47 protein-coding genes and 2 pseudogenes (2 of these 49 cut by a window edge) are annotated in these 57,671 nt (G+C 60.2%); 19 read left to right on the top strand and 30 right to left on the bottom strand.

Annotated elements, in window-relative coordinates; all coding sequences use genetic code 11:
- From phaC (ACA070_RS01855) to ACA070_RS01840, 4 genes are all read left to right on the top strand, one after another.
- Positions 1-1,512: the 3' portion of a class II poly(R)-hydroxyalkanoic acid synthase gene (phaC, locus tag ACA070_RS01855; RefSeq protein WP_497449809.1), read on the top strand. The gene continues 168 nt to the left of window position 1, outside the view; only the last 1,512 of its 1,680 coding nucleotides appear in the window; the start codon falls outside the window, past its left edge; its stop codon occupies positions 1,510-1,512.
- 146 nt (positions 1,513-1,658) lie between these two features.
- On the top strand, positions 1,659-2,513 hold the full coding sequence (gene phaZ, locus ACA070_RS01850; RefSeq protein WP_497449808.1) for a poly(3-hydroxyalkanoate) depolymerase: 855 nt from the start codon (positions 1,659-1,661) through the stop codon (positions 2,511-2,513).
- A gap of 115 nt (positions 2,514-2,628) precedes the next feature.
- The gene (phaC, locus tag ACA070_RS01845) at positions 2,629-4,311 is read left to right on the top strand and encodes a class II poly(R)-hydroxyalkanoic acid synthase (protein WP_497449807.1); all 1,683 of its coding nucleotides are present in this window, start codon (positions 2,629-2,631) and stop codon (positions 4,309-4,311) included.
- A 59-nt stretch (positions 4,312-4,370) separates the two neighbouring features.
- Entirely contained in the window at positions 4,371-4,991 is a 621-nt protein-coding gene (locus ACA070_RS01840; protein WP_033055348.1) for a TetR/AcrR family transcriptional regulator, read from the top strand.
- Positions 4,992-5,183: 192 nt separating this feature from the next.
- On the opposite strand, the gene ACA070_RS01835 is transcribed toward ACA070_RS01840, so the two are convergent.
- From ACA070_RS01835 to ACA070_RS01825, 3 genes are all read right to left on the bottom strand, one after another.
- Positions 5,184-6,065, bottom strand: coding sequence for a phasin family protein (locus ACA070_RS01835; protein ID WP_497449806.1), 882 nt, complete (start codon positions 6,063-6,065; stop codon positions 5,184-5,186).
- Positions 6,066-6,075: 10 nt separating this feature from the next.
- Positions 6,076-6,498 carry a phasin family protein gene (locus ACA070_RS01830; RefSeq protein ID WP_219093384.1) on the bottom strand — a complete coding sequence of 141 codons (423 nt, stop codon included), beginning with the start codon at positions 6,496-6,498 and terminating at the stop codon, positions 6,076-6,078.
- A 243-nt stretch (positions 6,499-6,741) separates the two neighbouring features.
- Positions 6,742-7,017 carry a polyhydroxyalkanoic acid system family protein gene (locus tag ACA070_RS01825; protein ID WP_015093124.1) on the bottom strand — a complete coding sequence of 92 codons (276 nt, stop codon included), beginning with the start codon at positions 7,015-7,017 and terminating at the stop codon, positions 6,742-6,744.
- A gap of 155 nt (positions 7,018-7,172) precedes the next feature.
- Between ACA070_RS01825 and ubiE the strand changes: the two genes are divergently transcribed.
- From ubiE to ACA070_RS01775, 10 genes are all read left to right on the top strand, one after another.
- Positions 7,173-7,943, top strand: coding sequence for a bifunctional demethylmenaquinone methyltransferase/2-methoxy-6-polyprenyl-1,4-benzoquinol methylase UbiE (ubiE, locus tag ACA070_RS01820; protein WP_007948968.1), 771 nt, complete (start codon positions 7,173-7,175; stop codon positions 7,941-7,943).
- Positions 7,943-8,566, top strand: coding sequence for a ubiquinone biosynthesis accessory factor UbiJ (locus ACA070_RS01815; RefSeq protein WP_497449805.1), 624 nt, complete (start codon positions 7,943-7,945; stop codon positions 8,564-8,566). The genes ubiE and ACA070_RS01815 overlap by 1 nt, the downstream gene beginning before the upstream one ends.
- The gene (gene ubiB / locus ACA070_RS01810; RefSeq protein ID WP_497449804.1) at positions 8,563-10,167 is read left to right on the top strand and encodes a ubiquinone biosynthesis regulatory protein kinase UbiB; all 1,605 of its coding nucleotides are present in this window, start codon (positions 8,563-8,565) and stop codon (positions 10,165-10,167) included. Before ACA070_RS01815 ends, ubiB begins: the two co-directional genes overlap by 4 nt.
- 81 nt (positions 10,168-10,248) lie before the next feature.
- Positions 10,249-10,650 (top strand): phosphoribosyl-AMP cyclohydrolase, encoded by a 402-nt coding sequence (hisI, locus tag ACA070_RS01805; RefSeq protein WP_054054645.1) that lies wholly within the window; start codon positions 10,249-10,251, stop codon positions 10,648-10,650.
- Positions 10,643-10,975 (top strand): phosphoribosyl-ATP diphosphatase, encoded by a 333-nt coding sequence (locus ACA070_RS01800; protein ID WP_008047820.1) that lies wholly within the window; start codon positions 10,643-10,645, stop codon positions 10,973-10,975. Before hisI ends, ACA070_RS01800 begins: the two co-directional genes overlap by 8 nt.
- Positions 10,976-11,000: 25 nt before the next feature.
- Positions 11,001-11,279, top strand: a complete 279-nt coding sequence (locus ACA070_RS01795; protein WP_010464483.1) for a twin-arginine translocase TatA/TatE family subunit — start codon at positions 11,001-11,003, stop codon at positions 11,277-11,279.
- A gap of 10 nt (positions 11,280-11,289) precedes the next feature.
- Positions 11,290-11,742: a Sec-independent protein translocase protein TatB gene (gene tatB / locus ACA070_RS01790; protein WP_497449803.1), complete on the top strand. Its 453-nt coding sequence runs from the start codon at positions 11,290-11,292 to the stop codon at positions 11,740-11,742.
- Entirely contained in the window at positions 11,739-12,533 is a 795-nt protein-coding gene (tatC, locus tag ACA070_RS01785) for a twin-arginine translocase subunit TatC (protein ID WP_497449802.1), read from the top strand. Before tatB ends, tatC begins: the two co-directional genes overlap by 4 nt.
- Positions 12,530-13,237: a 16S rRNA (uracil(1498)-N(3))-methyltransferase gene (locus ACA070_RS01780; protein ID WP_497449801.1), complete on the top strand. Its 708-nt coding sequence runs from the start codon at positions 12,530-12,532 to the stop codon at positions 13,235-13,237. The genes tatC and ACA070_RS01780 overlap by 4 nt, the downstream gene beginning before the upstream one ends.
- 238 nt (positions 13,238-13,475) lie before the next feature.
- Positions 13,476-15,392, top strand: a complete 1,917-nt coding sequence (locus tag ACA070_RS01775) for a methyl-accepting chemotaxis protein (protein ID WP_497449800.1) — start codon at positions 13,476-13,478, stop codon at positions 15,390-15,392.
- A gap of 111 nt (positions 15,393-15,503) precedes the next feature.
- On the opposite strand, the pseudogene ACA070_RS01770 reads toward ACA070_RS01775, so the two are convergent.
- The 18 genes and pseudogenes from ACA070_RS01770 to hutC form a co-directional block, all read right to left on the bottom strand.
- A pseudogene (locus ACA070_RS01770) lies at positions 15,504-15,736 on the bottom strand (hypothetical protein); the annotation flags it as partial.
- A gap of 149 nt (positions 15,737-15,885) precedes the next feature.
- Entirely contained in the window at positions 15,886-18,456 is a 2,571-nt protein-coding gene (mdoH, locus tag ACA070_RS01765; protein WP_497449799.1) for a glucans biosynthesis glucosyltransferase MdoH, read from the bottom strand.
- Positions 18,449-20,263 carry a glucan biosynthesis protein G gene (locus ACA070_RS01760; protein ID WP_497449798.1) on the bottom strand — a complete coding sequence of 605 codons (1,815 nt, stop codon included), beginning with the start codon at positions 20,261-20,263 and terminating at the stop codon, positions 18,449-18,451. Before ACA070_RS01760 ends, mdoH begins: the two co-directional genes overlap by 8 nt.
- A gap of 277 nt (positions 20,264-20,540) precedes the next feature.
- Positions 20,541-20,978 carry a D-aminoacyl-tRNA deacylase gene (gene dtd / locus ACA070_RS01755; protein ID WP_497449797.1) on the bottom strand — a complete coding sequence of 146 codons (438 nt, stop codon included), beginning with the start codon at positions 20,976-20,978 and terminating at the stop codon, positions 20,541-20,543.
- Entirely contained in the window at positions 20,975-21,946 is a 972-nt protein-coding gene (gene pip / locus ACA070_RS01750) for a prolyl aminopeptidase (RefSeq protein ID WP_461956764.1), read from the bottom strand. The genes dtd and pip overlap by 4 nt, the downstream gene beginning before the upstream one ends.
- A gap of 105 nt (positions 21,947-22,051) precedes the next feature.
- A complete protein-coding gene (locus tag ACA070_RS01745; RefSeq protein WP_497449796.1) occupies positions 22,052-22,969 on the bottom strand; it encodes an alpha/beta hydrolase in 918 nt (305 codons plus the stop codon).
- 210 nt (positions 22,970-23,179) lie between these two features.
- A complete protein-coding gene (locus ACA070_RS01740; RefSeq protein WP_497449795.1) occupies positions 23,180-24,136 on the bottom strand; it encodes a choline ABC transporter substrate-binding protein in 957 nt (318 codons plus the stop codon).
- Between the two features lie 255 nt (positions 24,137-24,391).
- Complete coding sequence (hutG, locus tag ACA070_RS01735) at positions 24,392-25,195, bottom strand: N-formylglutamate deformylase (RefSeq protein WP_497449794.1); 804 nt, start codon at positions 25,193-25,195, stop codon at positions 24,392-24,394.
- 10 nt (positions 25,196-25,205) lie between these two features.
- The gene (gene hutI, locus ACA070_RS01730) at positions 25,206-26,411 is read right to left on the bottom strand and encodes an imidazolonepropionase (RefSeq protein WP_497449793.1); all 1,206 of its coding nucleotides are present in this window, start codon (positions 26,409-26,411) and stop codon (positions 25,206-25,208) included.
- An 87-nt stretch (positions 26,412-26,498) separates the two neighbouring features.
- Positions 26,499-28,031 carry a histidine ammonia-lyase gene (gene hutH, locus ACA070_RS01725; RefSeq protein ID WP_497449792.1) on the bottom strand — a complete coding sequence of 511 codons (1,533 nt, stop codon included), beginning with the start codon at positions 28,029-28,031 and terminating at the stop codon, positions 26,499-26,501.
- A 134-nt stretch (positions 28,032-28,165) separates the two neighbouring features.
- Positions 28,166-29,689: a histidine ammonia-lyase gene (gene hutH, locus ACA070_RS01720; RefSeq protein WP_497449791.1), complete on the bottom strand. Its 1,524-nt coding sequence runs from the start codon at positions 29,687-29,689 to the stop codon at positions 28,166-28,168.
- Positions 29,690-29,833: 144 nt separating this feature from the next.
- Complete coding sequence (locus tag ACA070_RS01715) at positions 29,834-30,664, bottom strand: quaternary amine ABC transporter ATP-binding protein (RefSeq protein ID WP_497449790.1); 831 nt, start codon at positions 30,662-30,664, stop codon at positions 29,834-29,836.
- On the bottom strand, positions 30,661-31,512 hold the full coding sequence (locus ACA070_RS01710) for an ABC transporter permease (RefSeq protein ID WP_053153259.1): 852 nt from the start codon (positions 31,510-31,512) through the stop codon (positions 30,661-30,663). The genes ACA070_RS01715 and ACA070_RS01710 overlap by 4 nt, the downstream gene beginning before the upstream one ends.
- A 70-nt stretch (positions 31,513-31,582) precedes the next feature.
- Entirely contained in the window at positions 31,583-32,551 is a 969-nt protein-coding gene (locus ACA070_RS01705) for an ABC transporter substrate-binding protein (RefSeq protein WP_497449789.1), read from the bottom strand.
- A 69-nt stretch (positions 32,552-32,620) separates the two neighbouring features.
- Positions 32,621-34,096: a purine-cytosine permease family protein gene (locus tag ACA070_RS01700; RefSeq protein WP_497449788.1), complete on the bottom strand. Its 1,476-nt coding sequence runs from the start codon at positions 34,094-34,096 to the stop codon at positions 32,621-32,623.
- A gap of 143 nt (positions 34,097-34,239) precedes the next feature.
- Positions 34,240-35,928 (bottom strand): urocanate hydratase, encoded by a 1,689-nt coding sequence (gene hutU / locus ACA070_RS01695; protein WP_497449787.1) that lies wholly within the window; start codon positions 35,926-35,928, stop codon positions 34,240-34,242.
- 498 nt (positions 35,929-36,426) lie between these two features.
- Positions 36,427-36,999 (bottom strand): HutD/Ves family protein, encoded by a 573-nt coding sequence (locus ACA070_RS01690; RefSeq protein WP_497449786.1) that lies wholly within the window; start codon positions 36,997-36,999, stop codon positions 36,427-36,429.
- A complete protein-coding gene (gene hutC / locus ACA070_RS01685) occupies positions 36,996-37,706 on the bottom strand; it encodes a histidine utilization transcriptional repressor HutC (protein ID WP_172435301.1) in 711 nt (236 codons plus the stop codon). The genes ACA070_RS01690 and hutC overlap by 4 nt, the downstream gene beginning before the upstream one ends.
- A gap of 146 nt (positions 37,707-37,852) precedes the next feature.
- On the opposite strand from hutC, the gene ACA070_RS01680 reads away from it, so the two are divergent.
- Positions 37,853-39,217, top strand: a complete 1,365-nt coding sequence (locus ACA070_RS01680; RefSeq protein ID WP_497449785.1) for a formimidoylglutamate deiminase — start codon at positions 37,853-37,855, stop codon at positions 39,215-39,217.
- Positions 39,218-39,338: 121 nt separating this feature from the next.
- On the opposite strand, the gene ACA070_RS01675 is transcribed toward ACA070_RS01680, so the two are convergent.
- Together ACA070_RS01675 and ACA070_RS01670 are read right to left on the bottom strand one after the other, a co-directional pair.
- A complete protein-coding gene (locus ACA070_RS01675) occupies positions 39,339-39,908 on the bottom strand; it encodes a lipocalin family protein (RefSeq protein ID WP_497449784.1) in 570 nt (189 codons plus the stop codon).
- A 31-nt stretch (positions 39,909-39,939) separates the two neighbouring features.
- The gene (locus ACA070_RS01670) at positions 39,940-40,194 is read right to left on the bottom strand and encodes a hypothetical protein (protein ID WP_497449783.1); all 255 of its coding nucleotides are present in this window, start codon (positions 40,192-40,194) and stop codon (positions 39,940-39,942) included.
- A 281-nt stretch (positions 40,195-40,475) separates the two neighbouring features.
- Between ACA070_RS01670 and ACA070_RS01665 the strand changes: the two are divergent.
- Positions 40,476-41,462 (top strand): annotated as a pseudogene (locus ACA070_RS01665) (cache domain-containing protein); the annotation flags it as partial.
- Positions 41,463-41,603: 141 nt separating this feature from the next.
- Positions 41,604-42,368, top strand: a complete 765-nt coding sequence (locus tag ACA070_RS01660; RefSeq protein WP_370694468.1) for a methyl-accepting chemotaxis protein — start codon at positions 41,604-41,606, stop codon at positions 42,366-42,368.
- Between the two features lie 117 nt (positions 42,369-42,485).
- On the opposite strand, the gene ACA070_RS01655 is transcribed toward ACA070_RS01660, so the two are convergent.
- From ACA070_RS01655 to ACA070_RS01635, 5 genes are all read right to left on the bottom strand, one after another.
- On the bottom strand, positions 42,486-43,088 hold the full coding sequence (locus ACA070_RS01655) for a DUF924 family protein (RefSeq protein WP_497449782.1): 603 nt from the start codon (positions 43,086-43,088) through the stop codon (positions 42,486-42,488).
- Positions 43,089-43,090: 2 nt separating this feature from the next.
- Positions 43,091-44,101 (bottom strand): class 1 fructose-bisphosphatase, encoded by a 1,011-nt coding sequence (locus ACA070_RS01650; protein WP_497449781.1) that lies wholly within the window; start codon positions 44,099-44,101, stop codon positions 43,091-43,093.
- A gap of 238 nt (positions 44,102-44,339) precedes the next feature.
- Positions 44,340-45,713 (bottom strand): DUF3999 domain-containing protein, encoded by a 1,374-nt coding sequence (locus ACA070_RS01645; protein ID WP_497449780.1) that lies wholly within the window; start codon positions 45,711-45,713, stop codon positions 44,340-44,342.
- Positions 45,710-49,297, bottom strand: coding sequence for a DUF2339 domain-containing protein (locus tag ACA070_RS01640; RefSeq protein WP_497449779.1), 3,588 nt, complete (start codon positions 49,295-49,297; stop codon positions 45,710-45,712). The genes ACA070_RS01645 and ACA070_RS01640 overlap by 4 nt, the downstream gene beginning before the upstream one ends.
- Positions 49,298-49,521: 224 nt before the next feature.
- Positions 49,522-51,972: a glycogen/starch/alpha-glucan phosphorylase gene (locus ACA070_RS01635; RefSeq protein ID WP_497449778.1), complete on the bottom strand. Its 2,451-nt coding sequence runs from the start codon at positions 51,970-51,972 to the stop codon at positions 49,522-49,524.
- Positions 51,973-52,232: 260 nt separating this feature from the next.
- Between ACA070_RS01635 and ACA070_RS01630 the strand changes: the two genes are divergently transcribed.
- Entirely contained in the window at positions 52,233-52,673 is a 441-nt protein-coding gene (locus ACA070_RS01630) for a YkgJ family cysteine cluster protein (RefSeq protein ID WP_131061316.1), read from the top strand.
- Positions 52,674-52,889: 216 nt separating this feature from the next.
- Here ACA070_RS01630 and typA read toward each other — a convergent pair whose 3' ends face one another.
- Positions 52,890-54,710: a translational GTPase TypA gene (gene typA, locus ACA070_RS01625; protein ID WP_123402594.1), complete on the bottom strand. Its 1,821-nt coding sequence runs from the start codon at positions 54,708-54,710 to the stop codon at positions 52,890-52,892.
- A gap of 139 nt (positions 54,711-54,849) precedes the next feature.
- The gene (gene thiI, locus ACA070_RS01620) at positions 54,850-56,304 is read right to left on the bottom strand and encodes a tRNA uracil 4-sulfurtransferase ThiI (protein WP_497449777.1); all 1,455 of its coding nucleotides are present in this window, start codon (positions 56,302-56,304) and stop codon (positions 54,850-54,852) included.
- A 330-nt stretch (positions 56,305-56,634) separates the two neighbouring features.
- Here thiI and glnA point away from each other — a divergent pair, with 330 nt between their 5' ends.
- A protein-coding gene (gene glnA, locus ACA070_RS01615; RefSeq protein ID WP_438658868.1) for a glutamate--ammonia ligase crosses the window boundary here: on the top strand, positions 56,635-57,671 show its 5' portion. The gene runs 370 nt beyond the window's last position; the window shows 1,037 of its 1,407 coding nt (coding positions 1-1,037); it begins with the start codon at positions 56,635-56,637; its stop codon lies off the right edge, out of view.

Raw genomic sequence — 57,671 nt, 5'->3', positions numbered from 1 at the left:
GGCCTTGAACTCAAGAACGTGCTGTTCGGCAAATCCGAGCTGCAACCGACCAGCGATGACCGTCGCTTCCACGATCCGGCCTGGAGCCAGAACCCGCTCTACAAACGTTATCTGCAAACTTACCTGGCGTGGCGCAAGGAACTCCACGACTGGATCGACGACAGCAACCTCGGGCCCAAGGATGTGGCACGCGGGCATTTCGTGATCAACCTCATGACCGAAGCCATGGCGCCGACCAACAGTGCGGCCAACCCTGCAGCGGTCAAACGCTTCTTCGAAACAGGTGGTAAAAGCCTGCTCGACGGCCTCTCGCATCTGGCCAAGGATCTGGTGCACAACGGCGGTATGCCGAGCCAGGTCAACATGGGTGCGTTCGAAGTCGGCAAGAGCCTGGGCGTGACCGAAGGCGCGGTGGTGTTCCGCAACGACGTGCTGGAACTGATCCAGTACCGCCCGATCACCGAGCAGGTGCACGAGCGCCCGCTGCTGGTGGTGCCGCCGCAGATCAACAAGTTCTATGTATTCGACCTGAGCCCGGACAAGAGCCTGGCGCGTTTCTGCCTGCGCAACAACGTGCAGACGTTCATCGTCAGCTGGCGCAACCCGACCAAGGAGCAGCGCGAGTGGGGTCTGTCGACCTACATCGAGGCACTCAAGGAAGCGGTCGACGTGGTCACCGCGATCACCGGCAGCAAAGACGTGAACATGCTCGGTGCCTGCTCCGGGGGTATCACCTGCACCGCGCTGCTGGGCCACTACGCCGCGATCGGCGAGAAGAAGGTCAACGCCCTCACATTGCTGGTCAGCGTGCTGGACACCACCCTGGACAGCGACGTGGCCCTGTTCGTTGACGAACAGACCCTCGAAGCCGCCAAGCGTCATTCCTATCAGGCCGGCGTGCTGGAAGGCCGCGACATGGCGAAGGTCTTCGCCTGGATGCGCCCCAACGATTTGATCTGGAACTACTGGGTCAACAACTACCTGCTGGGCAACGAGCCGCCGGTGTTCGACATTCTGTTCTGGAACAACGACACCACCCGGTTACCCGCCGCGTTCCACGGCGACCTGATCGAAATGTTCAAAAGCAACCCACTGATTCGTCCCGATGCACTGGAAGTGTGCGGTACGCCGATCGATCTGAAGCAAGTCACGGCCGACATCTTTTCCCTGGCCGGCACCAACGACCACATCACCCCGTGGAAGTCCTGCTACAAGTCGGCGCAGTTGTTCGGCGGCAAGGTTGAATTCGTGCTGTCCAGCAGCGGGCATATCCAGAGCATTCTGAACCCGCCGGGCAACCCGAAATCGCGCTACATGACCAGCACGGAGATGCCGGTCAAAGCCGAAGAATGGCAGGAGAATTCCACCAAGCACACTGACTCCTGGTGGCTGCACTGGCAGGCCTGGCAGGCCGAGCGTTCGGGCAAGCTGAAGAAATCCCCGGCGAGCCTGGGCAACAAGGCTTACCCGGCAGGCGAGTCGGCGCCAGGCACTTACGTACACGAGCGGTAACCGACACACCCCGCGCCCTCTGTAGGACGAAGCTTGCTCGCGAAAGCGGTCATTCATTCAACATGGAAGTTGACTGACTTGACGCCTTCGCGAGCAAGCTTCGCTCCTACAAGGAACCGGGATAATTCACCCACAGGGCCTGATGCATGCCGCAACCGTTCATATTCCGTACTGTCGACCTGGATGGCCAGACCCTCCGCACGGCGGTACGCCCCGGCAAGCCTCACTTGACGCCCTTGCTGATTTTCAACGGCATCGGCGCCAACCTGGAGCTGGTGTTTCCGTTTGTCGCGGCGCTGGACCCGGACCTGGAAGTCATCGCTTTCGACGTACCCGGTGTCGGCGGTTCGTCGACGCCCAACCGGCCCTACCGTTTTCCGGGGCTGGCGAAACTCACGGCACGGATGCTCGACTACCTCGACTACGGACAGGTCAACGTCATCGGCGTTTCCTGGGGTGGTGCCCTCGCCCAACAGTTCGCGTACGACTACCCCGAGCGCTGCAAGAAACTCGTGCTGGCGGCCACGGCGGCCGGTGCGGTGATGGTGCCGGGCAAACCGAAAGTGCTTTGGATGATGGCCAGCCCTCGGCGCTACATCCAGCCGTCTCACGTGATCCGCATTGCGCCGATGATCTATGGCGGTTCGTTCCGTCGCGATCCTACGCTCGCCGCTAGCCACGCAGCGAAAGTGCGTTCTGCGGGCAAGCTCGGTTACTACTGGCAGCTGTTCGCCGGGCTTGGCTGGACCAGCATTCACTGGCTGCACAAGATCCATCAGCCGACTCTGGTGCTGGCGGGCGACGACGATCCACTGATCCCGCTGATCAACATGCGCCTGCTGGCCTGGCGAATCCCCAATGCTCAGTTACACATCATCGATGACGGGCATCTGTTCCTGATTACCCGCGCCGAAGCCGTGGCACCGATCATCATGAAATTCCTCGAGGAGGAACGTCAGCGCGCCGTGATGCATCCGCATCCGACGCCATTGGGCGGTTAACCGGCCCATTGTCGGTCGGCAGGACGCCGTACCGCGCAACAACCCGTAACAGCGTCTATGGTGTTCTGGTTCGATGTGTTTGTATTTGGCCTGAATGACGAAGGAGTGTTGACACATGCGCGACAAACCACCGAGGGACTTTTTGCCCACTCCCGCCGCGTTCATCAACGCACAAAGTGCGATCACCGGCCTGCGCGGCCGGGATCTGCTGTCGACCTTGCGCAGCGTTGCCGCCCATGGCCTGCGCAACCCGGTGCACAGCGCCCGACATGCCTTGAAACTGGGCGGCCAACTGGGCCGCGTGCTGCTGGGTGAAACCCTGCACCCGACCAACCCGCAGGACAATCGCTTTGCCGACCCGGCGTGGAGTCTCAACCCGTTTTATCGCCGCAGCTTGCAGGCCTACCTGAGCTGGCAGAAGCAGGTCAAAAGCTGGATCGACGAGAGCAACATGAACCCGGACGATCGCGCTCGCGCCCACTTCGCGTTCGCCTTGCTCAATGACGCCGTGGCGCCGTCCAACACCCTGCTCAATCCGTTGGCGATCAAGGAGATCTTCAACTCCGGCGGCAACAGCCTGGTGCGCGGCATCAGCCACCTGTTCGACGACTTCCTGCACAACGACGGCCTGCCACGGCAAGTCACCAAGCACTCTTTCGAGGTCGGCAAAACGGTCGCCACCACCACCGGTTCCGTGGTGTTTCGCAATGAGCTGCTGGAGCTGATCCAGTACAAGCCGATGAGCGAAAAGCAGTATTCCAAACCGCTGCTGGTGGTGCCGCCACAGATCAACAAGTACTACATTTTCGACCTGAGCCCGCACAACAGCTTCGTCCAGTTCGCCCTGAAAAACGGCCTGCAGACGTTCATGATCAGCTGGCGCAATCCGGATGTGCGTCATCGTGAATGGGGTCTGTCGACCTATGTCGAAGCGGTGGAAGAAGCGATGAACGTCTGCCGGTCGATCACCGGTGCTCGCGAAGTCAACCTGATGGGCGCTTGCGCCGGCGGGCTGACCATCGCCGCGCTGCAAGGCCACTTGCAGGCCAAGCGGCAACTGCGTCGGGTGTCCAGCGCGACGTATCTGGTGAGCTTGCTCGACAGTCAGATGGACAGCCCGGCCACGCTTTTCGCCGACGAACAGACCCTGGAAGCGGCCAAGCGCCGCTCCTATCAGAAAGGTGTGCTGGACGGCCGCGACATGGCCAAGGTGTTCGCCTGGATGCGCCCCAACGACTTGATCTGGAGCTATTTCGTCAACAATTACCTGCTGGGCAAGGAGCCGCCAGCGTTCGACATCCTCTACTGGAACAACGACAACACGCGCCTGCCGGCGGCCTTGCATGGCGACCTGCTGGACTTCTTCAAGCACAACCCGCTGGGTCATTCGGGCGGTCTGGAAGTGTGCGGCACACCGATCGACTTGCAGAAAGTCACCGTCGACAGCTTCAGTGTGGCCGGCATGAACGACCACATCACGCCGTGGGATGCGGTGTATCGCTCGACGCTGCTGCTGGGTGGCGAGCGCCGCTTCGTGCTGTCCAATAGCGGTCATGTGCAGAGCATCCTCAACCCGCCATCGAACCCGAAAGCCAACTTCGTCGAGGGCGCGAAACTGAGCAGCGACCCACGGGCCTGGTATTACGACGCCAAGCAAGTCGACGGTAGCTGGTGGACGCAGTGGCTGGGCTGGATTCAGGAACGCTCGGGCGCGCAAAAAGAAACCCACATGACCCTCGGCAACCAGAACTATCCACCGCTGGAGGCGGCACCCGGCACTTACGTACGTGTGCGCTGACTGACAACGAACCACGGCACACGTCTGCCGTGGCATGACTCGACCATTAAGAAGACTGGATGAAAACCCGCGACCGGATCCTCGAATGTGCCCTGCAATTGTTCAATCAGAAGGGTGAACCGAACGTTTCGACCATGGAAGTTGCCAACGAAATGGGCATCAGCCCAGGCAACCTCTACTACCACTTCCACGGCAAGGAACCGTTGATTCTCGGATTGTTCGAGCGTTTCCAGGCCGAGCTTGCGCCACTGCTTGATCCTCCGGCTGATGTGGAATTGGCACCGGAGGATTACTGGCTGTTCCTGCACCTGATCGTCGAACGGCTGGCCCATTACCGGTTTCTGTTTCAGGACCTGTCGAACCTGGCGGGACGCTTGCCGAAACTGGCCAAGGGGATCCGCAACCTGCTCAATGCGCTGAAGCGCACGCTGGCTTCATTGCTGGCGCGCTTGAAGGCTCAGGGGCAGTTGGTCAGCGATACGCAAGCGCTGGGGCAGTTGGTGGAGCAGATCACCATGACGCTGCTGTTCTCACTGGACTATCAGCGGATTCTCGATCGCGAGGGTGAAGTCAGGTTGGTGGTGTATCAGATCATGATGCTGGTGGCGCCGCATTTGCTGCCGCCGATCAAGGTGGCGACGGAGCAACTGGCCCTCCAATACCTGGAAGAACACGAGTAACCCCTGAACACCGCCGCCCCTGTGGGAGCTAGCCTGCTAGCGATAGCGGTTCATCAGTCAACAACAATGTCGACGGATAAATCGCTATCGCTAGCAGGCTAGCTCCCACAGGGGGCCGCAGTGTGTGCAGAACCGTGCACAAACAAAAACGCCCGACCTTTGCAGGCCGGGCGTTTTCTTGAGCCCCGAAAATCAGGACTGACTGGTTGGCGTCGATGGAGCTGGCGCGGCAGTCGGGGTTACAGCAGGAGTCGGCGCGGTAGCAGAGTTGGATGTGCTGACCGGAGTCGACGAGGTTGCCGGTTTGGCGGCAGCCACTGCTGGTTTTGGTGCGGCAGCTTTAGGAGCGGCCGGTTTTTTCACTGCTGGCTTCTTCGCTGCGGCAGGTTTTGCCGCTGGCTTGGCTGCGGGTTTTGCCGCTGCAGTTTTGGCAGCTGGTTTGGCTGCGGCTTTGGCAGCGACCGATTTGACCGCTGCCTTGGCTGCTGCAGGTTTAGCGGCGGCAGTTTTAGTAGCTGACTTGGCTGCGGACGCGACTTTCGACGCGGCTTTAGCGACCGGTTTAGCGGCAGCCTTGGCCAGTGGCTTGGCTGCGCTTTTGGTTGCTGGTTTAGCTGCCGCAGGTTTGGCCGCTGCGGTTTTCGCCGCAACAGGCGCCACCTTGGCACCGGTGAGTCTTTCGATTTGCTTGGTCAGGGTATCGACCTTGCTGTGCAGCGCTTTCACTTCATTGCGGCTCGGTACACCCAGGCGCGAAATGGCGCTGTTCAGACGCTTGTCGAAAGCCCCTTCCAGCTCATCCCACTTGCCCAGCGCACGATCTTTCACGCCGCTGATGCGCGACTTGGCCGACGAAGCGGAATCCTTGACGTCATCGACTTTTTTGCCGACAGCGTTCTTGGTGAGCTTCTCGGCTTTCTCGCCGTCTTTAACCAATGTATCGAAGAGCTTGCTGCCGTCAGTGTCGATCTTCGAGTACACGCCTAAACCAGCCAGCCAGATTTTGCGGGAGTAGTCTTCGACTTTCCCGATCCACGAGCTGCCTTCTTTTTCGGTGTTCTTTTTACCAGCCATCCCGTTCTCCTTAAGATTTACGCGCGACGCGTTCGAGCAATGCCGTCAGCTCATCGAGCTTAGCAGAGAGTGTCTCAACGTCATGTTTAGACGGAATGCCGATACGATTCAAGGCACTTGCGACACGCGAGTCAAAAGCCTTCTCGACCTTGTCGAGTTGAACTTCGACCTTGGCTTTGAAAGTGCTCACTTCACTCTTGGCTTCGTCGATCTCTGAGTTAGCCGCTTCAAGTTTCTCGGCAACTACTTTTTTGCCTTTGGTTTCAACAGTTTGACCAGCCTTGATCAACTCTTGAAAGTACTCGCTGCCCTCTTGGCCGACCTTGGTGTAGGCCCCCAGGCCTGCCAGCCAGATCTTGCGGGCATAGGATTTGACGTCGCCCAGAGCAGTGGTCGATGCGTCGATTTTTTTCTTCAAAATAACTTTGGCCATGGTGCACCTCACGCGCAGAAGGTTTGAGGAACTGCCCGCGAAAGTGTCGGGCTCAGGCACAAAGTAGGGAGAAAAATTAGAAACGGCACCCTAACAACTGACATAAAACTTCGGGCACACCACAAACAAATGTGGGAGCCAGCCTGCTGGCGATAGCGATTTATCCATCAACATCAATGTTGACTGATGCACCGCCATCGCCAGCAGGCTGGCTCCCACAGGGGATGTAGTTCGACTCGAAAATCAGACCAGCGCTTTATCGAGGGCCTTTTCGATTTCCGCTTTGATCATGCCGCTCATGGCCGACATCATCAGGCCCAGTTCGACATCAACCTTGATCGAATCCTCGCTCACATGCACTGCGCCTTTAACGCCTGAGCGTTTGAGGTTCAGGGTGTCGCCGGACCACTGCGGCTCCAGGCCATATTGATCAGACAGTTTCTGCGCCAACTTGTCGGCCTTCTCGCGGGCCGCTTCCTTGCCCAGGCCGTGGGCACGCTCAACACTAATACGGGCCATCGAATGACTCCTGCTTTATGAATACTTTCCTGAAGCATCTTGACCGCTGCTGCGGCAAAACGTCCCGGCGGTTCTACATCTTACCTTCAGCCTTGCCAAGACAAAGCAGGCCACCGGGATTAGAATGTCCCGCATTCTCTTTTGGTGACAGCGATATGACTGATCAGCGCAAAGGCAGCGATGCCGAACCCACCACTCACTTCGGCTTCAAAAACGTTCCGGAAAGCCAGAAAGCGGAAAAAGTCGCTGAGGTTTTCCACTCGGTAGCCGCCAAGTACGACTTGATGAACGACCTCCTGTCGGGCGGCATGCACCGTCTGTGGAAGCGTTTTGCGATCGAACTGTCGGGTGTTCGCACCGGTAACCGCGTGCTGGACATCGCCGGCGGCACAGGCGACCTGACCAAGAAATTCTCGCACCTCGTCGGCCCGACCGGCCAGGTGGTGTTGGCCGACATCAACGAATCCATGCTCAAGGTCGGTCGCGACCGCCTGTTGGATCTGGGTGTGGCCGGCAACGTCGAGTTCGTTCAGGCCGACGCTGAAAAGCTGCCGTTCCCGGACAACCATTTCGACTGCGTGACCATCGCCTTTGGCCTGCGCAACGTGACGCATAAAGAAGACGCCCTGCGTTCGATGCTGCGTGTACTCAAGCCGGGCGGCCGTTTGCTGGTGCTGGAATTCTCCAAGCCGACCAATGCGCTGATGTCCAAAGCCTACGACGCCTACTCGTTCGCCTTCATGCCGTTGATGGGCAAGCTGATCACCAACGACTCGGAAAGCTATCGCTACCTGGCCGAATCGATCCGCATGCACCCGAATCAGGAAACCCTGAAGTCGATGATGGTCGAGGCCGGTTTCGACCGCGTGACCTACCACAACATGACCGCAGGCATCGTCGCCCTGCACCGCGGCATCAAACCCTGATGTTGCTGGCCGGCCTGCTCGCCAGCGTTGAACTCGGTCTGAACCGGGTGCTGCGCCTCGACAGCACGGCGTTGCCGCGGCTGGCGCATTTGAGCGGCAAAGTGATTGCCGTCGACTGCCGCAGCCCGTCGTTGCAAGTGTTCATCCTGCCCAGCGACGAAGGCTTGATGCTGGCTTCCCACTGGGAAACCGGCGCCGATTGCACCTTGCGCGCACCGGCCTCCAGCCTGCTGAAACTGACAATGAGCAAGGACAAGGCCTCAGTCCTGCATGGACCTGAAGTCGAACTCGACGGCGACAGCGGCGTGCTGCTGGAACTGGCGGCGATCCTTCAGGACCTTGAGCTGGACTGGGAGTACGAACTCTCGCGCTGGCTGGGTCCGGTGGCCACGCAACTGGTCGGCGGTCACCTGCGCAGTCGCGCGCGCTGGTATCAGCAAGGGTTCGCCAGCCTGAATCAGAATCTTGGCGAATACCTGGCCGAAGAATCGCGCACCCTCGTCGGTCAGCGCGAAGCCGAAGCCCGTTTCAGTGAACTGGACCAGATCAAGCTCGATCTGGAACGTCTCGAGGCGCGTTTCGAGCGCCTTTCCCGATCCCTCGACCCAAGCGATAACGCATGAAGCTGCTTGCCGTCCGCCGTTTGTTGCGCATCCAGCGCGTTGTGATTCGCTACCGCCTCGATGACCTGCTGTTCGCCCTGCCACTGCCCTGGTTCCTCCTGGCGCTACGCTACGCCTTGCCGTGGCGCTGGTTTCCGCGCAAGACGCTGGACCTGAGCCGTGGAGCACGATTGCGCCTGGCGCTACAAGACCTTGGACCGATTTTCATCAAGTTCGGGCAGATCCTGTCCACTCGCCGCGACCTGTTGCCCGAAGACATCGCCGACGAGTTGATGAAGCTGCAGGACCGCGTGCCGCCGTTCGATTCGCAGGTGTCGGTCAATCTGATCGAAGAGCAACTCGGCAAAAAGATCAGTGAAGTGTTCAGCCGTTTCGATGTGGAACCGCTGGCCTCGGCCTCGGTGGCGCAGGTGCATGCCGCGCAGCTGAAAACCGGCGAAGAAGTGGTGGTCAAGGTGATCCGCCCGGGTCTGAAACCGATCATCGCCCAGGACCTGGCGTGGTTGTTCATTCTTGCCCGCGCAGCCGAAAAGCTCTCGGCCGACGCACGTCTGCTGCACCCGGTGGACGTGGTCCTGGACTACGAAAAAACCATCTACGACGAACTCGACCTGCTGCGCGAAGCGGCCAACGCGAGTCAGTTGAAGCGCAACTTTGACGGCTCGCCGCTTCTGTACGTGCCGCAAGTCTATTGGGACTGGTGCCGGCCGAAAGTGCTGGTGATGGAGCGTATCTACGGGATTCAGGTCACCGACCTCGCGACCCTGGCCGACCAGCGCACCGACATGAAAATGCTCGCCGAACGCGGGGTGGAAATCTTCTTCACCCAGGTGTTCCGCGACAGTTTCTTCCACGCCGACATGCACCCCGGCAACATCTTCGTCAGCACCGTGAACCCATGGAGCCCGCAATACATTGCGATCGACTGCGGCATCGTCGGCAGCCTGACCCCGGAAGATCAGGATTACCTGGCGCGCAACCTGTTCGCGTTCTTCAAGCGTGATTACCGGCGCGTCGCGCAGCTGCACATCGATTCGGGCTGGGTACCGGCGGAAACCAAACTCAACGAATTCGAAGCGGCGATCCGCACCGTGTGCGAGCCGATCTTCGAAAAACCGTTAAAAGATATTTCATTCGGGCAGGTGCTGATGCGCCTGTTCCAGACCGCTCGACGCTTCAACATGGAAGTACAGCCGCAGCTCGTGCTGCTGCAAAAAACCTTGCTGAACATCGAAGGCCTGGGCCGCCAGTTGTACCCGGACCTCGATTTGTGGAACACCGCGCAGCCGTTCCTCGAACGCTGGATGCGCGAGCGCGTCAGCCCCAAAGCCTTGATCGGCAACGTGCAGAGCCAGTTCGAACAACTGCCGCACCTGGCCAACATGGCCCGCGACCTGCTCGAACGCATGTCCCAGCCCCACGCCAACGATCCGCCACCGCCGTGGCACAAACGCAAGGATGACTGGTTCCTGCGACTGCTCGGCTGTGCGCACCTGGCCGGTGGCACGATACTCGCTGCCGGTGGGCCGTTGAACGAACTGGGTCACTGGCCGGCCGGCATCATGGTGGCCGTCGGTTTGTATCTGGTCGTTCGCCGATAGCCAGAGCCCCCGCACGCTGGCACACTGTTTGAACGCTTGGGTTCTGCTCATGAAGTGTGGAACCCGCTGTCGGAGTCGAAGATGAAAAACTGGCTGGACGAGATCAAGTGGGACGCAGACGGCCTGGTGCCGGCGATTGCCCAGGATCACAAGACCGGGCGCGTCCTGATGATGGCCTGGATGAACCGCGAAGCGCTGGAACTGAGCGCTGCCGAGAACCGTGCCATTTACTGGTCACGTTCCCGTGGCAAGCTGTGGCGCAAGGGCGAAGAGTCCGGCCACGTGCAAACGTTGCATGAGATGCGCCTGGACTGTGACGCCGACGTGATCATCCTGATGGTCGAGCAGATCGGCGACATCGCCTGCCATACCGGTCGCCAGAGCTGCTTCTACCGCGTCTTCGAGAACGGCGACTGGAAAACCGTCGATCCGGTTCTGAAAGACCCGCACGCTATCTATTCCGCAGGACACACCCATGAGTGACACTCTGACCCGTCTGGCCGAGGTGCTGGAAGAGCGCAAAGGCGCCGCCGCCGACAGCTCGTATGTCGCCAGCCTGTACCACAAGGGCTTGAACAAGATTCTGGAAAAAGTCGGCGAAGAGTCGGTCGAAACCATCATTGCCGCCAAGGACGCCGCCATCAGCGGTGACTGCAGCGATGTGATCTACGAGACCGCCGATTTGTGGTTCCACAGCATGGTCATGCTCGCCCAACTGGGGCAGCATCCACAGGCTGTACTCGATGAACTGGACCGTCGTTTCGGTCTGTCCGGACACGCCGAGAAAGCCTCGCGCCCGTCCGCCTGAACAACTATTAGAGAGGAGCAGCAACATGGGCATTTTTGACTGGAAACACTGGATCGTCATCCTGGTTGTTGTCGTTCTGGTGTTCGGCACCAAGAAACTGAAAAACCTCGGCACTGACGTGGGCGAGTCGATCAAGGGTTTCAAGAAAGCCATGAACGACGACGAAAAACCGGCCGATCCGACTGTTACGCCGGCACAACCGGTGCCACCGGTTCAGCCACAGACCACCCAGTCCGTGAACCAGCCGCACACCATCGACGTGCAGGCGCAAAAAGTCGAAGAGCCGATCCGCAAAGACGTGTGAGCACTGACTAATGTTTGGTATCAGCTTCTCTGAATTGCTGCTCGTCGGCCTCGTCGCCCTGCTGGTGCTGGGTCCCGAGCGTCTGCCGGGTGCTGCGCGCACCGCCGGCCTGTGGGTCGGTCGTCTGAAGCGCAGCTTCAACGCGATCAAACAGGAAGTTGAACGTGAAATCGGTGCCGACGAGATTCGTCGGCAACTGCACAACGAGCACATCCTGTCACTGGAACAGGAGGCGCGGAAGATCTTCACGCCGACCCAACAGGAGGCCACACCGGTTCAGCCGGTTGAACCGGTGGCGGAGCAGACGATTCATGCTCCCGCCGCCGTGCCTGCACCTGTTGTAGCGGCCACGGAGCCTGCGCCCGTTGCTGCAACGCCACCGGTTGCACCTGCCACGACGCCTGCGGCTGCGCCTGTTGCGCTGGCCCCTCATGACCCAACACTGCCGCCGCGAGCCCCATGAGCGATCTTCCTGAAAACGACCAGCACATGCCGCTGGTTTCGCACCTCACCGAGTTGCGTACCCGCTTGCTGCGTTGCGTAGCGGCGATCTTCATCATCTTCGCCGGGTTGTTCGCCTTCACCCAGCAGATCTACACCTTCGTTTCGACGCCGCTGCGCCAGTACCTGCCAGTGGGCGCGACGATGATTGCTACCGACGTTTCGTCGCCGTTCCTGACGCCGCTGAAGCTGACCATGATGGTCTCGTTGTTCCTGGCGATCCCGGTGATCCTGCATCAGATCTGGGGCTTCATCGCGCCGGGCCTGTACAAGCATGAGAAGCGCGTCGCCGTGCCGTTGCTGGTATCGAGCATCATGCTGTTCTACGCCGGCATGGCGTTCGCCTATTACCTGGTGTTCCCGCTGATCTTCAAATTCTTCGCCGCCGCCACCCCGGCCGGTGTGGAAATGATGACCGACATCAGCAGCTACCTCGACTTCGTCATGACGCTGTTCTTCGCGTTCGGCGTGGCGTTCGAGATCCCGGTGGCCGTGGTGCTGCTGGTGTGGATCGGCGTGGTCGACGTCAAATACCTGAGAAAAATCCGCCCGTACGTGATCATCGGCTGCTTCGTGGTCGGCATGATCCTGACGCCGCCGGACATTTTCTCGCAGACGCTGTTGGCCGTACCGATGTGGTTGCTGTTTGAAATCGGCATCCTGTTCGGCGGACTGATCAGCAAGCGCGGCGAACACCCGGACGACCAGCCAGCTGACGATCACAACGACCAACCGCCAGCGACCCAGCCGTGAACCTGCTGCTCCTCATCGAGGCCGACTTCATTGCGGCCGACCGGGTGATCCTGCGTGATCGCCGGTTGACGCACATGCAGGAAGTTCATCGTTGCGAGGTGGGTGACAGCATGCGCGTCGGGCGTATCGGCGGGCTGATGGGCTCGGCCGAAGTGCTGCGTCTGGACGCCGATGAAGCCGAACTGCGCGTCACCCTCGACCAGCCGCCACCGGCCAAGCTGCCACTGACGCTTGTATTGGCTCTGCCACGGCCGAAAATGCTGCGCAGGGTGTTTCAGACCGTGGCGGCCATGGGTGTGCCACGAATCATTCTGGTGAACAGCTATCGCGTCGAGAAGAGCTTCTGGCAAACCCCGTTTCTGGAACCAGAGGCGATTCGCGAGCAACTGATCCTTGGCCTGGAACAGGCCCGGGACAGCGTACTGCCGGAAATCGTCATCGAGAAACGCTTCAAGCCGTTCGTCGAAGATCGTCTGCCGGCCATTTCCGAAGGCACCCTCGGCCTGGTCGGCCACCCCGGCAACTACCCGCCCTGCCCCCGAGGCCTGAATGAAGCGGTGACCCTGGCCATCGGCCCCGAAGGGGGCTGGATTCCTTACGAAATCGACCTGTTAGCGAAGTCCGGCCTGCAACCGGTACAACTTGGCGAGCGCATCCTGCGCGTCGAAACCGCCGTCACCGCGCTGCTCGCCCGACTTTTCTAAGGTCAATCACGGTCCACTGTGGCGAGGGAGCTTGCTCCCGCTTGGGCGCGCAGCGGCCACTGCTTTTTATCCAGCCAGACCGTATCCATCGGTTTACGACTGCTCCGCAGCCGAGCGGGAGCAAGCTCCCTCGCCACAGGTATTCACACACCTGAACATCGCGTTGCGCCTACAGATTCCCGCCCGCCTGCCGATACAGTTCCCATAAAACCAACTAGTGGTCCGAGGGAGTAGCAGCATGTACCGTTGGCTAGCCGAGAATCTGGGAAATGTAAGCGTCAATCGCAAACTGGGGATCGGCTTCGGTCTGGTGCTGCTTCTAACCTTGCTGATCACCTTTACAGGCTGGACCGGCCTGACAGGCGTGATGAGCCGTGGCGACAAGCTCGGGTTCATCGCCAGCCTCAACGACCTGACCAAAGACCTGCGCCTGGCCCGTCAGGACTACGAAATACGCCGGGGCGAACAAGGCCCGGCCGCGGTCAACGACCTGCTGAGCCAACTCGACGCCGGTCTGCAAACCGCCCGTAAATTGATCGAACAGCCGTCTGACGTGGCGATGATCGACCAGCAACTCGCCGCCGTCAGCCAATACAAACAAGCCTTCATCGCGATGACCCAGGCCGGCGCCAATCGCGAAGACGCCCGCAGCAAACTGGGTGCTACCGCCGACAACGCGGTGGCCCGCGTCGCTGAAGTCGAAAAATCCATGCTGCAAGGCGACAGCGTCGCCGACTTCAACAGTGTGATCGACCTGAGCAAGCTGATTCAGCAGGCACGCTTCCAGGTTCGCGGCTACACCTACAGCGGTAAGTCCGAGGCCGAGCAACCTGCGCTGGACGCCATCGACAACGCACTGAAGAACCTCGAAGGCCTGCCGTCCAAACTGCCGGAGCAGCACATCGCCAACCTGCAACAGGCCACCGATTCGCTCAAAGCCTACCGCGCCGCCGTCAGCCAGTACCGCGATTCGCAGGTTGCCAGCGCCGCCGCCCTCAAGCGCATGGCCGAGCAAGGCCAGATCCTGCTCGACGTCAGCAAAAAACTCACCGTTTCACAAACCATCGTCCGGGACACCGACGCTGCGCACGCCAAGAACCTGCTGCTGATGGCCACTGTTCTGGCCTTGGCGTTTGGCTTGCTGGCGGCATGGGCGATCACTCGCCAGATCGTGATTCCGTTGAACCAGACCCTAAAAGTCGCCGAGCGCGTGGCGGCTGGCGACCTGACGCAAAACCTTGTTTCCGAGCGTCGCGACGAATTGGGCCAGCTCCAGCGCTCCATGCAGAACATGACCGTGGGCCTGCGCGAACTGATCGGCGGCATCAGCGACGGCGTCACGCAAATTGCCAGCGCCGCCGAAGAGTTGTCGGCCGTCACCGAGCAGACCAGCGCCGGGGTCAACAGCCAGAAGATCGAGACCGACCAAGTGGCCACCGCGATGAACGAAATGACCGCCACCGTGCAGGAAGTCGCGCGTAACGCCGAAGAAGCCTCTGAAGCCGCCGTCGCCGCCGATCAACAGGCCCGCGAAGGCGACAAAGTGGTCGGTGAAGCCATCGCCCAGATCGAGCGCCTGGCCCTCGAAGTCGGCAATTCCACCGCAGCCATGGGCGATCTCAAACGCGAGAGCGACAAGATCGGCAGTGTGCTCGACGTGATCAAATCCGTGGCACAGCAAACCAACCTGCTGGCGCTCAACGCTGCGATTGAAGCCGCCCGTGCCGGTGAGGCCGGACGCGGTTTTGCGGTGGTCGCCGACGAAGTCCGCAGCCTGGCCCAGCGCACCCAGAAGTCCACCGAGGAAATCGAAGAGCTGATCGTCGGCCTGCAAACCGGCACCCAGCAAGTGGCAACCATCATGGACAACAGCCGCAGCCTGACCGACAGCAGCGTCGAACTGACCCGCCGCGCCGGCAGCTCGCTGGAAAGCATCACCCGCACCGTGTCGGCGATTCAGTCGATGAACCAGCAGATTGCCGCCGCTGCCGAGCAGCAAACCGCGGTGGCCGAGGAGATCAACCGTAGCGTGCTGAACGTGCGCGACGTGTCTGAGCAGACCTCGGCAGCCAGCGAAGAGACCGCGGCCTCCAGCGTTGAGCTGGCGCGGTTGGGGACGCATCTGCAGATGCTGGTTGGCAGGTTCAAGGTTTGAGGTGATGCGAATGCCTCGGTCCGCTTGGAACCGAGTTGATGCCATCGCCAGCAGGCTGGCTCCCACAGGGTTTGGTGTGAACACCACAAATCCACTGTGGGAGCTAGCCTGCTAGCGATTAGCGGCCCCCAAGGCGCTACTGTTGAGGACCTGACGCAAAAACGCCTGAGCCCGCGGATCCTTCGGCGCATCAAAGAACTCGGACGGCGAGGCATCTCCAGCAATTTGCCGTGATCGAAGAACAGCACTGATCCGCCACTTCCCATGCAAAGCCCATTTCGTGGGTGACGCAGACCATGCGTCATGCCTTCCACGGCCAGGGTTTTCATCACGCCCAGCACTTTTTGATCGTTCCCACGCTCCTGCGCGGGAATGCCTCAATGGACGCTCTGCGTCCGCTCTTGGGACGAGGAGCGTCCCGGGCTGCATTCCCACGCGGAGCGTGGGAATGATCATCAGCACAAAAAAAACCCCGCTTTCGCGGGGTTTTTTGTTATGCCAACTGAGGCTGCGCACTCAGCGGTTTGAGCGGCAGCAACGGCGCATGGGGATCGGCCTTCACCGATTTACGCCATGCCTGCAGCCACTCGGGGTGGCTTTCATTCCAGATCTGCTCATGCAAGCGAGCCAATGCCACCGGGTCGCTCAGCAGTTGCACACGCTCGTTGTTGTTCAGGCCTTCAGGCCCGACTTTCAATGCGTGACGCACCCGCTCGATCCGCAACCATTCGATCGGCTCGGCCACACCGTGACGCGAAGTCGCCAGCGAGCACGCCAAAGCGTTCTGCTGGGGATCGACCACTGCGCGGATGAAGCCGTCGTTCAGCGCATGCCAACGGTTTTCGTGGGTGTACTGGTCGGTTGCCAGTAACGCCTGCGGCGGATTGTATTCCTCAGGGATCAGGAACAGGCTTTCGTCACGGGACTTGAGGCCCAGGCCGACACGGCTGGAAATCACCGACACCGGAATCGACAGCATCAACGAACCGACGATCGGCACCAGCCACCACAGGAAGCTCGGGTTCAGCCAGATCACCAGCAGCGCCCAGAAGAAGCCCAGCAAGGTTTGCGGACCGTGGCGCTTGACCGCTTCGCTCCATGGCGTGGAATCGTCGTCACGTTGCGGCGAGTTCCAGGTCGCGGCCCAGCCGAGGAACGCGGCGAGTACGAAACGGGTGTGGAAAATCATCCGCACCGGCGCCAGCAGCATGGAGAACAGCATCTCCAGCAGCATCGACAGGGTCACCTTGAACTTGCCGCCGAACTCTTTCGCGCCCTTGGCCCAGATCAGGATGATGCTTAACAGCTTCGGCAGGAACAGCAGCACGATCGTCGTCGAGAACAGCGCAATCGCCTTGTCCGGGTGCCATTGCGGCCACAACGGATAGAGCTGACGCGGCTCAAGGAAATACTGCGGCTCCATCAAGGTGTTGACCGCTAGCAGCGCCGTCGACAGCACGAGGAAGAAGAACCACAAAGGCGCAGACAGATAGGACATCACGCCGGTCAGGAATACCGCACGGTGAACCGGGTGCATGCCTTTGACCAGGAACAGGCGGAAGTTCATCAGGTTGCCGTGGCACCAGCGACGGTCACGCTTGAGTTCATCCAGCAGGTTCGGCGGCAGTTCTTCATAGCTGCCCGGCAAGTCGTAGGCAATCCACACGCCCCAGCCGGCACGGCGCATCAGCGCTGCTTCGACGAAGTCGTGGGACAGAATCGCACCGGCAAAAGCACCTTTACCCGGCAACGGCGCCAGGGCGCAGTGCTCGATGAACGGCTTCATGCGGATGATTGCGTTGTGACCCCAGTAGTGGGATTCGCCCAACTGCCAGAAGTGCAGGCCGGCGGTGAACAGCGGGCCGTACACACGGGTCGCGAACTGCTGCATGCGCGCATACAGCGTGTCCATGCCCGACGCACGCGGCGCCGTCTGGATAATCCCGGCGTCCGGCGTGGCTTCCATCAAGCGCACCAGACTGGTCAGGCAGTCGCCACTCATCACGGAGTCCGCGTCGAGAACGACCATGTACTTGTAGTCACCGCCCCAGCGACGGCAGAAGTCGTCGAGGTTGCCGCTTTTGCGTTTGACGCGGCGGCGACGGCGACGATAGAAGATCTTGCCGAAGCCCTTGGCTTCGCGGCAAACGTCCAGCCAGGCTTGCTGCTCGGCAACGCAGATGTCCGCGTCGTTACTGTCGCTGAGGACAAAGAAGTCGAAGCGATCCAGGTCGCCCGTGGCCGCAACCGACTCGAAAGTCGCCCGCAAACCGGCAAACACGCGCGGCACGTCTTCGTTGCAAATCGGCATCACCAGTGCGGTGCGAGCGTCCTTGGCGATCGGCTCGTTGCCGGCACTTTTGCCGGAGATGCGGTATTTGTCGTGGCCAGTGAGCAACTCGAGGAAGCCCATCAGCGCCGTCCAGAAACCGGCCGAGACCCAACAGAACAGAATCCCGAACAGAATCAGGATGCTGGTTTGCAGCGCATACGGCAGCACTTGCGTGACGGTTTGCAGGATCGGTTGGTGCAAGACTTCGTTCAGGTCGACGAACGACCAGCCCTGGTAAGGCATGATGCCTTTCATGTACCAGCCGGCGACGATGGTCTGACCGAGCATCAGGACCAGCAGAATGTAACGCCGGATCGAACCGACGGTGCGCCAGCGAGCCGCCGGCAGCACGTTCTCGTCCTTCGGCGGGGCCGGTGGATTGGTGCGACCGGTCAGACGACGCCAGCCACGCACCAGAATGTTGGTGCGCCATGGCTCCGGCACGACTTTGGTCCGACGGATCGGCGGGGTAGCCTTGAGGCAAACCCGACCACTGGCGTCGAGCACCAGCATTTCCGCTTCTTCCAGCTCTTCAGCGGTGTTCAGGGTCAAGCGACGGCCCACCGAGGCTTGCGCAGCCTCGGCCGGTGCGTCAAACGTCGAAGACGACAGACGCTGGTGCAACTCGCTGAAGGACTGGCAGCCCGCGAGTTCCGCGCGCTGCTCGTCGGTCATCGGTAGATGCGCCAGATACTCGGCAAGAGTCTCTGGCATTACTTGAGAATTACTCATCGGCAGGCAACTGGTAGCTCCAGGTCTCGGTCAGGACTTCTTCAGTCGAGGACGATTCCGGTGTGGCTGGGGCCGCGTCCGCAGCAACAGGCTGCTTGGCGTCTTTGTTGTCCTTGTCCTTGGTATCGGCAACAGGCTTGGCGTCAGCCTGCTTGGCCTCGGCCGCTTTCGCTTCCTTGTCCGCTTTTTCCGCTTGCTTGGCAGCCACCTTGTCAGCCTTGGCAACAGAAGAATTGGACGCTGGAACCGAAGACTTCGCGAGATCGGCAGGCACGATGCTCTGAACCAGTGCCGCACGCATCTCGGTAGGCTTGCCCGGATCCTTGATTTTCATCCGCAGGGTCAGGCGCCAGCCCTTGGTTTCAGGGTTGTAACGCACGCTGTTCTCGACCAGCTCGGCATTGTCGCCAACGCTGACCTGGCTGCGAACGTCCGCGGTTTCCGGCAGTGCTGCCAGGGACGGACCTTCGAAGTCCACCAGATAGGCAACGCTGCCATCCGGCTGACGGATCAGGTTGGACTGTTTCACGTCACCCGTGGAGCGCAGGGTCTGTTGGACCCAGGCGCTGTCCGGTGCGTGAAGAGCGGCTTCGTCGATGGTCCAGTGCATGCGATAAGCGACGTCCAGCGGCTGGCCAGGCTCAGGCAGTTTTTCCGGGCTCCAGAAAGCAACGATATTGTCGTTGGTTTCGTCGGCAGTCGGAATCTCGACCAGATCGACGGAGCCCTTACCCCAATCGCCTTTTGGCTCGATCCAGGCACTTGGGCGCTTGTCGTAGCGGTCGTCGAGGTCTTCGTAGTGGCTGAAGTCGCGGCCACGTTGCAGCAAGCCGAAACCACGCGGGTTCTCGATCGAGAAGTTGCTCACGGCCAGGTGTTTTGGATTATTCAGTGGGCGCCAGATCCACTCGCCGTTGCCGGCATGGATCGACAGACCGCTGGAATCGTGCAGTTCACGACGGTAGTTCAGCACTTTCGACGGCTGGTTGGCGCCGAACAGGAACATGCTGGTCAGCGGCGCAACGCCAAGCTTGGTGACCTTGTCACGCAGGAACATGCGGGCCTTGACGTCGACGACGGTGTCGCTGCCCGGACGCAGGGTCAGACGATAAGCACCGGTGGCGCGTGGCGAATCCAGCAGCGCGAAGATCACCAGGTGCTTGTCACCCGGTTTTGGCTGTTGAATCCAGAATTCGGTGAAACGCGGGAATTCTTCGCCGGACGGCAATGCGGTATCAATGGCCATGCCGCGAGCGGACAAGCCATAAGTGTGACCCTTGCCGACCACGCGGAAGTAGCTCGCGCCCAGCATGGTCATGATTTCGTCTTGCTTGTCGGCCTTGTTGATCGGGTAAAGCACACGGAAACCGGCATAACCCAGTTGTTCGGTGGCCTTAGGATCGAACTGAACATCGCCGAAATCGAAACGACTTGGGTCGTATTTGATCTCTTCGACGGTGTTCGCCGTGATTTCGTTGATTTTTACCGGCGTATCGAAGTGCATGCCCTGGTGATAGAAGGACAGCTTGAACGGGGTTTTCTGATCCGCCCATTCGGCTTTTTCAGTGCGGAAACGAATTTTTTGATAGTCCGCGAATTTCATTTCGCGGAATTCGTTCGGCAGGTTACTGCGCGGGGCTTCGTATTTTTGACCGGCCATCTCTTTTGCCTTGGCCGATACATCATCCAGATTGAATGCCCAAAGCTGGCCGGCGCTGAGCAGGCAGAGCAGTGCTGAGCCCGCTACCAGAGCGCTTCGGAACCGTTTGGCAGTCAATTTTGGTGCATTACAGGGACTAACAATCACGAGCAACCCTCGCCGAAAACAGATCAAAAAACCAACGGCCAGCTATCTATATGCCAGGTTGGCGAGCATTGTTCCGACTCCTATGGGGCTAAATGATTCCCCAACAGGTCCCGGACAAGTCTCTACCTAAGTCAAAATTGGACCAACGAACGCTGATTCCCGTAGCGCGCGATTATCTAGTAGGCCGCGTTACAACGCATCAGGGGTAACAAAGTATTTATCGCGAAAAACCCCTGTTTTCAGTCGAAAAGCCCTGAAAAACATGTTTCAAGTGCTTTCAAGTCTGTAACAGGAAGGTGACCGGGCCATCGTTGACCAGGTGCACCTGCATATCCGCGCCGAATCTACCTGATGCCACAGTGCCATGCACCTGTTTCGCTTTGCTTAATAGATAGTCGAATAGCTCCTCGCCCAAGCCCGGAGGGGCAGCGGTCGAGAAACTCGGGCGCAACCCGCTCTTGGTGTCAGCGGCCAGGGTGAACTGCGAGACCAGCAGCAACCCACCGTCCACATCCGCCAAAGACAGATTCATCTTGCCCTCGGCGTCACTGAATACTCGATAGTTAAGCAGTTTATGCAGAAGTTTGTCGGCGCTGGCACGAGTATCCTCCGGTTCGACCGCCACCAGCACCAGCAAACCCTGATCCACCGCACCCACCACCTCTCCCGCTACCTCGACTCGCGCGCCACGCACGCGTTGCAGCAGGCCCTTCATGCTTCTTCTGGCGGCAGGTCGAGCAAGCGGCGAGCCATTTGACTGGCGGCCCGTACCAGCGCATCGGTAATACCCGGCTCGGACGCGGCGTGGCCAGCGTCGCGGATCACCTGGAGTTCGCTGTTCGGCCAGGCTTGATGCAGTTCCCAAGCGTTGTCCAGTGGGCAGATCACGTCATAACGACCGTGGACGATCACGCCTGGCAAATGGGCGATCTTGCCCATGTCGCGAATCAGCTGGTTCGGTTCAAGGAACGCATTGTTGGTGAAGTAATGACATTCGATGCGCGCGATGGACAACGCACGTTGGGGTTCGGAGAAGCGATCGACCACCAGCGGGTTCGGGCGCAAGGTCGCGGTCCGGCCTTCCCAGGTAGACCACGCTTTGGCCGCGTGCATCTGGGCGATCTGATCGTTGCCGGTCAGGCGCTTGTGGAAAGCGCTGAGCAGGTCGTCGCGTTCGTCCAGTGGAATCGGCGCGACGTAGTCCTGCCAGTAATCGGGGAACAGACGGCTGGCACCACACTGGTAGAACCACTCGATTTCCTGCGGGCGGCAGAGAAAAATCCCGCGCAGAATCAGACCGTGTACGCGTTCCGGATGGGTTTGCGCGTAGGCCAGCGCCAGGGTCGAACCCCAGGAACCGCCAAACAGCACCCATTTTTCGATGCCCAGGTGTTTGCGAATCCGCTCAAGGTCGGCGACCAGATCCCAGGTAGTGTTGTTTTCGAGGCTGGCATGGGGCGTGGAGCGACCGCAACCACGCTGGTCGAACGTCACGATGCGGTACAGGTTCGGATCGAAGTACCGCCGACTCTGGGCATCACATCCGGCGCCGGGGCCACCGTGGATGAACACCACCGGCAAACCTTCCGGTGAACCGCTTTCGTCGACATACAGCGTGTGAGTTTCATCGACGGCCAGATCGTGCCGGGCGTGAGGTTTGATCTGCGGGTACAAAGTCTGCATTGCGCGCTCCGTAAGGGGTCGAGGTCATCCCTGGGGGGACTTCTATTATTCTGCCGTCCGGCATCATAAACCCGAATTACGCCAATGAGCATGCCCCTTGCAGCGTCATGTTTTGTCAGCCAAAAACCCGAGCAGCGTTTCATAGAGCAAGTCGACCTCGGCGACCTGGCCCCGCCCCCGCAAACAACCGTGAACCAGCCCTTCCCCGTAATAAAGAGCGGCGGGCACCCCAGCGGCCTGCAACTGCTCGGCGTAGAGCACACCGTCATCGCGCAGCGGGTCAAATTGCGCCACGGCGATCAATGCCGGCGGCAGTCCACCGAAGTGTCCGGCGAGCAACGGCATGGCATAGGCGCCCGGCTGTCGGGTGCCGCGCAAGTACAGGGCGTGATAACAATCGACGTCGCTGCTGGCGAGCAACGGCGCGTCGATACATTCGCTGCGCGACGGCAGCTGATGATGACCGCCCAACCCCGGATAGATCAGGACCTGCGCAGCCGGCAACGGCTCGCCCGAATCCCGCAGCGCCAGACAAAGCGCGGCCGCGAGATTGCCACCGGCGCTGTCCCCCGCCACCAGCGTACGCTCGGGATCGAGCTTGAATGGCCCGGTTCGCAGCGCGCGCCAGACGCGCAGGCAGTCATCGAACGCCGCCGGAAACGGATGTTCCGGCGCCAATCGGTAATCGACAGCGATCACCAGCACGCCAAGTGTCGACGCCAGTTCGGCGCAGATGAAGTCGTGGGAATCCAGCCCCCCCACCACCCAACCGCCGCCATGCAGGTACACGATGCACGGGGCACCGTCACTCGGTGGTGTAGCCGGCGGTTGATAGGAGCGCACCGGCACGCCGGCCAACTCGAAATCGACCACGTAAAGCCCGGCGGGACGTGGCGGGGTGAACGCCCGGCACATCTCACTATAGGCCTGACGCAAACCGTTGAGGCTGCTGTCGGTGCTGTTGAAACTGACGGTTTTCTCGACGAATGCCGTCATCTGTTCAGAAATCGGGTAAGGGGCCATGAGTCTGGTGCCAGTCAGTTCAGCAGTTTGGAATTGGAACTCAGTTCTGTGGCGAGGGAGCTTGCTCCCGCTGGGCTGCGAAGCAGCCCCACAAACCGTTCACCCGAGTAGTGCCAGGTACACCCTGCCAGAGGGATTTACGACGGCTTCGCCGCCGAGCGGGAGCAAGCTCCCTCGCCACAGAAATCGCGCATGCCAAGGGACTTGTGATCAGTTTCTCAGGCTGGCTTGTACGGTGGCGACGCCATCCTTGCCATCAAAACTGGTGACACCCGCCAGCCAACGCTGAAGATCCTCCGGATGATCACGCAGCCATTGCCTGGCAACGTCCTGAGGCGTCTTGCGCTCCATGATCGGCACCATCAACTGGCTTTCCTGGGCGGCGGTGAAGGTCAGGTTTTCCAGCAGGCGATTCACGTTCGGGCAACGTTCGGCGTAGTCGGGGGATGTCACGGTCGAGACGGTCGCCGCGCCTTCGTTCGGGCCATAAACGTCTTCGCTGCCGGTCAGGTAGGCGATCTTCATGTTGATGTTCATCGGGTGCGGGGTCCAGCCGACGAACACCACGAACTCCTTGCGATTCACCGCCCGCTGAACGGCGGCGAGCATGCCGGCCTCACCGGACTCGATCAGTTTGAAGTCCTTCAGGCCAAAGTGATTGGTCTCGATCATGGTTTTGATGGTGGTGTTGGCACCGCTGCCCGGTTCGATGCCGTAGATCTTGCCACCGAGCTTGTCCTTGAATTTAGCGATGTCGGCGAAGGTTTTCAGGCCCGCTTCGGCGACATAATCCGGTACCGCGAGGGTTGCCTGAGCGTCGGCCAGGCTCGGTTTCTCCATGACCTTCACTTGGTTGGCGGCCACAAACGGCGCGATGTTTTTGTCCATCGCCGGTTTCCAGTAACCGAGGAAGATATCGAGGCGTTTGTCGCGGATGCCGGCAAAGATGATTTGCTGCACGGCGCTGGTTTGCTTGCTTTCGTAGCCGAGGCCGTTGAGCAATACGTCAGCCATGCCGCTGGTGGCGATCACGTCGGTCCAGTTGACCACGCCCATGCGCACGGCCTTGCAGGAGGCGTCGTCACTGGCCAGGACGCTGGTGCTCAGAAGAGCGGTGCCGCAGAGGATTGAGAGACAGCGGGTGAACAAACCTTTGGTGCTTGTCATAGAGGGCGTTCTCGTGCGGCAGTTGATTGTTATGGGCTCGGTGTCTTTGTGCACCGTGCGCAGAACATTACGCAGCGTCGAGAGGGTAAAAGCGAACTGTAGCGACCGAGATTTGCACAGTGGCGACAGAATCGAAGAGCTATGATCGTTCCCACGCTCTGCGTGGGAATGCAGCCCGTGACGCTCCGCGTCACTGGACGCGGAGCGTCCCTTGAGGCGTTCCCACGCGGAGCGTGGGAACGATCCGCACAGGGGTTATGCGTTGTAGTGCTTTTGGCCCCAGGCCAGCAGGCCTTGCAGCAATTCCTTGAGCACCACTTGCGTCGGCTCGGCCAGGTCCGGGCGATAGCGGAATGGCTCGAATTCTTCCATGTACGTGCACTGCCCCAGCTCCAGCTGCACCGCGTGGATGTTTTCCGCCGGGTTGCCGTAATGCCGGGTGATGTGGCCGCCCTTGAAGCGTCCGTTCAGCACATGGCTGTAATCGCCGTGACGCGCGCAGATTGCTTCCAGCTCAGTGGCCAATTGTGGATCGCAACTGGCGCCGTTGAAGGTGCCGAGGTTGAAGTCCGGCAGTTTGCCGTCAAACAAGTGCGGGATGATCGAACGGATCGAATGCGCATCGAACAGCAGCGCGTAGCCGAACTCGGCTTTGAGGCGCGCCAGCTCGTTCTGCAACGTGGTGTGATACGGCGTCCACACCTGCTCCAGATAGGTTGCCCGTTCCGCCGCCGACGGTTCCATCCCTTCGCGAAACAAGGGGATGCCGTCGAACAGCGTCGCCGGATACAGACCGGTGGTCGCGCCGACATACAAAGGCTTGTCGTCAGACGGGCGGTTCAGGTCGATGACAAATCGCGAATATTCGGCAGCCAGCGTACTGGCGCCCAGTTCGGCGGCGAATTCATAAAGCGTGGGGATGTGCCAGTCCGTGTCCGGCAGGCTGCGTGCATCGGGGATCAACCCGGCTTCGACCGCAGGGGTCAGGCGCAGACCCGCGTGGGGCATGCTGATCAGCAGCGGCACGCGGCCTTGTTTGAAGTTCAGAACCTTATCCACAACTGCTCTCCTAAACGCTCGTTTCGACGCCGTGACGCACGACGCGTTTTTCCAGGTCACCGCCCAGCCAGTACGACAGGTCGGCGGGACGATCGATTTGCCAGGCAACGAAGTCCGCGACCTTGCCGGCTTCCAGCGAACCATGCGTGTCGGCCATACCCAGCGCGGTGGCGGCATGAATGGTTGCGCCGGCCAGGGCTTCTTCCGGCGTCATGCGGAAACAGGTGCAGGCCATGTTCAGCATCAAGCGTAACGACAGCCCTGGCGACGTGCCGGGGTTGAGATCGCTGGCGATGGCGATTTTCACACCGTGTTTGCGCAGGGCATCCATCGGCGGCAACTGGGTTTCACGCAGGAAGTAGAAAGCACCGGGCAGTAACACGGCGACGGTGCCGGACTTGGCCATGGCGATGGCGTCGTCTTCGGTCATGAATTCCAGGTGATCGGCCGACAGTGCGTGGTAGCGCGCCGCCAGACTCGAACCGTGCAACGATGACAATTGCTCGGCGTGCAGCTTCACCGGCAGACCCAGTTCTTTCGCGGTGACAAATACGCGCTCGACCTGTGCCGGCGAAAACGCCAGGTATTCGCAGAACGCGTCCACTGCATCCACCAGCCCTTCGGCGGCCAGGGCCGGGAGCATTTCAGCGCAGATGTGATCGATGTAGTCATCGGCGCGATCCGCGTATTCCGGTGGCAACGCGTGAGCGGCCAGGCAGGTGCTGCGCACGCTGACCGGGAGTTCGGCGCCGAGGCGACGGATCACGCGAAGGATTTTGCGTTCACTGGCCAGGTCCAGGCCGTAGCCGGACTTCATTTCGACCGTGGTCACGCCGTCGCGGATCAGGCTCTTCAGACGTTTGGCGGCGCTGGCGAACAGCGCGTCTTCGGTCGCTGCGCGGGTGGCGCGAACGGTGCTGGCAATGCCGCCGCCGGCCGCCGCGATTTCCGCGTAGCTGACACCTTGCAGGCGCTGTTCGAATTCACCGCTGCGGTTACCGCCGAACACCGTATGGGTGTGGCAGTCGATCAGGCCCGGGGTGACCCAGGCCCCTTTCAAGTCGTTGACGGCAGGGTACTCGCCCGCCGGCAGTTCACTGCGCGGGCCGACCCACTCAATGTGCGCACCGGACGTCACGATGGCCGCATCCTCGATGATCGAGTAGACGCCTTGCGCCATGGTTGCGACGTGGCAGTGTTGCCAGAGAGTTTTCATCCCTTAGTCTCCACATTATTCAAAATCGAATCGCCAGCAGGGATGCGCAATACAACTGTGGGAGCCAGCCTGCTGGCGATGAGTACATCACAGGCTCGGCAAAAGCTTGGCCGAAACCAGCTCATTCAGGCAACGCGTCGCCAACAGCTCGGTCGCCGCATTGATGTCCGGCGCAAAGAAGCGGTCCTTCTCATAAAACGGCACTTCATTACGCAAAATCCCGCGAGCCTTTTCCAGCTTCGCCGAGGTCTTCAGACCTTCACGCAAATCCAGCCCCTGAACGGCCGCCAACCATTCCACCGCCAGAACGCCGCGCGTGTTGTCGGCCATTTCCCACAAGCGCTTGCCGGCAGCCGGCGCCATGGACACGTGGTCTTCCTGGTTCGCCGACGTCGGCAGGCTGTCCACCGAATGCGGATGGGACAACGCCTTGTTCTCGCTGGCCAGTGCCGCGGCGGTCACCTGGGCGATCATGAAACCGGAGTTCACGCCGCCATTGGCCACCAGGAACGGCGGCAGTTGCGACATGTGCTTGTCCATCATCAGCGAGATACGGCGCTCGCTCAGGGAACCGATTTCAGCGATGGCCAGCGCCATGTTGTCAGCGGCCATGGCCACCGGTTCGGCGTGGAAGTTACCGCCGGAGATCACGTCGCCTTCGGCAGCGAATACCAGCGGGTTGTCGGAAACCGCGTTGGCTTCGACGGCCAGCACTTCGGCGGCTTGACGGAACTGGGTCAGGCAGGCGCCCATGACTTGTGGTTGGCAGCGCAGGGAGTACGGGTCCTGGACCTTTTCGCAGTTCTGGTGCGAGTCGGACACTTCACTGCGCTCACCCAGCAGATCGCGGTAAGCGGCAGCGGCGTCGATCTGGCCTTTTTGGCCACGGGCGGCGTGGATGCGCGCATCGAACGGCGAGCGCGAGCCCAGCACCGCTTCGACCGTCAGGGCACCAATCGCCACGGCTCCGGCGAACAAATCTTCGCCTTCGAACAGGCCACGCAGCGCATAAGCAGTCGACACCTGAGTGCCGTTAAGCAGCGCCAGCCCTTCTTTCGCCGCCAGGGTCAGCGGGGTCAGACCGGCGATTTTCAGCGCTTCGGTCGCCTCCATCCACTCGCCTTTGTAGCGAGCTTTGCCTTCGCCCAGCAACACCAGCGACATATGGGCCAAAGGCGCCAAATCGCCGGAAGCACCGACCGACCCTTTCAATGGGATGTGCGGGTAAACCTCGGCGTTGATCAGTGCGATCAACGCGTCGATCACTACGCGGCGAATGCCGGAGAAACCACGGCTCAGGCTGTTGACCTTGAGCACCATGACCAACCGCACCAACGCGTCGCTGATCGGCTCGCCGACACCGGCGGCGTGGGACAACACCAGCGAGCGCTGCAGGTTTTCCAGGTCTTCGCTGGCGATGCGGGTCGAGGCCAGCAGGCCGAAACCGGTGTTGATGCCGTAGGCGGTGCGGTTCTCGGCGAGGATTTGTTCCACGCAGGCAACGCTGGCTTCGATCTGGGCCGAGGCGCTGTTGTCGAGGGTGATTTTGACCGGCTGCTGATAGATATCACGCAGTTGGGCAAGGCTCAGTTGGCCGGGAATAAGATTTAGCGCAGTCACTTTTGTTCTCCTTTTGTGAGTTTGTCTTCTTTTATAAAGAAGAGTACTAACCAGACGCTCCGGAGATGTCCGTTGTCCGTCGCGTCTCGCCTTATGGGGAGCCGCGCCTTGGCACGCTGGTTTTTTTGTAGAAATCAGTTCAGGTTCGGTAAAGCGTTGTGCAGCAAAATCGGGTCTTTCAACACGCTGGCAGCGGCGGCAATGTCCGGCGCCAGCCAGCGGTCCTGGTCGTAAGCCGGGACGCGTTCGCGCAGCAGACGCCACGCGGCATCTGTGCCTGCGCCAAAACGTTGCTCTTTCAAAAATTCAAATGCCTGAGCTGCCAGCAAATATTCGATAGCAAGAATCTGCGTGCAGTTTTCCAGGGCGCGGTGCAGCTTCAACGCCGCGTTGGTGCCCATGCTCAAGTGGTCTTCCTGCAAGCCCGAGGTGACGTAATTGTCGAGTACCGCCGGTTGCGCCAACTGGCGATTTTCTGCGCACAGCGAAGCGGCGACGTACTGGACGATCATCATCCCGGAATTCACTCCCGGGTTGGCCACCAAAAAGGCCGGCAAACCGCTGACGTGCGGGTTGATCAAGCGGTCCAGACGACGCTCGGCGATGGAGCCGATTTCGGCCATGGCGATGGCCAGCATATCTGCCGCCAAGGCCACTGACTGGCCGTGCGGGTTGGCCTGGGACATGATGCGGAAATTATCCGGCGTGCCCAGCAGCATCGGGTTATCGGTGACCGAGTTGAGTTCGGTTTCGATCTGCGTTCTTGCGTGCTCAAGCTGATCGCGAGCGGCGCCGTGGACCTGCGGGATCGAACGGATGCTCAGCGCATCCTGCGTGCGGATGCCAAAGCTTGCGGCAATCACTTCACTGCCATCCAGCAGCGCCCGCAGGTTGATGCCGACCTGCTGCATGCCCGGATGCGGCTTGAGCGCGATGATCTCGGCATCGAACGCCGCAATCTGGCCGCGCTGGGCTTCGAAACTCATTGCACCGATCACGTCGGCCCATTGCACCAGACGCGTGGCATCGGCAATCGCCAGGCAGCTGAGGCCGGTCATGCACGGCGTGCCATTGACCAGGCACAAACCATCTTTGGCGCCAAGCTGGACCGGTTGCAGACCTTCTTCGGCCAAGGCTTGCTGCGCGGACACGATCTGCCCGCGATAGCTCACATTGCCGACGCCCAGCAGCGCGATGCCGATGTGCGCCATGTGGGTCAGGTACCCGACCGAACCCTGGGAAGGCACTTGCGGGGTAATGCCGCGATTGAGCAGCGCCAGCAGCGCTTCGACCACTCGACGATGAATGCCGGATTTGCCGTGGCTGTAATTGCGGATCGCCGCACACATGATCGCGCGAGTCTGCTCGTCAGCCAATGGAGCGCCAACGCCACAGGCATGGCTGAGCAAGGTGTTGCGCGACAGTTGGCTGAGTTGTTCGTCCTTAAGCGAGACGTTGCACAACGCGCCCAGACCGGTGTTGACGCCATAGGCGCGCTCGCCACTGGCGACGATGCGCTGGACGATGGCCTGGGCATTCTCGATCCGCGCCCAGGCTTGGGCAGACAGCTCAAGCTGCGCGTCATGCCGGGCTACGGCGACCACATCCTGCCAACGCAACGGGGCGTCGGCGATAACGATTTTTTCAGCCTGGGACATCTGGAGCCTCATACAAAATTCATGGACGTATGACACCTGTGGCGAGGGAGCTTGCTCCCGTTCGACCGCGCAGCGGTCGCCGATTTTTGGGGCTGCTTCGCAACCCAACGGGAGCAAGCTCCCTCGCCACAAAAGCGGTCAGTCTTAAACCACCGCAGCCCGGCGCTGTACGAACCGGTCGACATACTCATCCGCCGGCGAATGCAGGATCTCTCTCGGCGTGCCGACCTGAATCAGGCGCCCGTCCTTGAGAATCGCAATGCGGTTACCAATCCGCACCGCCTCATCAAGGTCGTGGGTGATGAATACGATGGTCTTGTGCAGGGTCTTTTGCAGTTCCAGCAACTGGTCCTGCATCTCGGCGCGGATCAGCGGGTCGAGGGCACTGAAGGCTTCGTCCATCAGGATGATGTCGGTGTCCGCCGCCAACGCACGGGCCAGGCCCACACGCTGACGCATGCCGCCCGAAAGCTGATGCGGGTATTTGTTTTCGTAGCCCTTCAGGCCCACGGTGTTGATCCAGTGCAGCGCGCGCTCGGAACACATTTGCTTGGTCTCGCCACGCACTTTCAGGCCGTAGGCAACGTTATCCACCACGGTCTTGTGCGGCAGCAGGCCGAAGCTCTGGAACACCATGCTGATCTTGTGCCGGCGAAATTCGCGCAGGGCTTCCATGTCGTATTGCAGGATGTCCACGCCGTCCACCAGGATCGCGCCGCTGGTCGGGTCGATCAGGCGATTGAAGTGGCGCACCAATGTGGATTTGCCCGAGCCCGACAGGCCCATGATCACGAAGATCTCACCGGTGCCGATGCTCAGGGACAAGTCGTTCACGCCGACCACGCAACCGGTCTCGGCCAGCACCTGATCCTTGGTTTTGCCCTGGCCAATCATGCCCAGCGCTTCCTTGGAACGGTTGCCGAAAATCTTGAAGACGTTTTTGACTTCGATTTTGCTGATGGCTTCGTTGTTCATTTGCTCACCTCATGCCGTGGCCGACCATACGCCTGAGTAATGCGGTCGATGACCACTGCCAGAATCACGATCGCCAGGCCGGCTTCAAGGCCACGTCCGACGTTGAGGGTCTGAATCCCCACCAACACATCTTCACCCAGGCCACGGGCACCGATCATCGAGGCAATTACCACCATCGACAGGGCCATCATGGTGGTCTGGTTGATCCCGGCCATGATGCTCGGCAGGGCCAGCGGCAGTTGCACGCCAAACAGTTGCTGCCAACGGTTGGCACCGAAGGCGTTGATCGCTTCCATCACCTCACCGTCGACCTGGCGAATACCCAGATCAGTCAGGCGAATCAGCGGCGGCGCAGCGTAGATGACGGTGGCGAAAATCGCCGGCACCTTGCCCAGGCCAAACAGCATCAGCACCGGGATCAGGTACACGAAACTCGGCATGGTCTGCATGATGTCCAGCAGCGGCATCAGCACCGAACGCAGGCGATTGCTGCGTGCAGAGAGAATGCCCAGCGGGATGCCGATCAGCACCGAAATGACCGTCGCGACCATCATCAGCGCCAGGGTCTGCATCAGCTTGTCCCAGAGACCGACCGCGCCCACCAGGAACAACAAACCGACGATCACGGCGGTGGTCACGACTTTGCGGGTCGCGTGCCAGGCAACGCCCGCCACGATGGCCAGCATCAGCCACCAGGGCGCCGCGCGCAGCAGCCCTTCAAGATTGACGATGGCCCACAGCAGGGTGTCGGAGATGCTGCGGAACACGTCGCCGTAGTTGGTGACCAGCGAATCGACCCAACCGTTGACCCAGTCGGCGATGGAAAAGGTAAAGCTTTCGGGAAACATAAGAGACTCTCAATCAAGGGGTTGCGATTCAGCGTCCGACTGCCGTTACCAGCAGTCGGAGAGGCTCAACCTACAAGGCCGCGTCGATTTTCTTGGCTGCGTCTTCGCTCACCCACGCGTGCCAGACTTCAGGATGTTCCTTCAAGAAGATCTTGGCCAGTTTTGGCGACTCGATCCGCTCTTTGGCCATGCGCCCGAGGTTCTGGTTGAGCAGGTCGATCGGCAGGTTGACCTTTTCCAGCACCGCCACTAGTTCCGGGGCTTGCTCGTGGAAGGTCTTGGACAGGCCGACCTTGATGGTTACGCGCTTGTCCACGCCTGGTTTTTCTTCAAGTTTGACCAGGTCAACCTGGCCCATCAGCGGGGTTGGCGACCAGTAGTAGAACAGGATCGGCTCGCCACGCTTGTAGCTAGACAGTACCGCGGCATCCAGCGCCGGGCCGGTGCCTGGGCGGAAGTTGGTGTAGGTGCTTTCCAGGCCGTAGCTTTTCAGCATTTCGCTGTTGTCCAGCTCACAGGTCCAGCCGGCCGGGCAGTTGTAGAAACGGCCCTTGGCAGGCTCTTCCTGATCCTTGAACACGGTGGCGTATTTGGCCAGGTCGGCGATGTTTTTCAGGTCCGGCGCCTTGGGTTCCAGCTTGCGCTTGGCGTCGCCTTCGATCACGTAACGCGGCACGTACCAGCCTTCGATCGCACCCACCACCGGAGCGCCGACACCGACGACTTTGCCGGCCTTCTCGGCCTTGTTCCAAACCTCGCTACGGCCGACCCATTCTTCGGCGAACACTTGAATGTCGTTGCTGCTCAGGGCGTTTTCCATGGTGATGGAGTTGCCTGGCAAGCTGTCCGTCTTGCAGTCGTAGCCCTTCTCCAACACGATTTGCATTACGTCGGTCAGCAGCATGGCGCTTTCCCAGTTCAGGCCGGCGAATTTCACCGGTTTGCCCGACTCGCACCAACCAGCAGCCTGAGTGGCGCCGGCACTGGCGAGCAGGCCCATGGAAAGCAATGTGGTCAGCAGGGTCTTGTTCGATTTCATTGTAGTGACGCTCCTAATCATGAATTGGCTTACGGCAGTCAAGAGGCATCCAGCCCTGTCCACGTCCAATCAGGCCTGCGCCGCAGCGCGACCAGCCCCGCTTGTTTTATTAGGTGTTGCAACGTTGTCCTGCTCGACCGGCAGAATCAGGTGATCGGGTACCGAACCGTGCCATCGTTTCGCACACAGGTAATACAGGGCTGCGGGCAGCACCAGACCGATGATCCAGGAAATATCCACGTCACCCAGAGCGGCCACCAGCGGACCGGTATAGAACTTGGAGGAGATGAACGGCAGCTGCACCAGCACACCGAACACATAGACGCTGATGCCGAGGACGTTCCAACGGCCGTAGCGACCGTTCGGATCGGCCAGCGCCGGCACGTCATAGCGCTCGCGGGTGATGCAGTAGTAGTCCACCAGGTTGATCGCGCTCCATGGCGTAAAGAACGCCAGCAGGAACAGGATGAAGGACTTGAACGCACCGAGGAACGAGTGCTGGCCGAGCAACGCCATCAGGGTCGCCGCACCAACGATGACCAGCACGAACATCAGACGTTGCAAGCGCGTTACTTTCAGGTCACCACGGAAACCGCTGATGATGGTCGCAATGCACATGAAGCTGCCGTAGGAGTTCAGCGTGGAGATGGTGACCTTGCCGAATGCGATGCTGAAGTACAGCAGCGCAGCGGTGGCACCGGTCCCGCCCAGACCAACAATGTAGGCCACTTCATGGCCAGCGAATTGCCCGTTGGCCGAAGCGGCGGCAAACACGCCGAGGATCATCGCCACCTGTGCGCCAATCACCGAACCCGCACCCGCGGCGAAAAAGGTTTTCACCGATGAAGTCTTGCTCGGCAGGTAGCGTGAATAGTCAGCCACGTACGGGCCGAAAGCGATCTGCCAGGAGGCCGCGAGCGACACCGCCAGCAGGAAGCTGCTCCAGCTGAAGTGGCGGATTTGCAGCAGTGCGCCAACGTCAGTCTGGCTCATCAGACGGCTAAACAGATAAACGAAGGCGATCACACCAATGACACTGGCAACACGGCCAATCCAATGGATCACCCGATAACCGAGCACGGTGACCAGTACGATGACACTGGCGAAAATCAGAATGCCGACGCTGTCGCTGACACCAAACAACTGGCCCAGCGCCTGACCGGAAAGCACCGTACCGGTGGCGGTGAAACCGAGGTACATCAGACACACCAGCACGATCGGGATGGCCGCGCCATAAACCCCGAACTGCACCCGGCTGGAGATCATCTGCGGCAGGCCAAGCTTGGGCCCTTGCGCGGCATGCAACGCCATGACGCCGCCGCCGAGCAATTGACCGATCAACAGACCGATCAACGACCAGAACACATCACCGCCCAGCACCACGGCCAGGGCCCCGGTGACAATCGCGGTGATTTGCAGGTTGGCACCCATCCACAGGGTGAACTGGCTAAACAGACGACCGTGTCTTTCCGCTTCCGGGATGTAGTCGATCGAGCGTGTCTCGATCAACGGTTTGCTGCCTGCACGATCGTTGTTAACAGCCATGATTCAACCTCTGTGGATTGTTATTTAGGGTTTACGCAATCCCTGTAGGAGTGAGCCTGCTCGCGATGAGGCCGGCAAATTCAACAATTTCGCTGGCTGATATATCGCTATCGCGAGCAGGCTCGCTCCTACAGAGGCAAGCATTACTTGCCGGTAATCATCGGCAGGTTCAAACCCTGCTCCTTGGCGCAGTCGATCGCGATCTGGTAACCCGCATCGGCGTGACGCATGACACCGGTGGCCGGGTCGTTGTGCAGCACGCGAGCGATACGCTCGGCCGCTTCGTCAGTACCGTCGCAGACAATTACCATGCCCGAATGCTGGGAGAAGCCCATGCCGACGCCGCCGCCGTGGTGCAGGGAAACCCAGGTCGCGCCGCTCGCGGTGTTGAGCAAAGCGTTGAGCAGTGGCCAGTCGGACACGGCGTCGGAACCGTCCTGCATCGATTCGGTTTCGCGGTTCGGGCTGGCTACCGAACCGGAGTCCAGGTGGTCGCGACCAATCACGATTGGCGCGGACAATTCACCACTACGCACCATTTCGTTGAACGCCAGGCCGAGTTTGGCGCGCAGGCCCAGGCCAACCCAGCAGATACGTGCCGGCAGACCCTGGAAGCTGATGCGCTCGCGCGCCATGTCCAGCCAGTTGTGCAGGTGCGCGTCGTCCGGGATCAGCTCTTTGACCTTGGCGTCGGTTTTGTAGATGTCTTCGGCGTTACCCGACAAAGCAGCCCAGCGGAACGGGCCGATGCCGCGGCAGAACAGCGGACGGATGTAAGCCGGTACGAAGCCTGGGAAGTCGAATGCGTTTTCCACGCCTTCTTCCTGCGCCATCTGACGGATGTTGTTGCCGTAGTCGAAGGTTGGAATGCCCATTTTCTGGAATTCGAGCATCGCTTTAACGTGCACGGCCATCGATTGCTTGGCGGCTTTCACCACGGCAGCAGGCTCGGTCTTGGCGCGAGCGCGGTATTCGTCCCAGGTCCAGCCGGCTGGCAGGTAACCGTTGAGCGGGTCGTGGGCGCTGGTCTGGTCGGTGACCATGTCCGGGCGCACGCCGCGCTTGACCAATTCCGGCAAGATTTCCGCCGCGTTGCCGAGCAGTGCGATGGAAATCGCCTTGCCTTCCTTGGTGTATTTGGCGATACGGGCCAGCGCGTCGTCGAGGTCGGTGGCTTGCTCATCGACATAGCGGCTGTTCAGGCGGAAATCGATACTGACCTGCTGGCATTCGATGTTCAGCGAGCAGGCGCCGGCCAGGGTCGCGGCCAGGGGCTGAGCGCCACCCATACCGCCGAGACCTGCGGTCAGGACCCAACGACCTTTCAGGTCATCGTTATAGTGCTGGCGACCGGCTTCGACGAAGGTTTCGTAGGTGCCCTGGACGATGCCCTGGCTGCCGATGTAGATCCAGCTGCCGGCGGTCATCTGGCCGTACATGGCCAGGCCTTTGGCGTCGAGTTCGTTGAAGTGTTCCCAGCTCGCCCAGTGTGGCACCAGGTTGGAGTTGGCGATCAGTACGCGCGGTGCATTGGTGTGGGTCTTGAAAACGCCGACCGGCTTGCCGGATTGCACCAGCAGGGTCTCGTCGTCGTTCAGGTTGGTCAGGCTTTCGACGATCTTGTCGTAGCATTCCCAGTTACGCGCCGCACGACCGATACCACCGTAAACCACCAGTTCTTTAGGGTTCTCGGCGACTTCCGGGTCGAGGTTGTTCATCAGCATGCGCAGCGGCGCTTCGGTCAGCCAGCTTTTGGCGGTCAGTTTGTTACCGCGGGCAGCGCGGATTTCAACGTCACGATACTTAGTGGTTTTCTGGGTATTGTCAGTCACGAAAAAGACTCCTCAGCGATCAATCCAAACCAACCCTGGCGGTGGGTAAGCCAGCCTGTGCGCGTCAAAGCGACACAAGCGAATCAGTGGACGTTGCGAGGAGTCTCGATCGACTCATACGCATACGTCTTTACTTGTACATACAAGCATATGCAATCAAGCGGCCAACTTGTTGGAGGGGTGTTCAAGAAAAGTTTTGAAAGGGCTGGAAAGCGCCTGGATCAAGGGTTCCGGCAGAGATGAAATTTTTCGGCGGGATTTTGCGAGGGGAGTGAGCGCTGTTACTTGAGCGTGGTTTAGCGCCACGCTGGGGCGTTCGGTAACAAGTTGGTGCGCAATGGGAAACGGGATGAAGACTGCTTTTGTGGCGAGGGAGCTTGCTCCCGCTGGGCTGCGAAGCAGACCCAAAACCGGGAGCATGTGGAGTTTCAGATGGAATCGGAATTCAGGATTGACGACTGCTGCGCAGCCGAGCGGGAGCAAGCTCCCTCGCCACAATTAACCGCGTGCTGTCAGTTCAATCACGCAGCATTGGCCGCCCACGGAGACTTCCAGCAGGCCGGTGTTACCGACGAGTTGCAGGCAATCATGCCGACCCAATTGCTGGGCACTGTTACCGACCTTCACTTCCAGCGATTCAGTGACACTGAACACCAGCACAGTTCCGGCCGAGCTGAAAAACCGTTGCTCGCCATCCAGCCACTGCAATCGCGCGTCGTAACGTTTCGGCGCATAGATCAGGTTGAAATCGCGGATCGGCCCGCCGAGCAAGGTGCAAGTCACCTGGCTCTCGCCACTGAAGGCAAACGGTTCCAGCGGTAACAACGGATGTGTGTCCTGGCCATCGACGCGCAAGGTCATGCCGTCGCCCTGCAGCACGGTGATCACGCGCTCGTAACCGGCGAACATTGAAAAGCCGCCCGACTCACCAATATCGGCAATCGACAGGCGCCAGCCGAAACCATCAAGGCCAGTACCCGCATCACGGGTGATTTCTTCAGTGCTGCCGCCGCCGTTTTTCCAAGGCATGCGCGGGTAATCTTTTGCGCGTAAAACTTTCACTTCATTCATTTATGGAACCGACCTTCCAGACGATGACGGGAACCAGGGTGGATCAAGCGGGCAGCGGTCACCGGCTGGCGGCCAGACCAGGTGCGGCGGCGAATCAGCAGGCACGGCTCGCCCTTTTCAATCTGCAGCAATTTGCACTCGGAGGCCTCGGCCAGAATCGCCTCGACCACGTGCTCGCCCTCAGTCAGCGGCGCGACCTGATTCAGGTAGGCGTAAGGCGTTTGCAGGGTGAAATCCTGCTTGAGGTAGTCCGGGGCCACCAGCGCGTTGACGAAACGGTCCTCGATCTGCACCGGGATATCGTTTTCAAAATGCACGATCAACGAGTGGAACACTTTCTGCCCTTCACGCATGTCCAGCGCCAACGCGCGCTCGGAACCGGCGGCCTCTTCCTCAAGGGTAATCACCTTGCAGGTATGGCGATGACCACGGGAGGCGATTTCGTCGGCGATGTTGTGCACTTCAAACAATGCGGACTGGCTTTTAGGTTCGGCGACGAACGTGCCGACGCCCTGCATGCGCACCAGCAGACCGTCGGCGGTCATCTCGCGCAGCGCGCGGTTGATGGTCATGCGGCTGAAACCCAGTTGGCTCACCAGCTCGCTTTCCGACGGAACGCGGTAGTGCGGCGGCCAGTTTCCACTGTCGATTTGCTGGGTGATCATCTGTTTGACGCGGGCGTACAAGGGCGCCGGACTGTCGCCCATGTGTGCGGCCAACGGAGAGACTGCAGGCGGAGTCGGCACGGTTAATCCTTGTTCATTTGGTAGAGGTTGCTAGCTTGCCGGAGTTTACCGAGCAGGCAAACGTCTGTATATGTATATACAAATAACACACGATGGGGTGCTGAACCATGTCCGCCTTCTTTGCCGAACGCGCGCTGCTGCCTAGTGGATGGGCCAACAATGTACGTCTTGAGGTCAGCGCCGACGGCGTGCTGACCCATATCCAGGCCGATTCCCACGCAGATGACGCCGAACGGCTGAGCGGTCCGCTGCTGCCGGGCATGCCAAATCTGCACTCCCACGCCTTCCAGCGGGCCATGGCCGGGCTGGCGGAAGTGGCGGGCAATCCGAACGACAGTTTCTGGACCTGGCGCGATCTGATGTATCGCCTCGTCGGAAAAATCAGCCCGGATCAACTCGGCGTGATCGCCCGTCAGCTGTACATCGAAATGCTCAAGGCCGGTTACACCTCGGTTGCGGAATTCCATTACGTGCACCATGACACCAACGGCCAACCGTATGCAGATCCCGCCGAATTGGCGCTGCGTATCAGCCAGGCTGCCAGCTCTGCCGGTATCGGCCTGACCCTGTTGCCGGTGCTGTACAGCCATTCCGGTTTCGGCGGCCAGACCCCGAACGAGGGTCAGCGCCGCTTCATCAACAGCACCGAAAACTACCTCAAGCTTCAGTCGCGTTTGCAGCCGATCCTGGCGCAGCAACCGGCGCAGTCGCTGGGCCTTTGCTTCCACTCGTTGCGCGCGGTAACACCGCAGCAAATCAGCGAAGTGCTGGCGGCCAGCGACAAACAGTGCCCAGTGCACATTCATATCGCCGAACAGCAGAAGGAAGTCGATGACTGCCTTAGCTGGAGCGGCCGTCGTCCGCTGCAATGGCTGTACGAAAACACCGAGGTCGACCAGCGCTGGTGCCTGGTCCATGCGACCCACGCCAACCCGGAAGAAGTCACGCTGATGGCCAAGAGTCGCGCCATCGCCGGCCTGTGCCTGACCACCGAAGCGAATCTCGGCGACGGGATTTTCCCGGCGGTGGATTTCCTCGCGCAGGGCGGACGCATGGGTATCGGGTCCGACAGCCATGTGTCATTGAGCGTGGTGGAAGAATTGCGCTGGCTGGAATACGGCCAGCGCCTGCGCGATCAGCGGCGTAATCGCTTGTATGGCGCGGATCAGCCGATGGTCGGCCGCACACTGTACGACGCTGCGCTGGATGGCGGCGCTCAGGCGCTGGGTCAGCCGATCGGTGCATTGGAAGTTGGCAAACGTGCGGACTGGCTGGTGCTGGACGGCAACGATCCGTACCTGGCCACGGCCAGTGGTGACGGGATTCTCAATCGCTGGTTGTTTGCCGGTGGCGATCGTCAGGTGCGGGATGTGCTGGTCAATGGCCAGTGGGTTGTGCGGGATGGGCGGCATGCGGATGAAGAAGAGAGCAATCGGGCGTTCACCCAAGTCCTGCGCGATCTCCTCGGCTGACACAAAATAAATGTGGGAGCTAGCCTGCTAGCGATAGGGTCATCAGCTTCAACAAGGATGTTGACTGACAGTCCGCTATCGCGAGCAGGCTCGCTCCCACAGTTTTAATCTTCGGTGACTGCTAGTTAGAGGTCTTGGCCATCTGCGTATCCGACGCACGCCAGATTAGCCGCGTGGTGTCGTAGCCTTGTTGACGCGCCTTGCTCAGCAGTTCTTCACGCACTACACCGTTAACCGACGGAGTCCGTGATAGCAGCCACAGATACTTGCGGCTCGGGTCACCCACGATGGCGGTCTTGTAGTCGTCGCTGACGTACAGCACCCAGTATTCCCCCTTCGCCACACCCGGCAGCAATCGCGAGAACCAGGTATCGAACTCGACCCACAACTTGTCGGTCTTGCCCGGCACTTGCGGATAAGCCGTGCCCTTGGCTTCTTCCCATTGCCAATCCGCCGTCAGGCAGCGGTTCAGCACCAACACGTTGCCGTCAGGCTTGAGCGTGTAATGGGCTTCGGATTGCGCGCAGTTGCGCTGGAAATACATCGGCAGACGGGCCAACTCGTACCAGGTGCCCTGGTATTTCTTGAGGTTGACGCTGTTGACTGTTTTCGGTGCCAACGGATCTTCGCCAGAAGTGGCGCAGCCAGCCAATACCAGGCTGGCAAAAAGGAGTATCAATAACCGCTTCATTGTTTTTCTCCCGTGGGCGAGTAGCCCCGGATTACTTCAGGCCTTGGCCGGAAAACATCAGTACTTTGTCACCGGCGTACTGCACGCTGATAAAGCTGTTCTTGTCACCCCAGGTACAACTGGACATGCCGAGCGCGCCCGAGCAGTCGGTGGGTTTGCCCAGCAAGGTTTCTACCTCGGCCTTGGGCATGCCTGACGACAGCTTCGAGTAGTTTTCCTGATTGACCTTGCCGCATGCGGCCAACAACACGCAGAACGAGAGCAAGGCGATAGATCGCAGCGACATGGTGTAGCTCCTGGGGCGAAGGGGAATGGCATGGCTGCCAAGCTGAAGCTTAGAAGAGAAAACCCCTGCCTGGTTCCCTGGCTTGCCGGCTATTTGTGGGGCCGCTCGTCTGTTTTTCGTGAAATATCAGGAACTTTCGTTTGCTGTTGAGCGTTTGGTCGGTTTTCGCAAAAGCCGCCTAATCTTTGCCGCCGCTCAGTCGACATAGAGGCAGCGCAAAGCCCTCGACTGTGGCAAATTGACGCCCCTCGCTGACCAGACCCTCCGCGGTAGTGCATTTAATGACCAGAAACATGAAATTCAGCCACAAGATCCTGCTGGCAGCCGCCCTCGTGGTCGCCGTTGCGTTCGCCTGCTTTATCCTGTTCAACGACTACCGCCAGCGCCAGACCTTGCGCAGCAGTACCGAATCTTCGATGCAGGAACTCGGCAGCCTGACCACCAGCAACATCCAGACCTGGCTGGAAAGCCGCATGCAGTTGCTGCAATCGCTTTCCCAGCAAATCGCCGTGGACGGCAGTGCACCCGCCAACCTCAAGCGCGCCATCGACTTGCCGGCGTACACCGGCAACTTCCAGTTGAGCTACTTCGGTGGCACTGACGGCGTGATGTTCTCGATCCCGGCCGGCAACCGTGCGGCGGACTACGATCCCCGCGCCCGTGGCTGGTACAAGGCAGCCAACAGCGCGCGACAGACCATCGTCACCGAACCGTACATCGCCGCTTCATCCGGCAAACTGGTGATCACCGTGGCCACGCCCGTGCAGCATCAGAACCAGATGATCGGCGTCGCCGGTGCGGACATCGACCTGTCGAGCGTCAGTGCGATCATCAACTCGCTCAACTTCGGCGGTCACGGTCACGCGTTCATCGTCAGCGCCGACGGCAAGATCCTGATCCACCCGGACAGCAAGCTTGTGCTCAAGAGCCTCGCCGAGGCCTACCCGAACGGCGCGCCGAAAGTCAGCCCGGGCCTGAAAGAAGTCGAGCTCGATGGCAAGACCCAGTTCATCTCCTTTACCCACGTCAACGGTGTGCCGTCGGCAGACTGGTACGTGGCGCTGGTGCTGGACCAGGAGACCGCGTTCGCGATGCTCAGCGAGTTCCGCACCTCGGCGATCATCGCCATGGTCATCGCCGTGGTGATCATCATCGCGCTGCTGGGCATGCTGATCAGCTTCCTGATGCAGCCGCTGCTGACCATGGGCCGCGCCATGCATGACATCGCCGAAGGCGAAGGTGACCTGACCAAACGCCTGACCATCCACGGCCAGGACGAATTCGGTGCGCTGGGCACCTCGTTCAACCGTTTTGTAGAGCGGATTCACACGTCGATTCGCGAAGTGTCCTCGGCCACCGGCCAGGTCAACGAAGTGGCGCTGCGTGTGGTGGCTGCCTCGAACTCATCGATGTTCAACTCCGATCAGCAAGCCTCGCGCACCAGCAGCGTGGCTGCAGCGATCAACCAACTGGGCGCCGCCGCCCAGGAAATCGCCCAGAACGCCGCCCTCGCCTCGCAACACTCGAGCGACGCCCGTGCCTTGGCCGAAGACGGTCAGCAAGTGGTGGATAAAACTATCGCCGCGATGCAACAGCTCTCGGCGAAGATCAGCGATTCGTGCGGCAACATCGAAACGCTCAACAGCAACACGGTGAACATCGGGCAGATTCTGGAAGTGATCACCAGCATCTCGCAGCAAACCAACTTGCTGGCATTGAACGCGGCGATCGAAGCGGCGCGTGCCGGTGAAGCCGGACGTGGCTTTGCCGTGGTCGCGGACGAGGTGCGCAACCTCGCCCACCGCACTCAGGATTCGGCGCAGCAAGTGCAGAAGATGATCGAGGAGCTGCAAGTTGGCGCCCGTGAAGCGGTGAGCACCATGACCGACAGCCAGCGCCAGAGCGAAAGCAGCGTCGGCATCGCCAACCAGGCGGGCGAACGCCTGGGCAGCGTGACCCAGCGCATTGGTGAGATTGACGGGATGAACCAGTCTGTGGCGACAGCGACTGAAGAGCAGACCGCTGTGGTGGAGTCGATCAACGTCGACATCACCGAGATCAACACGTTGAACCAGGAAGGCGTGGAGAACTTGCAGTCGACGTTGCGCGCGTGTGCGGATCTTGAACAGCAAGCGGCGCGGTTGAAGCAGTTGGTCGGCAGCTTCCGGATATAAGCTGCTTTCACTGGCCCCATCGCCAGCAGGCTGGCTCCCACAGGGGATTTGTGAACAACACGAACCAAATGTGGGAGCCAGCCTGCTGGCGATGGCGGCATCAGCTACAGCTAAAAACTAAAAGCGAGAACCAGGCTCCGATAGAAACGCCAGCTCCTCATCCGTCGACTCCCGCCCCAACACCGCATTGCGATGCGGAAACCGCCCAAACCGCGCGATCACCCGCTGATGCTTCTCGGCATAGTTCAGATAATCGATAAACAGCTTCTGATCCGCCTCCGGCTGCTGCGCAACCAGATCGATGTACCGCGAAATCGCCTCGTTCTGCACCGCCAGATTCTCGCAGTGCTCAAACACCAGGTAGATAAACACTCGCTGGATCGGCCGCAACTGCCGATCGAAATCCGCAGCAATGCCTTGCCCTACCAGTGCCTGAGCCCTGAGATCGCCTGAAAAGGATTTTGGAGTGTCGCGATAGATCATTCGCGGGAGTTGATCGAGTAGCAGCACCAGGGCCAGCCAACCGTCGGGGCGTTGCGCCCAGTCAGTCAATCCGCCGGCCAGTGCCTGCTCGACCCAGTCCCCGAAACGCGTTTGCGCTTCGAGGTCCTGGCAGTCGCGCTTGCCGAACCATAACTTGCCCTTGTCAGCCGCTATCTCGTTGGGTGATTCGAGGGTTCCGAACCACCATTCGAGCAACGGCTGCCAAGGCTCGGTCATGTTTATTCCTTGTGGTAAGCCGTGACGCGTGCGACTTCTTCTTTCGAGCCGAGGTACACCGCTACGCGCTGGTGCAGGCCTTCAGGCTGAATGTCGAGGATGCGCTGGTGACCATCGGTGGACGCGCCGCCTGCCTGCTCAACCAGGAACGACATCGGGTTGGCTTCGTACATCAAGCGCAGTTTGCCGGGCTTCGATGGCTCGCGGCTGTCGCGTGGGTACATGAACAGACCGCCACGGGTCAGGATGCGGTGCACGTCCGCGACCATCGCGGCGACCCAACGCATGTTGTAGTTCTTTTTCAGCGGACCTTCATCGCCCGCCAGCAATTCGCCGACGTAGCGTTGTACCGGCGCTTCCCAGTGACGCTGGTTGGATGCGTTGATCGCGAATTCCTGAGTGGTTTCCGGGATCGTGATGTCTTCGTGGGTCAGTACGAAGCTGCCCATTTCACGGTCCAGGGTAAAGCCTTTCACGCCATCGCCCAGGGTCAGCACCAGCATGGTCTGCGGGCCGTAGATGGCATAACCGGCGGCTACCTGCTGAGTGCCTGGCTGCAGGAAGGCCTTTTCGTTCAAGGCTTCGTTCTGGCTCAGGTATTCGCTCGGGCAGCGCAGCACCGAGAAGATCGTGCCGACGGGTGCGTTGATGTCGATGTTCGACGAACCGTCCAGCGGGTCGAATACCAGCAGGTACGCGCCTTTCGGGTATTTGCCCGGGATCTGGTAGGCATTGTCCATTTCTTCGGACGCCATGCCGGCCAGGTGACCGCCCCATTCGTTGGCTTCGAGCAGGATCTCGTTGGAGATCACGTCGAGCTTCTTCTGCACTTCGCCTTGGACGTTTTCAGTGCCCATGCTGCCCAGAACGCCACCGAGGGCGCCTTTGGACACGGCGTGGCTGATTTCCTTGCAAGCACGCGCCACCACTTCGATCAGGAAACGCAGATCGGCAGGGGTGTTGTTGCTACGGGTCTGCTCAATCAAATAGCGACTCAGGGTAACGCGGGACATGGAAGGCTCCGGTGGAATTGGGGGCTAAAAACCCGCGCAGTTTAACGCGAGTCGAGGCGCATTTCCTCCTATCAGACGTGATACGCCCAATAGAGTTCATGCGCCGGGTTTAGCGTAGTTCGAAACGGACATTTTTACCGACCGATAAACCGAATTCGCCAGCAGGCTGGCTCCCACAGGGGAATGCGATTAACTGTGGGAGCCAGCCTGCTGGCGATCGGGTGCGAAGCACCCGCCTTCAAGGTTTTACCGGGGGCTTGCGCAGCAAACTGAAGGCCATCGCTGCGAGAAACAGCACACTCAGCAACAACACAGCCCACAACCCGAACTTCTTCCAGTTCGTGTCCGTCGTCGCTGCCGCTGTCCCCGCGGATGGGCTGCTCACCACCGCCGCACCTTCCACCGAAGCCTTGCCCAACGCCGCCCACTTCGCCGCGCTGTAATCCGGAATCAGCGTCGACAACGACAGGTTCGCCGCCTTCACCGTCGCACTCCCCAGCGCCAGCGTATAAGGCCCCGCCCCGCGCGCCAGGAACACCAATTGCGTCGAGCGCACCGCAAACTTCACCGTCGGCGCTTCAGCGCCCAACCCACCGCCGCGCTCATCCACGACAAGTTTCAACTGCTGCACGGTCTGCCCCGACAGCTGCAATTCGTTTTGCACCACGTCCTGGCCACTCTGGGTCAGGCGATAGAGCAAACCGCTGGTCAGCGGCTGCCATGGCAGACTGCTTTCGCGACGACCGGACAACGTCACTGGCGCCAGGCTGTTGGCCTGACTCAGCTCAACCTGAACCCGCTCGACATTCAGCCCCATCGGCAACTGCCACGTGTACTCCCCCGCCTTCACGCTACTGCCGGCCAGCGGTTGCGACCAGACCAACGGCAGCGGCAGGCTGCGGGTGCTTGCGCTTTGCAACTGCGCAGACGTTAGCGCCGGCGCCGATTGCGGCGAATTCCACAGCAAGCGCAGGTAACGCGCCGATTGCCCCGGCAAGCCAACTTCGTGCTGCTCGACCCGCTCGTCGGCAAACGTCAGCCGCGCCACCTGGCCTTCGCCCCACGACTGCCAATGCTGCAAGTCGTCGCTGGCCTCGATGGTGAAACGCTGAAAACCATCGCGCTCGCTGGTCCAGTCGAGGATCAGCTGCTGCAACGGCGCCTTGATGCCGCTGGCGTCGAGCAACCAGCCTCGCAGCACTTCTTCGCCCGCCTCCAACTGAGTGGACGGTTGCACTTCGACCAACGCGCCGTTCGCGCTGGATTGCACGCGAATGCCCGGCGCGCGCTCCGTGGCGTCCGCCGAGCTGTACAGCGGGAACCATTTCACATCAGTCAACGTGCGATTTTCCCGGGTTGACGCGGCTTCACGAGCCAGCGCGTAGGCCTGGGCCTCGCCGGCAGCGTTGAAGACCCGGACATCACTGAGATCCGTTTGCCGCGCATTCAGTTGCACGCTCAGGGGCAATTCGAGGCGATACCAAGGTCCCTCGCCGCTCAGCGACAACGGCACTTGCGTGGCGAAATCCGCCGGTTTTTCCTGAGCGCTGGCGGACAGCGCCACACCCAGCGCAACAGCGCCCAACCAGCCCAGGTTCAGCTTCTGACTCAAGACGACACTCCTTCGGTTTCAGGGGCCGGCGTTTCAACATCCGGCGCAGCTTCGGCACGCTTGGGCGGCAGCGGCGCGAAATAGCCCACCACCAGCAGCAACACGCCGACGCCGATAAACGACACGATCCGCGCAAGGCCGCCGCGGTTACTCAATTCGACAAAGAACAATTTGGCCACCACCACGCCGATCAGCGCGGCGCCGATCAGCCACACTTCGCGGCGATGACGCAGATGGCCGCCGATCATCAGACTCAGCGCCATCAACGTCCAGACGATGGACAGGCCAGCCTGCACCAGCATCGACTCAAGCAACGCATCCAGCTCGAACGGCACACCGCCCCAATGGTGCGCGGTGCGCATCACCAACGCGGTGAAGAAGGCGAACAGCGAAACGCCGGCGATCAGTTGCGTGGCGTGATCCACGTAGTCTTTGCGAATCGACAGTTGCGTGACGGCGCTGCGGGACCAAACGTAAACGCCGAACAGCGCAAACAGCAGGCCCAGCTCCAACGGATTGATCAGCGGCACATACGGCAGAGGTTCGGCCGTGCCATCGCTGACGAGGTTCGCCAGCCAGAACCAGCCGAGCATCAGCACTGCCAACGAAGCCGCCACGTAGAAGCGGTATTCGCGGGGATAAGCCGCCACTGGCCATGGCCAATTGCGCGGCGCCGCCATCAGCACCAGATAAACACTCGGCAGGATTGCCCAACCCAGCCAGCGCCAGGCGTTGTACTGCTCGGACAACAGCAGCAAACCGTAACGCAGCTCCAGCGCCAGCACGCCGATCAACAGCCAGCAGCCGAGCACATGGGCAGTGCTCAGGACACGCGCCGGCAACATCGACGCCAAGCGTCGCAGGGAGACGAAGTGCACAACGAAAACCGCCGCCCACACCAGCCAGCCGAAGTTGGCCGCCGGGTGATAACGCGAGTGCCACGCAGCAAGCAGTACCAGACCGGCAGCGGGAATCAGCAAGGTGCACAGCAAGCCCAGCGCCGACCATTTCAAACGCAGCGCCAACACCGTCCACAGCGCCACGCTCACGGAGGAAACAGCCAGCAGCAAGGTCGCTTGCAGATTCAGCGGTGCAAAGCGCAGCACTTCGCTGATCCACGCCAGCGCCCACCAACCTGCGCCCCACACCAGCAACACTTCGGACAAACGCTGCAAGCTCAGCACATCGAATGCCGAGGCATGGTTGCCGAGCTGCAAGCGCCACGCCCCGACCATCGCGGCCAGGCCTAACACCAACGGTGTCCAGAAGCCACTGTGGGCCAGAGGTTTCAAACCTTCGCTGGCCAGCGGCCCGAGCAGGTCCGGACCGGCGAACAGGAACGCCGCGCCGCCAATCAACTGCAACAGCAGGCCGAAGACAAAACTCACGCGCTGCTTGAGGTACAGACTGAGCCAAATGATGAACAGGCCACTGGCCGCCCACACCGCACTCGCGGTCTGCCATGGCAACACGAACAGCACCGCCAGATTGATCAGCACCAGACCGGCCAGCAACACCACCGACAAGCCGCGCAGCATTCGAACGTCGTTGCGCACCATCTCATCGCGAGCCGCGAGCAACATGCCGGCGATCAACGCCAGGCCGATCAGGGACGCGCTGAGCAAACCGCGCCAGCCAGCGCTGAACACGGCAGCCGATTCACCGCCGGAGCTTTGCAACCGCAGCAGGAACAACGCACCGCCGAGCAATTGCACAGCGAACGCGGTGAACAGGAACGTGCGCGATTGCAGACGCAAACCGACAAACAACGTCGCCAACCCCGCCAGTGCCCAACTGATCGCGGTGCCGTGGGTCAGGAAGAACAACGGCGCCAGCAGATAGAGGAAGGTCAGGCCGAGGCAAGCCAATACCGGCAGCCCTTTGCGTTCCCATTCCGATGTTTGTTCGGGCAAGGCTTTGCGCAATTGATAGAAGCTGAACAACAACGCTGCGCCGAGCATCAATGCGCCCAGTGGAGCGCCGTCGAGCAAGCTGCCGTCGCCGATCCGCAATTCGCTGACAAACGCCAGGGCCGAGCCCAGTTGCAGCAGCAAGGCAAACGCGCGAGCCAGCGGTCGTTGCTGACGCAGGCCGAGCCAGAAGATGCCGGCGCCTTCGACGGCCCAAGCGGCAGCCGTCCAGCGAGCGTCGAGCCCCAGCGGAATCGCGAGGCTGGCGAAGATCACGCCCAGCGCCAGGCAGGTTTCCGCGAGCAGCAATGCACGGCCGCCCATCAGCAACCGGGCGAGTCCCATGTAGATCATGCCCAACGCCAAGGCACTGAACGCCGCGGCGAACTCCAGATGCTGAACCAGCGCGAACTGCAATCCGAAGCCCACCAGCGGCGGGCCGAACAGCATCGTGCCGTCGACGTAATCACCCTTGCGCGCCGACCAGCGCAGCAGCGCCTCACGGCTGTCGTCCTCGGGTGCGTCGCTCATCTCCAGCAGCTTGCGCCGGGCGAACAGCAGGCCGATGGCCAGGTACATCAGGAAGAACAGAATCAGGAACGGCTCGGTACTCCACAGCAATTCCGGCGTGTAGGAGCGCAGGCCCCAGGCGAAACCGATGCCGAAGGTGCCGACGAAACCGATCAGGTTCAGCAGTCGCCAGGCCTTGAACCAGGCGATGGCGAGGATGCCGGCGTTGAGCAACGCGAAGTAGCTGAACAGCGCGACGTGGTTGCCGGCGCCGGTCGAGGTCAGGATGGGCGCGGCGAAACCGCCGAGTGCAGCGGCAGCGGCCAGGCCCAACGCATCCTGAGTGATCGCGAGAATCGCCGAGAACACCGTCACCGCGACCAGCAGGCCCAGCGCTGCTGACGGATCGAGCAATGGATGCAAGCGCATCGCGGCAAACACCGTCAGGTACAACACGGCAATCCCGGTGCCTTGCAGCATCAGCGCGTAATTGCTGTTGCGTGTTCTGAGCCACCAGCCCAGACCGAGCAGGCCCAACGCAGCCGCCGCAACCCCGGCGTAACGCAGTTCGATCGGCACCACCATGCCTTCGGTGGCATAACGCAGCAGGAACGCCAGACCGAGGAACAACAGCACCACGCCGACCCGCAGCACGGTGTTGCCACCGAACAGCCAGTTGCGCGCACCACTGATGGCCCGCTCGATGAAATTCGGGCCGCGAGGGATCGCGGGTTGTTGCGGTTCGCGGACGACCGGCTCGGGTTTCCAGACATCGTCGGGCAGCGGACGGCTGGTTTGCGCTGCCGTTGCGCTTAGCGGTTCGAGTTCGGGTGGAAGCTCCCAGATCATCTCCGGGGCTTCGACAGGAATTTCATCGAGGGTGAATTCAGGAGACGGGGCAGTTTCGCTGGCAATCGGTTCGCTGATTTGCGGCGTTGTGACGCCAGACGCCTCCAGCAATGCCAGGCGTTGCTGCACCCCACTCAGCGCAATCTGCGCCTGTTCCAGCAGATGACGCTGCTCGACCGCTTCTGAATCCAGACGGCCGAGGCGAATGGCCTGGCCGATTCCCAGCCCGAGCAACGCGCCCAACAGCGCATCGCTGAACGACTCATCGAGTATGAAGCCCAGCACCAGCCCAATCAGCATGAACATCCATTGCATGGTCGATATCCCTAAGCGGCCCATTGCCTTGTGGCGTCTGCGCTGACGCCTTCGCGGGCAAGCCTCGCTCCTACAGGTTATGTGCCGCTTTTGCGACTTGCATAAGTTCTGTAGGAGCGAGGCTTGCCCGCGAAAGCGTTGGTGCAGCACTCACTGAAACTGGGGCTTAGTATATCGATCAGGCCCAACAACCGTCGGGCCTTGCTCGCAATTATTGCTAAAAATTACTCCAAAGCCTTCCAAATATCCGTGGCGTACTCGCGAATGGTCCGGTCGGACGAGAACCATCCCATCCGGGATGTGCTCAACACCGCCGAGCGCCACCAGGCTTGAGAATCGTGCCAATGGGCTTCCACGCGCATCTGCGCGTCCCAGTAGGAATCGAAATCGGCGCAGACCAGAAAGCGGTCGTAGTCGATCAGCGAGTCGATCAAGCCTGCGTAACGGGACGGATCATCCGGCGAGAACACCCCGCCGCGAATCGCTTGCAGCACGTCGTTAAGCCGATGGGATGCGGCAATGTCCGGTGTCGCGTTGAACTCATGGTTCTGCTTGCGCGCTTCAACCTGCTGAGCGCTGAGGCCGAAGATGAACATGTGCTCGACACCGATGCGTTCACACATTTCGACGTTGGCACCGTCCAGGGTGCCGATGGTCAACGCGCCGTTGAGGCCGAACTTCATGTTGCTGGTGCCCGAGGCCTCGAAGCCTGCGGTGGAAATCTGCTCGGACAAATCCGCCGCCGGAATGATGCTCTCCGCCAGGCTGACGTTGTAGTTGGGCAGGAACACCACTTTGAGCAGACCGCGCACCGTCGGGTCGTTGTTCACCACCCGGGCGATGTCGTTGGTCAACTTGATGATCAACTTGGCCTGGTGATAACTGGCTGCGGCCTTGCCGGCGAAGATCTTCACCCGCGGCACCCAATCGATTTCCGGCTCGGCACGAATCGCCTGGTACAGCGCCACGGTGTGCATCAGGTTGAGCAACTGGCGTTTGTATTCGTGGATCCGTTTGACCTGCACGTCGAACATCGCCGCGGGATTGACCGCGATCCCCAGTCGTTCATGAATCAGGTAGGCCAAGGCTTTTTTGCTGTGCAGACGCTGCTCGGCGAAGGCTTTGCGGAAAGCGCTTTTCTCGGCGAAGGGCTCCAGTTCCAGCAGGCGTTCTTCTGCGTTGTCCAACAGATCCGGGCCGAGGGCATCGACCATCATCGATGTCAGTTCAGGGTTGGCCTGGTAGAGCCAGCGGCGGAAGGTGATGCCGTTGGTCTTGTTGTTGATCCGCTCCGGGTAAAGCTTGTGCAGTTCGGAGAATACGGTTTTGCGCATCAGCTGCGTGTGCAGCCCGGACACGCCGTTGACGCTGTGGGAACCGAGGAACGCGAGGTTGCCCATGCGCACACGGCGGCCGTTGTCTTCTTCGATCAGCGACACCGCGCGCAACACGTCGAAGTCGTGAATGCCTTTGGCGCGCAGCGAGTCGATGTGCTGAGCGTTGATCAGGTAAATGATCTGCATGTGCCGCGGCAACATCCGCTCCATCAATCCGACCGGCCAGGTTTCCAGCGCTTCGGGCAACAGCGTGTGGTTGGTGTACGAGAGCGTATCGACCGTGACTTGCCACGCGGCGTCCCACGCCACGTCGTAGACGTCGACCAATTGCCGCATCAGCTCGGCCACGGCAATCGAAGGGTGCGTATCGTTGAGCTGGATCGCCGCATGGTCACCCAGGGTCAGGACCGAGGTGTGCATGTTGCGATGGCGGCGCAGCAGGTCCTGCAAGGACGCGGCAACAAAGAAGTATTCCTGGCGCAGGCGCAGTTCCTGGCCGGCCTCGGTGCTGTCCGCCGGGTAGAGGACGCGGGAGATACTTTCCGCCCGGGCGACTTCGGCCACAGCGCCCAAGTGGTCACCGGCGTTGAAGCGTTCCAGGTGCAAATCTTCCATGGCACGGGCACGCCACAGGCGCAGCGTATTGACGCTCGCCCCGCGCCAGCCGACCACCGGCGTGTCGTAAGCAATGGCCCGCACGGTTTCCGCCGGGGACCAGACTTGCTTGGACTTGCCGGCTTCATCGGTCACGGTTTCGACACTGCCACCGAAGCCGATCGGGTAAACGACTTCAGGTCGTTCAAATTCCCACGGGTTGCCGAAATCCAGCCAGTGTTCGGTCTGCTCCTGCTGCCAGCCGTCGACGATGGCCTGACGGAACAAGCCGTGTTCATAACGAATGCCGTAGCCGTGGCCAGCGATGCCGAGGGTCGACATGCTTTCCATGAAGCACGCTGCCAGACGACCGAGGCCGCCGTTGCCCAGGGCCGCGTCGGGCTCCAGCAGGCGGATGCGTTCCAGGTCGACGCCGAGTTCAGTCAGCGCTTCGCGGGCGACGTCGAGCAGGCCGAGGTTGCTCAGGCTGTCGTAGAGCAGCCGGCCGATGAGAAATTCCAGGGAGAGGTAATAAACCCGTTTCTGACCTTTGCGGTAAATCTGCCGGGTGTGATCCATCCAGTGCTCGACCATGTGATCGCGCGCTGCCAGGGCGATGGCTTCGAACCAGTCATGGTCGAAGGCGTGATCCGGGTCTTTGCCCACCGCGTAGGTGAGTTTGGTCAAGACGGCATCGCGAAATGCGGCCACCTCTGCTTCGCGAACAAGTGGTTCTTGAGTCATCGATAGGACCTCGAGCGAGCGTTGAGTTGTCTGAGCCTAGACGGTCTGACAGGCGGTCGGGGCTCTGGTTCGGCAGTTTTTCCTGATAGTGCGAGATAGGCCGGCATTACATTGTCGTGTACCTGAATCAATGCAGGGGCCGTGCCGGATTAACGGTGTTATTTGGGTGACGGAGAAAAAATCTGGCGAAAGGTTGTTCAAAAATCCACCAGTCCCGGTATGATCGCGCGCCCTGATGCACACGCTGGTAACAACCGATGATGAAGTCCAACCTGATCGCTGCTGCAGAGATCGATCGCCTCGATACCTGGGCCAAGTATTCTGCGCCGATGTGCGGCTCATGTGTATCCAGCTGCTGCACCCTGCCGGTCGAGGTCAAGATCAAGGATCTGATCCGTATCGGCATCGTCGACGAGTTCGAGCGCGGCGAGCCGGCGAAAAACATTGCCAAGCGCCTGCAGAAGGAAGGGATCGTTGAGCGCTACAGCCAGAAAACCGAGATTTTCACCCTCCAGCGCATGAGCAACAACGATTGCCTGTACCTGGATCGTAAGAGCCGTCTGTGCACTATTTATGAAAAGCGCCCGGACACCTGCCGCAATCACCCGAAAATCGGGCCACGGCCGGGGTATTGCGCTTACAAGCCTAAAGAAGTGGCGCGTGAGACCAGTGAAAGCCGCCGCACCCTCGAGAAGTTCTGATCCGGAATCTCGCTGCCTGACCGGACCCCATCGCGAGCAGGCTCGCTCCCACAGGGTTCGGCGCTGAACACAAATTTTGTGCACACCACAATTCACTGTGGGAGCGAGCCTGCTCGCGATGAGGCCAGCACAAACAACGCACAAACCCCAGACAAACAAAAACGCCCCCGACCTTGCGGTCGGGGGCGTTTTTTTAGCGGCTAACTAAGTCGAGACTCAGTTACCGGCTTTCTTGGCAGCGCGGGTACGCTCGCTTTCGCCCAAGATCTTCTTACGAAGACGGATGGACTTAGGAGTGACTTCGCACAATTCGTCTTCTTGAACGAATTCCAGAGCCTGCTCCAGGGTGAAGCGGATAGGCGGAACCAGAGCGATGGTTTCGTCTTTACCCGAAGCACGCATGTTGTCGAGCTTCTTGCCTTTGGTTGGGTTGACGCCCAGGTCGTTGTCGCGGCTGTTGATGCCGACGATTTGACCTTCGTACACGTCTTCACCGTGACCCAGGAACAGTTTGCCGCGAGCTTGCAGGGTTTCCAGCGAGTAAGTCAGAGCCTTACCGGTAGCAACCGAAACCAGCACGCCGTTCTGACGGCCGGACATGTCGCCGGACTTCATCACGTCGTAACGGTCGAAGATCGAGGTCAGGATGCCTGCACCGGAGGTCAGGGTCAGGAACTCGTTACGGAAACCGATCAAGCCACGAGCCGGGATGTTGTACTCAAGGCGCACACGGCCCTTGCCATCCGGAACCATGTTGGTCAGGTCGCCCTTACGGATACCGATCTGTTCCATGATCGAACCTTGCGATTCTTCCGGCAGGTCGATGGTCACGTTTTCGTACGGTTCGTGCTTCACGCCGTCAACCATACGGATGATCACTTCCGGACGACCAACACCCATTTCGAAGCCTTCGCGACGCATGGTTTCGATCAGTACCGAGAGGTGCAGCTCACCACGGCCGGAGACTTTGAACTTGTCGGCGGTGTCGCCTTCTTCAACGCGCAGGGCAACGTTGTAGAGCAGTTCTTTGTCCAGACGTTCCTTGATGTTACGGGACGTCACGAACTTGCCTTCTTTACCGCAGAAAGGCGAGTCGTTTACCTGGAAGGTCATGGAAACGGTTGGCTCGTCAACGGTCAGCGGCTTCATCGCTTCGACGTTCAGTGGGTCGCACAGAGTGTCGGAGATGAACAGCTGGTCGAAGCCGCTGATGCAGACGATGTCGCCGGCAGCTGCTTCTTCAACGTCGATACGGTGCAGACCGTGGTGACCCATCAGCTTCAGGATACGACCGGTACGCTTCTTGCCGTCGGCGTCGATAGCGACAACCGGAGTGTTCGGCTTGATGCGGCCACGAGCGATACGGCCAACGCCGATAACACCCAGGAAGCTGTTGTAGTCCAGAGCGGAGATTTGCATCTGGAACGGACCTTCACGGTCGACTTTCGGCGCAGGTACGTTGTCGACGATCGACTGGTACAGCGGGGTCATGTCTTCAGCCATGTCGGTGTGTTCCAGACCGGCAATGCCGTTCAGGGCCGAGGCGTAGACGACTTTGAAGTCCAGCTGTTCTTCGGTAGCACCGAGGTTGTCGAACAGGTCGAAGATCTGGTCCAGAACCCAGTCCGGACGCGCGCCTGGACGGTCAACCTTGTTGATCACCACGATTGGACGCAGGCCGGCTTCGAAAGCCTTCTTGGTCACGAAACGGGTTTGCGGCATAGGGCCGTCTTGAGCGTCAACCAGCAGCAGAACGGAGTCAACCATCGACATTACGCGTTCAACTTCGCCGCCGAAGTCGGCGTGGCCCGGGGTGTCCACGATGTTGATGTGGAAGCCGTTCCAGTTGATGGCGGTGTTTTTCGCCAGAATGGTAATACCGCGCTCTTTCTCCTGGTCGTTGGAGTCCATCACGCGCTCGTCGTTGAGCTCGTTGCGCTCCAGGGTGCCGGATTGACGCAAGAGTTTGTCTACCAGGGTGGTCTTACCATGGTCAACGTGAGCAATGATGGCGATGTTGCGTAGATTTTCGATCACTTGTGTATCTCGATCAGAGGATTCGGTGTGCTGACAGGTCGTGGCAGCGATTAACAGTAGAGTCAGGCCTTGCCGTTACAGCTTGACGGCAGAGTCGGGGGGCCGGTGACGCAGGCCACAGGCAAACAGCCCCGGGCTCTTAGCTCGGTCGATAAACGCGCACATTGGCATGCCCCTCACTGAGCAAATGGTGGGCATGCAGGCGACTCATCACGCCTTTGTCGCAATACAGCAGGTACTGGCGAGTAGGGTCCAGTTCCTTGAAACGAGCGTTCAATGCATAAAACGGCATCGTTTGTATGTCGATGCCAGCCAAGTCCAGCGGGTCGTCTTCAGCGGCATCCGGATGACGGATGTCGATGACGATCTGACCGGCCAGCGCTTCGCTGACTTCTTCAATCTGCACATCCTGGCCCAATTCGTCGATCACGCGATCGATCGGCACCAGCTTGGCGTTCTCGAGCGCACGCTCAAGTACTGCCATGTCGAACTGTTGTTCTTCGTACTCCACGCGCGGTCGCTTGGCGTGAGTCTTGGGGTTCACCGAGATGACCCCGCAGTATTCCGGCATGTGCTTGGCGAAGTCGGCAGTACCGATTTCGTTGGCCAGGTCGATGATGTCCTGCTTGTGACTGGCGATCAGCGGACGCAAGACCAGCTTGTCGGTCACGCAGTCGATCACGGACAGGTTCGGCAGTGTCTGGCTCGACACCTGGGAAATCGCCTCGCCGGTAACCAGCGCATCGATGTCCAGCCGATCGGCAATACGGGAAGCAGCGCGCAACATCATACGCTTCAAAACTACACCCATATGACTGTTATCGACTTTCCCGAGAATTTCTCCCAGTACTTCCTCGAACGGTACGCTCACAAATAACACGCGTTGGGAGCTGCCGTACTTCTTCCAGATGAAGTGCGCGACTTCCATGACGCCCAGTTCATGGGCCCGTCCGCCCAGATTGAAGAAGCAGAAATGGCTCATCAGGCCGCGGCGCATGATCTGATAAGACGCAACGGTCGAATCGAAACCGCCAGACATCAGCACAAGCGTCTGTTCCAGGGCACCCAGCGGATATCCGCCGATGCTGTTGTGCTGGTTATGGATCACGAACAACCGTTTGTCGCGAATTTCGATGCGGACTTCGATTTCCGGCTCTTTCAGCGAGATTCCGGCGGCGCCGCACTGACGACGCAGTTGGCTGCCGACGTATTTTTCGACGTCCATCGAACTGAATTCATGCTTGCCGGCCCGCTTGCAGCGCACCGAAAAGATCTTCCCGGCCAACGCATCACCGAAGTGCTGCTTGCACTTGGCGACGATGTCATCGAAGTCGCCCAGCGGGTATTCGTCGACTTGCAGGAAATGCGCGATGCCCGGCATGCAACTCAGGCGCTCGGTCATCTCCTTCAGGGCTTTGGGCTCGCTGACGCGTGTTTCCAGCTCGAGATTGTCCCACACACCGTTCACCACCACAGCCGGGTCCAGGTCGCGGAGCACGGTACGGATGTTTTTGGCCAACTGGCGGATGAAACGCATCCGTACCGGGCGGCTCTTGATGGTGATCTCGGGGAAGACTTTTACGATTAGTTTCATGAAAACAGCGCGCGCTGGGCCAGCCGAAAAAGGGGGGCGCGGATTATAGCGGAAATTGCTCAAGGTTTAACCAGTTAATGTGCAGAAGGTTTTGCGCGCACCAAAACGGGTCATTTATTGATTTTAACGCTACATTGTAGGGCGAGATTTTCAGCTCGCTGACGCTTCGTGCCTTTATAAGCGTGATATTGGGGCAAAAAACCCATGCTGGGGCACTGGCATGCAATTTGCTCCCTTGTGAGGCAGGTTGCCTTGGCAGAGTATTCGCGCCGGCATCACCCACATTCTAAGGGCATCCACTACTAAGCCCGAAGCCACCCGGAGGACACTATGTCGAAGTCGGTTCAACTCATCAAAGATCATGACGTCAAGTGGATTGATCTGCGCTTCACGGACACCAAAGGCACTCAGCACCACGTGACCATGCCGGCTCGCGACGCGCTGGATGAAGCTTTCTTCGAAGAAGGCAAAATGTTCGACGGTTCCTCCATCGCTGGCTGGAAAGGCATCGAAGCCTCCGACATGATCCTGCTGCCGGACGACAGCACTGCCGTTCTCGACCCGTTCACCGAAGACCCAACGCTGATCATCGTCTGCGACGTGATCGAGCCGTCGACCATGCAAGGCTACGATCGCGACCCACGTGCGATCGCCAAGCGTGCCGAGGAATACCTGAAGTCGACCGGTATCGGCGACACCGTATTCGTTGGCCCGGAGCCTGAGTTCTTCATCTTCGATCAAGTGAAGTTCAAGTCCGACATCTCCGGTTCGATGTTCAAAATCTTCTCCGAACAGGGTTCCTGGATGTCCGACCAGGACATCGAAAGCGGCAACCATGGCCACCGTCCAGGTATCAAAGGCGGTTACTTCCCGGTTCCACCGTTCGACCACGACCACGAAATCCGTACCTCCATGTGCAACGCCATGGAAGAAATGGGTCTGGTGATCGAAGTTCACCACCACGAAGTGGCAACTGCCGGCCAGAACGAAATCGGTGTGAAGTTCAACACCCTGGTCGCCAAGGCTGACGAAGTTCAAACCCTGAAGTACTGCGTGCACAACGTTGCTGTCGCTTACGGCCGCACCGCTACCTTCATGCCTAAGCCTCTGTACGGCGATAACGGTTCGGGTATGCACGTTCACTTGTCCATCGCCAAAGATGGCAAGAACACCTTCGCTGGCGAAGGCTATGCCGGCCTGTCCGACACCGCCCTGTACTTCATCGGCGGCATCATCAAGCACGGCAAGGCACTGAACGGCTTCACCAACCCGTCGACCAACTCCTACAAGCGTCTGGTCCCAGGTTTCGAAGCTCCGGTAATGCTGGCCTACTCGGCTCGCAACCGTTCCGCTTCGATCCGTATTCC

It is taken from the genome of Pseudomonas sp. LBUM1678, assembly GCF_059695575.1.
The sequence above is the reverse complement of the archived record's forward strand: the minus strand, read 5'-3'. Positions and strand labels throughout refer to the sequence as shown.

Bases quoted from the DNA above. Each gene is read 5' to 3' on its own strand.
- phaZ (WP_497449808.1), top strand. From the start codon at position 1,659: ATGCCGCAACCGTTCATATTCCGTACTGTCGACCTGGATGGCCAGACC.
- phaC (WP_497449807.1), top strand. From the start codon at position 2,629: ATGCGCGACAAACCACCGAGGGACTTTTTGCCCACTCCCGCCGCGTTC.
- ACA070_RS01840 (WP_033055348.1), top strand. From the start codon at position 4,371: ATGAAAACCCGCGACCGGATCCTCGAATGTGCCCTGCAATTGTTCAAT.
- ACA070_RS01835 (WP_497449806.1), bottom strand. From the start codon at position 6,065: ATGGCTGGTAAAAAGAACACCGAAAAAGAAGGCAGCTCGTGGATCGGG.
- ACA070_RS01830 (WP_219093384.1), bottom strand. From the start codon at position 6,498: ATGGCCAAAGTTATTTTGAAGAAAAAAATCGACGCATCGACCACTGCT.
- ACA070_RS01825 (WP_015093124.1), bottom strand. From the start codon at position 7,017: ATGGCCCGTATTAGTGTTGAGCGTGCCCACGGCCTGGGCAAGGAAGCG.
- ubiE (WP_007948968.1), top strand. From the start codon at position 7,173: ATGACTGATCAGCGCAAAGGCAGCGATGCCGAACCCACCACTCACTTC.
- ACA070_RS01815 (WP_497449805.1), top strand. From the start codon at position 7,943: ATGTTGCTGGCCGGCCTGCTCGCCAGCGTTGAACTCGGTCTGAACCGG.
- ubiB (WP_497449804.1), top strand. From the start codon at position 8,563: ATGAAGCTGCTTGCCGTCCGCCGTTTGTTGCGCATCCAGCGCGTTGTG.
- hisI (WP_054054645.1), top strand. From the start codon at position 10,249: ATGAAAAACTGGCTGGACGAGATCAAGTGGGACGCAGACGGCCTGGTG.
- ACA070_RS01800 (WP_008047820.1), top strand. From the start codon at position 10,643: ATGAGTGACACTCTGACCCGTCTGGCCGAGGTGCTGGAAGAGCGCAAA.
- ACA070_RS01795 (WP_010464483.1), top strand. From the start codon at position 11,001: ATGGGCATTTTTGACTGGAAACACTGGATCGTCATCCTGGTTGTTGTC.
- tatB (WP_497449803.1), top strand. From the start codon at position 11,290: ATGTTTGGTATCAGCTTCTCTGAATTGCTGCTCGTCGGCCTCGTCGCC.
- tatC (WP_497449802.1), top strand. From the start codon at position 11,739: ATGAGCGATCTTCCTGAAAACGACCAGCACATGCCGCTGGTTTCGCAC.
- ACA070_RS01775 (WP_497449800.1), top strand. From the start codon at position 13,476: ATGTACCGTTGGCTAGCCGAGAATCTGGGAAATGTAAGCGTCAATCGC.
- mdoH (WP_497449799.1), bottom strand. From the start codon at position 18,456: ATGAGTAATTCTCAAGTAATGCCAGAGACTCTTGCCGAGTATCTGGCG.
- dtd (WP_497449797.1), bottom strand. From the start codon at position 20,978: ATGAAGGGCCTGCTGCAACGCGTGCGTGGCGCGCGAGTCGAGGTAGCG.
- pip (WP_461956764.1), bottom strand. From the start codon at position 21,946: ATGCAGACTTTGTACCCGCAGATCAAACCTCACGCCCGGCACGATCTG.
- ACA070_RS01745 (WP_497449796.1), bottom strand. From the start codon at position 22,969: ATGGCCCCTTACCCGATTTCTGAACAGATGACGGCATTCGTCGAGAAA.
- ACA070_RS01740 (WP_497449795.1), bottom strand. From the start codon at position 24,136: ATGACAAGCACCAAAGGTTTGTTCACCCGCTGTCTCTCAATCCTCTGC.
- hutI (WP_497449793.1), bottom strand. From the start codon at position 26,411: ATGAAAACTCTCTGGCAACACTGCCACGTCGCAACCATGGCGCAAGGC.
- hutH (WP_497449791.1), bottom strand. From the start codon at position 29,689: ATGTCCCAGGCTGAAAAAATCGTTATCGCCGACGCCCCGTTGCGTTGG.
- ACA070_RS01715 (WP_497449790.1), bottom strand. From the start codon at position 30,664: ATGAACAACGAAGCCATCAGCAAAATCGAAGTCAAAAACGTCTTCAAG.
- ACA070_RS01710 (WP_053153259.1), bottom strand. From the start codon at position 31,512: ATGTTTCCCGAAAGCTTTACCTTTTCCATCGCCGACTGGGTCAACGGT.
- ACA070_RS01705 (WP_497449789.1), bottom strand. From the start codon at position 32,551: ATGAAATCGAACAAGACCCTGCTGACCACATTGCTTTCCATGGGCCTG.
- ACA070_RS01700 (WP_497449788.1), bottom strand. From the start codon at position 34,096: ATGGCTGTTAACAACGATCGTGCAGGCAGCAAACCGTTGATCGAGACA.
- ACA070_RS01690 (WP_497449786.1), bottom strand. From the start codon at position 36,999: ATGAATGAAGTGAAAGTTTTACGCGCAAAAGATTACCCGCGCATGCCT.
- hutC (WP_172435301.1), bottom strand. From the start codon at position 37,706: ATGGGCGACAGTCCGGCGCCCTTGTACGCCCGCGTCAAACAGATGATC.
- ACA070_RS01680 (WP_497449785.1), top strand. From the start codon at position 37,853: ATGTCCGCCTTCTTTGCCGAACGCGCGCTGCTGCCTAGTGGATGGGCC.
- ACA070_RS01675 (WP_497449784.1), bottom strand. From the start codon at position 39,908: ATGAAGCGGTTATTGATACTCCTTTTTGCCAGCCTGGTATTGGCTGGC.
- ACA070_RS01670 (WP_497449783.1), bottom strand. From the start codon at position 40,194: ATGTCGCTGCGATCTATCGCCTTGCTCTCGTTCTGCGTGTTGTTGGCC.
- ACA070_RS01660 (WP_370694468.1), top strand. From the start codon at position 41,604: ATGTTCAACTCCGATCAGCAAGCCTCGCGCACCAGCAGCGTGGCTGCA.
- ACA070_RS01655 (WP_497449782.1), bottom strand. From the start codon at position 43,088: ATGACCGAGCCTTGGCAGCCGTTGCTCGAATGGTGGTTCGGAACCCTC.
- ACA070_RS01650 (WP_497449781.1), bottom strand. From the start codon at position 44,101: ATGTCCCGCGTTACCCTGAGTCGCTATTTGATTGAGCAGACCCGTAGC.
- ACA070_RS01640 (WP_497449779.1), bottom strand. From the start codon at position 49,297: ATGCAATGGATGTTCATGCTGATTGGGCTGGTGCTGGGCTTCATACTC.
- ACA070_RS01635 (WP_497449778.1), bottom strand. From the start codon at position 51,972: ATGACTCAAGAACCACTTGTTCGCGAAGCAGAGGTGGCCGCATTTCGC.
- ACA070_RS01630 (WP_131061316.1), top strand. From the start codon at position 52,233: ATGAAGTCCAACCTGATCGCTGCTGCAGAGATCGATCGCCTCGATACC.
- thiI (WP_497449777.1), bottom strand. From the start codon at position 56,304: ATGAAACTAATCGTAAAAGTCTTCCCCGAGATCACCATCAAGAGCCGC.